General features: G+C 73.8%; 57 protein-coding genes (1 of these 57 running past the window's edge). 27 read left to right on the forward strand and 30 right to left on the reverse strand.

Annotated features, from left to right (window positions below):
• Positions 1-112: 112 nt before the first annotated feature.
• On the reverse strand, positions 113-619 hold the full coding sequence (locus tag ACYVKY_RS11690) for a cupin domain-containing protein (RefSeq protein ID WP_460435161.1): 507 nt from the start codon (positions 617-619) through the stop codon (positions 113-115).
• A gap of 65 nt (positions 620-684) precedes the next feature.
• On the opposite strand from ACYVKY_RS11690, the gene ACYVKY_RS11695 reads away from it, so the two are divergent.
• From ACYVKY_RS11695 to ACYVKY_RS11705, 3 genes are all read left to right on the forward strand, one after another.
• Positions 685-1341, forward strand: coding sequence for a TetR family transcriptional regulator (locus ACYVKY_RS11695; protein WP_460435162.1), 657 nt, complete (start codon positions 685-687; stop codon positions 1339-1341).
• Between the two features lie 9 nt (positions 1342-1350).
• Positions 1351-3048, forward strand: a complete 1698-nt coding sequence (locus ACYVKY_RS11700; protein ID WP_460435163.1) for a DUF885 domain-containing protein — start codon at positions 1351-1353, stop codon at positions 3046-3048.
• 207 nt (positions 3049-3255) lie between these two features.
• Positions 3256-4638, forward strand: a complete 1383-nt coding sequence (locus tag ACYVKY_RS11705; RefSeq protein WP_460435164.1) for a dicarboxylate/amino acid:cation symporter — start codon at positions 3256-3258, stop codon at positions 4636-4638.
• Between the two features lie 34 nt (positions 4639-4672).
• Here ACYVKY_RS11705 and ACYVKY_RS11710 read toward each other — a convergent pair whose 3' ends face one another.
• Positions 4673-5095: a DUF2177 family protein gene (locus ACYVKY_RS11710; protein ID WP_460435165.1), complete on the reverse strand. Its 423-nt coding sequence runs from the start codon at positions 5093-5095 to the stop codon at positions 4673-4675.
• Positions 5096-5116: 21 nt separating this feature from the next.
• Between ACYVKY_RS11710 and ACYVKY_RS11715 the strand changes: the two genes are divergently transcribed.
• Entirely contained in the window at positions 5117-5965 is an 849-nt protein-coding gene (locus tag ACYVKY_RS11715) for a DivIVA domain-containing protein (RefSeq protein WP_460435166.1), read from the forward strand.
• Positions 5966-5981: 16 nt separating this feature from the next.
• Entirely contained in the window at positions 5982-6608 is a 627-nt protein-coding gene (locus tag ACYVKY_RS11720) for a Maf family protein (RefSeq protein WP_460435167.1), read from the forward strand.
• Positions 6609-6624: 16 nt separating this feature from the next.
• Here the strand turns inward: ACYVKY_RS11720 and ACYVKY_RS11725 are convergent, their stop codons facing one another.
• Positions 6625-8175: an acyl-CoA carboxylase subunit beta gene (locus tag ACYVKY_RS11725; RefSeq protein ID WP_460435168.1), complete on the reverse strand. Its 1551-nt coding sequence runs from the start codon at positions 8173-8175 to the stop codon at positions 6625-6627.
• Positions 8175-9365 (reverse strand): acyl-CoA dehydrogenase family protein, encoded by a 1191-nt coding sequence (locus ACYVKY_RS11730; RefSeq protein WP_460435169.1) that lies wholly within the window; start codon positions 9363-9365, stop codon positions 8175-8177. The genes ACYVKY_RS11725 and ACYVKY_RS11730 overlap by 1 nt, the downstream gene beginning before the upstream one ends.
• A gap of 101 nt (positions 9366-9466) precedes the next feature.
• Between ACYVKY_RS11730 and ACYVKY_RS11735 the strand changes: the two genes are divergently transcribed.
• The 3 genes from ACYVKY_RS11735 to ACYVKY_RS11745 all read left to right on the forward strand — a co-directional run bounded on the left by ACYVKY_RS11735 (position 9467) and on the right by ACYVKY_RS11745 (position 11937).
• Positions 9467-9865, forward strand: coding sequence for a MerR family transcriptional regulator (locus tag ACYVKY_RS11735; RefSeq protein ID WP_460435233.1), 399 nt, complete (start codon positions 9467-9469; stop codon positions 9863-9865).
• 100 nt (positions 9866-9965) lie between these two features.
• Complete coding sequence (locus ACYVKY_RS11740) at positions 9966-11756, forward strand: acetyl/propionyl/methylcrotonyl-CoA carboxylase subunit alpha (RefSeq protein WP_460435170.1); 1791 nt, start codon at positions 9966-9968, stop codon at positions 11754-11756.
• Positions 11757-11799: 43 nt separating this feature from the next.
• Positions 11800-11937 carry a hypothetical protein gene (locus tag ACYVKY_RS11745; protein WP_460435171.1) on the forward strand — a complete coding sequence of 46 codons (138 nt, stop codon included), beginning with the start codon at positions 11800-11802 and terminating at the stop codon, positions 11935-11937.
• A gap of 8 nt (positions 11938-11945) precedes the next feature.
• Here the strand turns inward: ACYVKY_RS11745 and ACYVKY_RS11750 are convergent, their stop codons facing one another.
• Positions 11946-13424 (reverse strand): NAD(P)H-quinone dehydrogenase, encoded by a 1479-nt coding sequence (locus tag ACYVKY_RS11750; RefSeq protein ID WP_460435172.1) that lies wholly within the window; start codon positions 13422-13424, stop codon positions 11946-11948.
• 61 nt (positions 13425-13485) lie between these two features.
• On the opposite strand from ACYVKY_RS11750, the gene ACYVKY_RS11755 reads away from it, so the two are divergent.
• Genes ACYVKY_RS11755 through ACYVKY_RS11765 form a run of 3 tightly spaced genes read left to right on the forward strand, consistent with a single transcriptional unit; the run spans position 13486 to position 16485 of the window.
• Positions 13486-13935 (forward strand): gamma-glutamylcyclotransferase, encoded by a 450-nt coding sequence (locus ACYVKY_RS11755; RefSeq protein ID WP_460435173.1) that lies wholly within the window; start codon positions 13486-13488, stop codon positions 13933-13935.
• Positions 13936-13966: 31 nt separating this feature from the next.
• Positions 13967-14791, forward strand: a complete 825-nt coding sequence (locus ACYVKY_RS11760) for a purine-nucleoside phosphorylase (protein WP_460435174.1) — start codon at positions 13967-13969, stop codon at positions 14789-14791.
• The gene (locus ACYVKY_RS11765) at positions 14788-16485 is read left to right on the forward strand and encodes a phospho-sugar mutase (protein ID WP_460435175.1); all 1698 of its coding nucleotides are present in this window, start codon (positions 14788-14790) and stop codon (positions 16483-16485) included. The genes ACYVKY_RS11760 and ACYVKY_RS11765 overlap by 4 nt, the downstream gene beginning before the upstream one ends.
• 34 nt (positions 16486-16519) lie before the next feature.
• On the opposite strand, the gene ACYVKY_RS11770 is transcribed toward ACYVKY_RS11765, so the two are convergent.
• Entirely contained in the window at positions 16520-17137 is a 618-nt protein-coding gene (locus tag ACYVKY_RS11770; RefSeq protein ID WP_460435176.1) for a PH domain-containing protein, read from the reverse strand.
• A 19-nt stretch (positions 17138-17156) separates the two neighbouring features.
• The gene (locus ACYVKY_RS11775; protein WP_460435177.1) at positions 17157-17729 is read right to left on the reverse strand and encodes a hypothetical protein; all 573 of its coding nucleotides are present in this window, start codon (positions 17727-17729) and stop codon (positions 17157-17159) included.
• Between the two features lie 99 nt (positions 17730-17828).
• Between ACYVKY_RS11775 and ACYVKY_RS11780 the strand changes: the two genes are divergently transcribed.
• From ACYVKY_RS11780 to ACYVKY_RS11810, 7 genes are read left to right on the forward strand one after another with little or no spacing between them, the layout of a single operon-like run.
• Positions 17829-18260 carry a hypothetical protein gene (locus ACYVKY_RS11780; RefSeq protein ID WP_460435178.1) on the forward strand — a complete coding sequence of 144 codons (432 nt, stop codon included), beginning with the start codon at positions 17829-17831 and terminating at the stop codon, positions 18258-18260.
• Positions 18257-18652 (forward strand): DCC1-like thiol-disulfide oxidoreductase family protein, encoded by a 396-nt coding sequence (locus ACYVKY_RS11785; protein ID WP_460435179.1) that lies wholly within the window; start codon positions 18257-18259, stop codon positions 18650-18652. The genes ACYVKY_RS11780 and ACYVKY_RS11785 overlap by 4 nt, the downstream gene beginning before the upstream one ends.
• Positions 18649-19347 (forward strand): TetR family transcriptional regulator, encoded by a 699-nt coding sequence (locus ACYVKY_RS11790; protein ID WP_460435180.1) that lies wholly within the window; start codon positions 18649-18651, stop codon positions 19345-19347. Before ACYVKY_RS11785 ends, ACYVKY_RS11790 begins: the two co-directional genes overlap by 4 nt.
• Positions 19348-19379: 32 nt before the next feature.
• Positions 19380-20336, forward strand: a complete 957-nt coding sequence (gene deoC / locus ACYVKY_RS11795) for a deoxyribose-phosphate aldolase (protein ID WP_460435234.1) — start codon at positions 19380-19382, stop codon at positions 20334-20336.
• A gap of 16 nt (positions 20337-20352) precedes the next feature.
• Positions 20353-21810: an aldehyde dehydrogenase family protein gene (locus tag ACYVKY_RS11800; RefSeq protein ID WP_460435181.1), complete on the forward strand. Its 1458-nt coding sequence runs from the start codon at positions 20353-20355 to the stop codon at positions 21808-21810.
• Entirely contained in the window at positions 21807-22700 is an 894-nt protein-coding gene (locus ACYVKY_RS11805; protein WP_460435182.1) for an aldehyde dehydrogenase family protein, read from the forward strand. The genes ACYVKY_RS11800 and ACYVKY_RS11805 overlap by 4 nt, the downstream gene beginning before the upstream one ends.
• A 10-nt stretch (positions 22701-22710) precedes the next feature.
• Positions 22711-23403, forward strand: a complete 693-nt coding sequence (locus ACYVKY_RS11810) for a uridine kinase family protein (RefSeq protein WP_460435183.1) — start codon at positions 22711-22713, stop codon at positions 23401-23403.
• A 3-nt stretch (positions 23404-23406) separates the two neighbouring features.
• Here ACYVKY_RS11810 and ACYVKY_RS11815 read toward each other — a convergent pair whose 3' ends face one another.
• On the reverse strand, positions 23407-23820 hold the full coding sequence (locus ACYVKY_RS11815; protein WP_460435184.1) for a VOC family protein: 414 nt from the start codon (positions 23818-23820) through the stop codon (positions 23407-23409).
• A 93-nt stretch (positions 23821-23913) separates the two neighbouring features.
• On the opposite strand from ACYVKY_RS11815, the gene ACYVKY_RS11820 reads away from it, so the two are divergent.
• Entirely contained in the window at positions 23914-24759 is an 846-nt protein-coding gene (locus ACYVKY_RS11820) for an aminoglycoside phosphotransferase/kinase family protein (protein WP_460435185.1), read from the forward strand.
• Positions 24760-24893: 134 nt separating this feature from the next.
• The gene (locus tag ACYVKY_RS11825; RefSeq protein WP_460435186.1) at positions 24894-26285 is read left to right on the forward strand and encodes a hypothetical protein; all 1392 of its coding nucleotides are present in this window, start codon (positions 24894-24896) and stop codon (positions 26283-26285) included.
• 6 nt (positions 26286-26291) lie between these two features.
• Here the strand turns inward: ACYVKY_RS11825 and ACYVKY_RS11830 are convergent, their stop codons facing one another.
• Complete coding sequence (locus ACYVKY_RS11830; protein ID WP_460435187.1) at positions 26292-26693, reverse strand: hypothetical protein; 402 nt, start codon at positions 26691-26693, stop codon at positions 26292-26294.
• Between the two features lie 38 nt (positions 26694-26731).
• Between ACYVKY_RS11830 and ACYVKY_RS11835 the strand changes: the two genes are divergently transcribed.
• Together ACYVKY_RS11835 and ACYVKY_RS11840 are read left to right on the forward strand one after the other, a co-directional pair.
• On the forward strand, positions 26732-27232 hold the full coding sequence (locus ACYVKY_RS11835; protein ID WP_460435188.1) for a GNAT family N-acetyltransferase: 501 nt from the start codon (positions 26732-26734) through the stop codon (positions 27230-27232).
• 9 nt (positions 27233-27241) lie between these two features.
• The gene (locus tag ACYVKY_RS11840; protein ID WP_460435189.1) at positions 27242-27544 is read left to right on the forward strand and encodes a Dabb family protein; all 303 of its coding nucleotides are present in this window, start codon (positions 27242-27244) and stop codon (positions 27542-27544) included.
• Here ACYVKY_RS11840 and ACYVKY_RS11845 read toward each other — a convergent pair whose 3' ends face one another.
• The 14 genes from ACYVKY_RS11845 to ACYVKY_RS11910 all read right to left on the reverse strand — a co-directional run bounded on the left by ACYVKY_RS11845 (position 27545) and on the right by ACYVKY_RS11910 (position 46166).
• Positions 27545-29068: a gamma-glutamyltransferase family protein gene (locus ACYVKY_RS11845; RefSeq protein WP_460435190.1), complete on the reverse strand. Its 1524-nt coding sequence runs from the start codon at positions 29066-29068 to the stop codon at positions 27545-27547.
• Positions 29065-30111, reverse strand: coding sequence for a zinc-dependent alcohol dehydrogenase family protein (locus tag ACYVKY_RS11850; RefSeq protein ID WP_460435191.1), 1047 nt, complete (start codon positions 30109-30111; stop codon positions 29065-29067). Before ACYVKY_RS11850 ends, ACYVKY_RS11845 begins: the two co-directional genes overlap by 4 nt.
• Before the next feature lie 3 nt (positions 30112-30114).
• Positions 30115-31188 carry an adenosine deaminase family protein gene (locus ACYVKY_RS11855; protein ID WP_460435192.1) on the reverse strand — a complete coding sequence of 358 codons (1074 nt, stop codon included), beginning with the start codon at positions 31186-31188 and terminating at the stop codon, positions 30115-30117.
• Positions 31188-32477, reverse strand: coding sequence for a thymidine phosphorylase (locus ACYVKY_RS11860; protein WP_460435193.1), 1290 nt, complete (start codon positions 32475-32477; stop codon positions 31188-31190). Before ACYVKY_RS11860 ends, ACYVKY_RS11855 begins: the two co-directional genes overlap by 1 nt.
• On the reverse strand, positions 32474-32890 hold the full coding sequence (locus ACYVKY_RS11865) for a cytidine deaminase (protein ID WP_460435194.1): 417 nt from the start codon (positions 32888-32890) through the stop codon (positions 32474-32476). Before ACYVKY_RS11865 ends, ACYVKY_RS11860 begins: the two co-directional genes overlap by 4 nt.
• On the reverse strand, positions 32887-34185 hold the full coding sequence (locus ACYVKY_RS11870) for an ABC transporter permease (protein ID WP_460435235.1): 1299 nt from the start codon (positions 34183-34185) through the stop codon (positions 32887-32889). The genes ACYVKY_RS11865 and ACYVKY_RS11870 overlap by 4 nt, the downstream gene beginning before the upstream one ends.
• A 5-nt stretch (positions 34186-34190) precedes the next feature.
• On the reverse strand, positions 34191-35519 hold the full coding sequence (locus tag ACYVKY_RS11875; protein WP_460435195.1) for an ABC transporter permease: 1329 nt from the start codon (positions 35517-35519) through the stop codon (positions 34191-34193).
• Positions 35516-37120, reverse strand: a complete 1605-nt coding sequence (locus tag ACYVKY_RS11880; RefSeq protein ID WP_460435196.1) for an ABC transporter ATP-binding protein — start codon at positions 37118-37120, stop codon at positions 35516-35518. The genes ACYVKY_RS11875 and ACYVKY_RS11880 overlap by 4 nt, the downstream gene beginning before the upstream one ends.
• 128 nt (positions 37121-37248) lie before the next feature.
• Positions 37249-38346, reverse strand: a complete 1098-nt coding sequence (locus ACYVKY_RS11885; RefSeq protein ID WP_460435197.1) for a BMP family lipoprotein — start codon at positions 38344-38346, stop codon at positions 37249-37251.
• A gap of 306 nt (positions 38347-38652) precedes the next feature.
• Positions 38653-39867 (reverse strand): zinc-binding metallopeptidase family protein, encoded by a 1215-nt coding sequence (locus ACYVKY_RS11890; protein WP_460435198.1) that lies wholly within the window; start codon positions 39865-39867, stop codon positions 38653-38655.
• Between the two features lie 46 nt (positions 39868-39913).
• Positions 39914-40903, reverse strand: a complete 990-nt coding sequence (gene meaB, locus ACYVKY_RS11895) for an ArgK/MeaB family GTPase (RefSeq protein WP_460435199.1) — start codon at positions 40901-40903, stop codon at positions 39914-39916.
• Entirely contained in the window at positions 40903-43110 is a 2208-nt protein-coding gene (gene scpA, locus ACYVKY_RS11900; RefSeq protein WP_460435200.1) for a methylmalonyl-CoA mutase, read from the reverse strand. The genes meaB and scpA overlap by 1 nt, the downstream gene beginning before the upstream one ends.
• Positions 43107-45002 (reverse strand): methylmalonyl-CoA mutase family protein, encoded by a 1896-nt coding sequence (locus ACYVKY_RS11905; RefSeq protein ID WP_460435201.1) that lies wholly within the window; start codon positions 45000-45002, stop codon positions 43107-43109. The genes scpA and ACYVKY_RS11905 overlap by 4 nt, the downstream gene beginning before the upstream one ends.
• Before the next feature lie 60 nt (positions 45003-45062).
• Entirely contained in the window at positions 45063-46166 is a 1104-nt protein-coding gene (locus tag ACYVKY_RS11910; protein ID WP_460435202.1) for a mannose-1-phosphate guanylyltransferase, read from the reverse strand.
• A gap of 103 nt (positions 46167-46269) precedes the next feature.
• Between ACYVKY_RS11910 and ACYVKY_RS11915 the strand changes: the two genes are divergently transcribed.
• From ACYVKY_RS11915 to ACYVKY_RS11935, 5 genes are all read left to right on the forward strand, one after another.
• Positions 46270-47436, forward strand: coding sequence for a glycosyltransferase family protein (locus ACYVKY_RS11915; RefSeq protein ID WP_460435203.1), 1167 nt, complete (start codon positions 46270-46272; stop codon positions 47434-47436).
• A 123-nt stretch (positions 47437-47559) separates the two neighbouring features.
• Entirely contained in the window at positions 47560-47949 is a 390-nt protein-coding gene (sdhC, locus tag ACYVKY_RS11920) for a succinate dehydrogenase, cytochrome b556 subunit (protein ID WP_460435236.1), read from the forward strand.
• Between the two features lie 4 nt (positions 47950-47953).
• The gene (locus ACYVKY_RS11925; protein ID WP_460435204.1) at positions 47954-48412 is read left to right on the forward strand and encodes a succinate dehydrogenase hydrophobic membrane anchor subunit; all 459 of its coding nucleotides are present in this window, start codon (positions 47954-47956) and stop codon (positions 48410-48412) included.
• Positions 48413-48445: 33 nt separating this feature from the next.
• The gene (gene sdhA, locus ACYVKY_RS11930; RefSeq protein ID WP_460435205.1) at positions 48446-50206 is read left to right on the forward strand and encodes a succinate dehydrogenase flavoprotein subunit; all 1761 of its coding nucleotides are present in this window, start codon (positions 48446-48448) and stop codon (positions 50204-50206) included.
• Entirely contained in the window at positions 50206-50976 is a 771-nt protein-coding gene (locus ACYVKY_RS11935) for a succinate dehydrogenase iron-sulfur subunit (RefSeq protein ID WP_460435206.1), read from the forward strand. Before sdhA ends, ACYVKY_RS11935 begins: the two co-directional genes overlap by 1 nt.
• Before the next feature lie 31 nt (positions 50977-51007).
• On the opposite strand, the gene ACYVKY_RS11940 is transcribed toward ACYVKY_RS11935, so the two are convergent.
• The 7 genes from ACYVKY_RS11940 to ACYVKY_RS11970 form a co-directional block, all read right to left on the reverse strand.
• Positions 51008-51514, reverse strand: coding sequence for an endonuclease domain-containing protein (locus ACYVKY_RS11940; protein ID WP_460435207.1), 507 nt, complete (start codon positions 51512-51514; stop codon positions 51008-51010).
• Between the two features lie 190 nt (positions 51515-51704).
• Positions 51705-52814: a YhjD/YihY/BrkB family envelope integrity protein gene (locus ACYVKY_RS11945; RefSeq protein ID WP_460435208.1), complete on the reverse strand. Its 1110-nt coding sequence runs from the start codon at positions 52812-52814 to the stop codon at positions 51705-51707.
• A gap of 1 nt (position 52815) precedes the next feature.
• A complete protein-coding gene (locus ACYVKY_RS11950) occupies positions 52816-53439 on the reverse strand; it encodes a 2'-5' RNA ligase family protein (RefSeq protein ID WP_460435209.1) in 624 nt (207 codons plus the stop codon).
• Positions 53432-54466, reverse strand: coding sequence for a tryptophan--tRNA ligase (trpS, locus tag ACYVKY_RS11955; RefSeq protein WP_460435210.1), 1035 nt, complete (start codon positions 54464-54466; stop codon positions 53432-53434). Before trpS ends, ACYVKY_RS11950 begins: the two co-directional genes overlap by 8 nt.
• 47 nt (positions 54467-54513) lie before the next feature.
• Positions 54514-55425: a carbohydrate ABC transporter permease gene (locus ACYVKY_RS11960; protein WP_460435211.1), complete on the reverse strand. Its 912-nt coding sequence runs from the start codon at positions 55423-55425 to the stop codon at positions 54514-54516.
• On the reverse strand, positions 55422-56375 hold the full coding sequence (locus ACYVKY_RS11965; protein WP_460435212.1) for a carbohydrate ABC transporter permease: 954 nt from the start codon (positions 56373-56375) through the stop codon (positions 55422-55424). Before ACYVKY_RS11965 ends, ACYVKY_RS11960 begins: the two co-directional genes overlap by 4 nt.
• 45 nt (positions 56376-56420) lie before the next feature.
• Positions 56421-57671 carry the 3' portion of an ABC transporter substrate-binding protein gene (locus ACYVKY_RS11970; RefSeq protein ID WP_460435213.1) on the reverse strand. Its footprint extends 96 nt past the window's final position, so the window shows 1251 of its 1347 coding nt (coding positions 97-1347); its start codon lies beyond the right edge, outside the window; the stop codon is at positions 56421-56423.

Genomic DNA, 57671 nt, shown 5'->3' on the forward strand with positions numbered 1-57671 from the left:
GGCGGCGGCGCCGTCGCCGCGGCGGGAGTGGGGCGCACCCCGGCGCGCCGTCCGCGCACCGCTCGCAGCAGGTCGCGACGCCTGGCGCGCGAGCGCCCTCCCCGGCTGAGACCTACTCGGGCACACCGGGGCCGAGCACCTCGAGGCCGTACCGCGGGCCGACGTCGGCCCACTTCGGCAGCTCCACCTCGGGCGGCTGCCCGTCCGCGCCCGGCAGCCGGTGCTCGGGTGCCGGGACGCCGACCTCGTCGTAGAGCCCGAGCAGGCCGTTCGGGGCGGTCAGCGCCAGCAGCCGCGCGGGACGGTCGCCACGCACCCGGAACGCGTGGGGCACACCGGTCGGCAGGAAGATGAACGACCCGTCGGTGATCTCGTGCACGTCGTCGCCCGCCCGGTAGGTCAGGTGCCCCTCCAGCACGAAGAACGCCTCGGCCTCGCGGGTGTGCCGGTGCAGCGGTGTCGCGATGCCCGGCGGCTGGGTCACCAGCGCCGCGCCGATCGAGCCGTCCCCCTCGCCGGGCTCGAGCAGGTGCTCGAAGAGCGACCCCATCGCCCACGTCGCGCGGGCCGCCCCGGCCGCCCGCACCACCGGTCGCACGATCTCCTGCGAACCGTCCACGGCGTCCTCCTCGTCGACCGCCCGCCTTCGTCCGAAGTCGGTTCGGATGAATTACGCTAGCCCCCGTGGTCCCCACGGTCAACGACCCCTCCGGCAGCCGCAGCTACGACTCCGCCGTCCGCCGCGAGCAGGCCCGCGCCACCCGGGCCGCCGTCGTCGCGGCGGCACGGGAGCAGTTCACGCAGCACGGGTGGCGGGCACCGGTCACGGCGGTGGCGCGCGGCGCCGGCGTCTCGGTGGACACCGTCTACGCGTCGGTCGGCCGCAAGCCCGACCTGCTCCTCGCCGCCGTCGACTCCGTCCTCGGCGACGGCGCGCCCGTCCCCGCGGAGCAGCGCGAGTACGTCCGGGCGGTGCGCGCAGCCGTCACGGCCGAGGAGAAGCTCGACCTCTACGCGGTCGCCCTGGCCCGGCTGATGCCCGCGCTCGCGCCGCTGCAGCTCGCGCTCGCCCAGGCCGCGCAGCACGACGCCGCCTGCGCCCGCACGTGGCAGTCGCTCAAGGACCGCCGGGCGGCCAACATGCGACTGCTCGCCGCCGACCTGCGCGCCACCGGGCGGCTCCGCGACGACCTCGACGACGACGAGGTGGCCGACCTCGTCTGGGTGAGCAACTCCGTCGAGCACTACGCGCTGCTCACCGAGCGCGGGTGGGACGCAGATCGCTACGGTCGCCACCTGGCGGACCTGTGGCGACGACTCCTGCTGCGCCCCAACCGATAGCGTTGCCCGGTGACCACGCCCCGCACCCCGACCGCGGTCGACGCCGCCGCCGACCGGTACACCGACGAGCTGTTCGCAGCCGACCCGCTGCTCGCGACCGAGCTGGGGGTGCTCGACCACGACGACCGGGTCACCGACCTGTCGCCGGAGGGTGTCGACGAGCGGGCCGGCCTCACGCGCCGCGCGCTCGCCGGCCTCGACGCGCTCGAGCCGGTCGACGACAACGACCGGGTCACGCTGGCGGCGATGCGCGAGCGCCTCGGGCTGGAGCTCGAGGTGCACGACGCGGGCCTCGCCTACGCCCCGCTCAACGTGATCGCCAGCCCCGTCCAGGGCGTCCGCGAGGTCTTCGACGTGATGGCCACCACCACGGCGGACGACTGGGCCACGGTCGCCCGCCGGATGGCGGCGGTCCCCGACGCGCTCGCCGGGTACGCCGAGGGCCTGCGGCGCACGGTCGCCGCCGGCGAGGCGCCGTCGCGGCGCCAGGTCGAGGCGGTGGCGCGGGAGTGCGACGGGCTCGCCGACACCGACGACGGGTTCTGGGTCCGGCTCGCCTCAGGCGCCCGGCCGGACGGTCACGAGGCCCCGGACGCGCTCGCGGCCGACCTGCGCCGCGGCGCGCTCGCCTCGGCCGAGGCCTACGGGCGGCTCGCGCAGGTGCTGCGCGAGGAGGTGCTGCCGGCGGCGCCGGCCGCCGACGCCTCCGGCCGCGAGCGGTACGGCCTGTGGTCCCGCAGCTTCCTCGGCGCCACCGTCGACCTCGACGAGACCTACGCGTGGGGGCTCGAGGAGCTGCGGCGCATCGAGGACGAGATGGCCGAGGTGGCCGAGCGCATCGTCCCCGGCGGCTCGGTCGACGACGCCGTCGCCGCCCTCGACGCCGACCCGGCGCGCAACGTCGAGGGCGGGCCGGCCTTCCGCGACTGGATGCAGGACCTGTCCGACCGCGCCGTCGCCTCGTTGGCCGACGTGCACTTCGACGTCCCCGAGCCGGTGCGCCGGCTCGAGTGCTGCCTCGCCCCCACCAGCAGCGGCGGCGTCTACTACTCCGGCCCGAGCGAGGACTTCAGCCGTCCCGGCCGGATGTGGTGGTCGGTGCCGGAGGGCGTGACGACGTTCAGCACCTGGCGCGAGACCACGACCGTCTACCACGAGGGCGTCCCCGGTCACCACCTGCAGGTGGGTCAGACGATGGTGCGCGCCGAGAGCCTCAACCGGTTCCGCCGCCTGCTCTGCTGGGTCTCGGGCCACGGCGAGGGCTGGGCGCTGTACGCCGAGCGGCTCATGGCCGACCTGGGGTACCTCGACGACCCGGGCGACCGCCTCGGCATGCTCGACGGCTCCGCGCTGCGCGCGCTGCGGGTGGTCGTCGACATCGGCCTGCACTGCGGCCTCCCCGCTCCGGCCGAGGTCGGCGGCGGCACCTGGGACGCCGACAAGGTCTGGGCCTTCATGCGCGCGCACAGCCGGATGGACGAGTCGTTCCTGCGGTTCGAGCACACCCGCTACCTCGGCTGGCCCGGCCAGGCGCCGTCGTACAAGGTCGGCGAGCGGCTGTGGCTGCAGGCGCGCGAGGAGGTGCGCCGGCAGCAGGGTGAGGCGTTCGACCTCAAGGACTTCCACCGCCGTGCGCTCGACCTCGGCTCGCTGGGCCTCGACGTGCTGCGCGAGGCGCTGGTCGGCGGGGGTCGCGCCGACCGCTGAGACGGCTGCGGGAATACGTCCGGGATGCAGGTACTTTGCTCCCTCGTGAGCACCGGCCTGACCCGACGTCTGCACGTCGACCTGCTCCGGGTCGACAGCGCGGCGTGTCGACGCGTCTGAGCACCTCCGCGTCGTCCGCTCGCCCAGGAACCCACTGACGTCGGGCACCCACCCCAGGCTCGTCCCACAACCCCGGAGAACACCTTCATGCTCGCCGCGCTGCGCCGCGTCCCCTTCGGCGCCCAGATCCTGCTGTCCCTCGTCCTCGGCGTCGTCCTCGGGCTCGTCGCCGTCCAGATCGGGGACGTGGGCACCGCCGACGGCCCCGCGCCGAACTGGCTGGAGTCCACCCTCGGCACCATCGGCTCGTCGTTCGTGGCGCTGCTGCGCACCATCGTCCCGCCGCTGGTCTTCCTCGCGATCGTCGCCTCGATCGCCAACCTGCGCCAGGTGTCGAACGCCGCGCGCCTCGCCGGCCAGACCCTGCTCTGGTTCGCGATCACGGCGCTGGTCGCGGTCGGGATCGGCATCACCCTCGGCCTCGTGCTGCAGCCCGGCCGGCACACCTCGGTCACCGAGGCCGAGGCCGGCTTCGAGGGCAGCGGCGGCACCTGGACCGACTTCCTCACCGGCCTGGTCCCCACCAACGTCCTCGGCCTGGAGGCGTCCGCGGGTGACGACGGCAGCGTCGGGCTGTCGTTCAACGTGCTCCAGATCATCGTCATCGCGATCGCCGTCGGCATCGCCGCGCTGAAGCTGGGCGAGCGCGCCGAGACCTTCCTGGCCTTCAACCGCTCCGCGCTCGACGTGGTGCAGAAGGTGCTCTGGTGGGTCATCCGGCTGGCCCCGATCGGCACCGTCGGCCTGATCGGTCGCGCCGTGTCAGCCTACGGCTGGGACTCGCTGGCCTCGCTCGCCACCTTCTCGGTCGCGATCTACGCCGGCCTCGCCCTGGTGCTGTTCGTGGTCTACCCGGTCGTGCTGCGGCTGAACGGCCTGAACCCGCTGCGGTACTTCGCCGGCGCGTGGCCCGCGATCCAGCTCGCGTTCGTGTCGCGCTCGTCGATCGGCACCCTGCCGCTCACCCAGCAGGTCACCGAGCGCAACCTCGGCGTCCCGCGCGCGTACGCCTCGTTCGCCGTCCCGTTCGGCGCCACCACGAAGATGGACGGCTGCGCCGCGATCTACCCGGCGCTGGCCGCGATCTTCGTCGCCCAGTTCTTCGGCCTGCAGCTCGGCGTCACCGACTACCTGCTGATCGCGTTCGTGTCGGTCATCGGCTCGGCCGCCACCGCGGGCGTCACCGGTGCCACCGTCATGCTCACGCTGACGCTGTCGACGCTGGGCCTGCCGCTCGAGGGCGTCGGCCTGCTGCTGGCCATCGACCCGATCCTCGACATGGGCCGCACCGCGGTGAACGTCGCCGGCCAGGCGCTCGTGCCGACCGTCGTGGCCAAGCGCGAGGGCATCCTCGACCAGGCCGTCTACGACAGCCCGCGGGGCCGCGACGCCCTGCGCGACGACGACACGGACCCCACCGTCCGCGACGAGGCGGTCGACGTCCGCGACAAGGAGCCCGTCACGGCCTGACTCCGTCGCGCTGCCGTGCTGCCCTGGACCTGCCTCAGGTCCAGGGCAGCACGCGCCACAGGGCCAGCGTCGCGCCGCTCACCCCGGCGGAGAGCACCGTGCCCCAGGCCATGTCGATCGGCACGAGCCGGGCCGGGAAGTCGCGGATGGTCGCCAGGTTCGTGAGGTCCCAGGTCGCGTAGGTCACGAACCCGAAGAAGGCGCCGAGCAGCAGCGCCCTCGTCATCGAGTCGGCCTGCACGGCGGGGTGGATCACGAAGACCACCAGGCCGAGCAGGAAGATCGCGTAGAACACCACGGCGGCCCCGACCCGCGGCCGGTCGGCGAGCAGGTCGCCGAGCAGGTCGCGGTACAGCGACGCCGCCACGAACTTCAACCAGACGTAGTCGAGGACGCAGAAGACGACGAGCGCGAGCCCGTACTGGATGACACCGGCGCGCACGTCCACGGCGGTCACCGTAGCCGTACGGTAGGCGCCGTGCCCGCTCCGCCGACCTTCCGCACCACCCGCGCGCGCCAGGGCTACGACCGCGCCGAGGTCGACGCCTTCCTCGCCGAGGTGGTGCCGCTCGTCCACTCGGCTCGCGCCGGCGACGACGTCGTCGGCCGCATCCGGTCGGTGTCCTTCAGCCCCACCCGGCTGCGCTCCGGCTACGACCAGGAGCAGGTCGACACCTACCTCGACGAGCTCGTCGAGCAGGCGGTGCGCTCCGCGCAGGTCGTCGACGTCGACGGTCGTGGCCCGCAGGGGCTCGTCCCCGCGACGGGGGCGCCCGTCCCGCCGCCGCCGGCGTTCTCGTCGACCGTGTGGCGCGAGGGCTACGACCGCGAGGAGGTCGACGTCCTGGTCGACGACGTGCGGCGGGTGCTCGAGCACGGCCCGGTGCCGGTCGGCCTGCCCGACCGCATCGCGTCCACCACGTTCCAGGCGACGCGCCTGCAGCCCGGGTACGACCAGGACGAGGTCGACGACTACCTCGACGTCCTGCTCGAGGCGGCCAGAGCCGCTGTCTCGCAGGCCAAGTCGTCTCCCTTGACGATGCGCGAGGCCCGGCGGCAGGCACGCGCGCTCGCCGGGCCGGGCAGGGCTCCCGCCGGGTCGCGGTTCGAGCGCGCCGACCGCCGCGAGTCCGGGTACGCCGTGCGCGAGGTCGACGCCTTCGCCGAGCGGCTGGCGCGCGAGCTGATGGCGCTGGTGCCCTCGACGGCCGCCGACGACGTGCGCGGCACCCGGTTCGGACGCGAGCGCGCCGGCTACCGGCTCGAGGAGGTCGACGCCTGGCTCGCCGACGTCGCGAGCCACCTCACGCGGCGCGAGCTCGGCTGACGCCTATCCTCGGCGCGTGGTCCGACTCGTGCTCGCCTCCGCCTCCCCCGCCCGCCTGACGACGCTGCGCAACGCCGGCCTCGCCCCCGACGTCGTGGTGTCCGACGTCGACGAGCCGGCGGTGGTGGAGCGCTACGGCGTCACCGACGCGCACGACGTGGCGCTGGTGCTCGCCCGCGCCAAGGCCGAGGACGTCGCGGCGCGCGAGGACGCCGACGACGCCCTCGTGCTCGGCTGCGACTCGGTGCTCGAGCTCGACGGCGAGGTGCACGGCAAGCCCGCCGACGCCGCCGAGGCCACCGCCCGCTGGCGGCGGATGCGCGGCCGCTCCGGCGTGCTGCACACCGGTCACTGGCTGGTCGACGGCCGCGACGACGACGGCACGGGCGCCACCATCGGCGCCGTCGCCTCGACCACCGTGCACTTCGCCGACGTCGACGACGCGGAGATCGACGCGTACGTGGCGACCGGTGAGCCGCTCGCCGTGGCAGGCGCGTTCACCACCGACGGGCTCGGTGGCGCGTACGTGCGCGGCATCGAGGGCGACCACCACACCGTCGTCGGGGTGAGCCTTCCGCTGCTGCGCGAGCTGGTCGGCGAGGTCGGGGTGCGCTGGCCCGACCTGTGGGCCCCCCGGGGCTGACCGGCCCCCGAGCCGCTCAGACCGGTGGCACCCCGTGCCGGCGGTGGCTGAAGGTGCGGTCCTTGCCGGCGGCGTACCGCAGCCGCCGCGCCACCTCGGCGCGCAGCTCGCCCGGCTCGACCACGCCGTCGAGGACGAGCTCGCTCGCGAGCCGCTCGAGGTCGATGTCGGCCTCGTACTCCTCGCGGCGGGCGGCGACGTACGCAGCGCGCTCGTCGGCGTCCTCGATCGCGTTGATCTTGTTGGCGTACACCGCGTTCACGGCGGCCTCCGGCCCCATCACCGCGATGCGCGCGGTGGGGAGGGCCAGCGTCGCGTCGGGCCCGAAGCCCGGGCCGGCCATGGCGTAGAGGCCGGCGCCGTACGATTTGCGCAGCACGACGCACACCTGCGGCACGGTGGCCTCGGACACGGCGGTGATCATCTTCGCGCCGTGCCGGATGATGCCCGCGCGCTCGACCTCGGAGCCGATCATGAAGCCCGGGACGTCGGACAGGTAGACCAGCGGGATGTTGAAGGCGTCGCACCACCAGATGAAACGGGCTGCCTTGTCGGCCGAGTCGCCGAACAGTACCCCGCCGCGCACCGCCGAGTTGTTCGCGACGATCCCGACGCTCGCTCCGTCGAGGCGTCCGAACCCGACCACGAGCTCGGCGGCGAACAGCGGCTTGATCTCGAAGAACGAGTCGTCGTCGACGAGGCCCTCGATGACGTCGTGCACGTCGAACGGCTGGCTCTCGACCTCGGGCACGGTGGTGTCGTCGAGCACGACCGCGGGCGGCTCCGGCGCGTAGGTCGGCGCCTCGGCGCGCCAGCTCGACGGCAGGTACGAGAACAGCAGGCGCGCCTGCTCGATGGCGTCGGCGTCGTCGGTGGCGAGCAGGTCGCCGCAGCCCGAGACGGTGCAGTGCATGCGGGCGCCACCCATCTCCTCGAGCGAGATCCGCTCTCCCACCACCATCTCGGCCATCCGGGGGCTGCCGAGGTACATCGACGCGTTGCCCTCGACCATGATCACGCAGTCGGTGAAGGCGGGGATGTACGCACCGCCCGCGGCCGACGGGCCGAACAGGCAGCAGATCTGCGGCACCTTGCCCGACAGCATCACCTGGTTGTGGAAGATGCGGCCGGCGCCGCGGCGCCCCGGGAACAGGTCGACCTGGTCGGTGATGCGGGCACCGGCCGAGTCGATGAGCCAGAAGACCGGCAGCTCCTCGCGCAGGGCCGCCTCGGTGGCGCGGATGATCTTCTCCACCGTCCGCGCGCCCCACGACCCCGCCTTGACCGTGGGGTCGTTGGCGACCACGACGACCGCGCGGCCGTCGACGGTGCCGCGGCCCGTGACGACGCCGTCGGCGGGCAGCCCGGTCGCCATCGCGTTGGCGTACCGGCCGTCCTCGACGAACGAGCCGTCGTCGACAAGCAGCGCGATGCGCTCGCGCACGTAGAGCTTGTGCTGGCCCTCGAGCTTGGCGGCGGCCGCCTCGGTGGGCGCCGCGGAGGCCCGGTGGGCGTCCTGCAGCCGGGCGCGCAGCGCCTGCACCTTCGGGTCGGTGGGGTGGCCCATCAGGCGACCGGGAGGCCGAGGCCGCGGGCGATGACCATGCGCTGCACCTCGGAGGTGCCCTCGCCGATCTCGAGGATCTTCGCGTCGCGGTAGAACCGTGCCACCGGGTACTCCTCCATGAAGCCGTTGCCGCCGAACACCTGCGTCGCGACGCGGGTGGCGGTGACGGCGGCCTCGGTCGAGTAGAGCTTGGCGACCGCGGCGGCCTGCTTCACCTCGGCGAGCGAGCGGCGGCCGGCGTGCAGCTCGTCCTTGAGCCAGGCGGCCTTGTAGGTGAGCGCGCGGGCGGCCTCGACCGCGACGGCGAGGTCGGCCACGGCGAACGACACGCCCTGGTTGGCGCCGATCGGGCGCCCGAACGCGACCCGGCTCTTCGCGTAGTCGGTGGAGAGCTCGAGGCACGCCTGCGCCAGACCGACCGCGAGCGCCGAGATGGCGATGCGGCCGTCGTCGAGGGTGGCCAGGAACTGCCCGAACCCCTTGCCGCGGTCTCCGAGCAGGTGGTCCTGCGGCACCCGGCAGCCCTCGAAGGTCAGCCCGTGCGTGTCGGACGCGTGCCAGCCGAGCTTGCGGTACGCGGGCTCGACGACGAAACCGGGTGTGCCCGAGGGGATCATGATCGAGCTGATCTCGGGTCGGCCGTCCTCCTTCGTCCCGGTGCGCGCGGTGACCGTGACGACCGAGGTGATCTCGGTGCCGGAGTTCGTGATGAACGCCTTGGCGCCGTCGACGACCCACTCGCCGGTCGCGTCGTCGAGGCGGGCGCGGGTGCGGGTGGCGCCGGCGTCCGACCCCGCCTCGGGCTCGGTGAGCCCGAAGCCGGCGAGCGCGCGGCCGGCGATCAGGTCGGGCAGCCAGCGCTGCTGCTGCTCGGGGGTGCCGAACGACAGGATCGGGTTGATGCCGAGGCCGACGCCCGCGCTCAGCGTGATGCCGACGCTCTGGTCGACCCGGCCGAGCTCCTCGATCGCCACGCAGAGGCTGGTGAAGGCGCTCTCGTCGAGTCCCGCGCCGCCGAGCTCCTCCGGCGCCACCAGGCCGAACAGGCCGAGGTCGCCCATCTTCGGCACCAGGTGCACCGGGAAGTGGCCCTCGCGGTCCCACTGCTCGATGTGCGGGGCCACCTCGGCCTCGGCGAAGTCGCGGACCGAGGCGCGGAAGTCCTCGAGCTCCTTGGACAGCTCGAACATGGTGGGGGTCCTCTCGCTGGCGGTCGCCGTCCGGGGGTCGCCCGGCGGTGGACCTGTCCATCGTGCTTGACGTTGACGTCAACGTCAAGCACGATGGCGCCATGGTCGAGGAGCGCACCTGGACGATCGCGGAGGTGGCCGAGGAGTTCGGCATCACGCACCGCACCGTGCGCTACTACGAGCAGCAGGGCCTGGTCTCCCCCGAGCGCCGCGGCACGGCCCGCGTCTTCCACCCGCGCGACCGCGTCCGGCTCGGGCTGGTGCTGCGCGGCAAGCGGATCGGGTTCGACCTGGAGAAGATCCGCACGATCGTCGACATGTACGACGACGTGCCCGGCGAGGCCGGCCAGCTCGAGTACCTGCTCGACCAGGTCGAGGGCCGCCGCGCCGAGCTCCAGGCGCGCCGGGCCGACATCGACACCGTGCTCGGCGAGCTCGACGAGCTCGAGCGGCGCTGCCGCGAGGACCTGCGGCACCTGCGCGACGGGAGGACCCCGTGAGCAGCGCCACGTCACCGCGCCCGGGTGCCGCCCGGGGCGCGCAGATAGGCTCCGCACGGCCGACGACGCAGCGACCATCGACGACACGAGCGAGGACGACGTGAGCGACAGCGCGACCCCCACCCGCACGATCACCAAGGTGCTGATCGCGAACCGTGGCGAGATCGCGGTGCGCATCGCGCGGGCGTGCGCCGACTCCGGGCTCTCCTCCGTCGCCGTCTACGCCGAGCCGGACGCCGACGCGCTGCACGTGAAGGTCGCCGACGAGGCCTACGCCCTCGGCGGCTCCACCCCGGGCGACTCCTACCTCGTGGTCGACAAGCTGCTCGAAGTGGCGAAGGCGTCCGGCGCCGACGCGGTCCACCCCGGCTACGGGTTCCTGTCCGAGAACGCGTCGTTCGCCCAGGCGGTGCTCGACGCCGGCCTGGTGTGGGTGGGTCCGCCGCCCGCCGCGATCGACTCGCTCGGCGACAAGGTCAAGGCCCGCCACATCGCCGAGCGCGCCGGCGCCCCGCTGGTCGCCGGCACCAAGGAGCCCGTGCAGGGCGCCGACGAGGTCATCGCCTTCGCCGAGGAGCACGGGCTGCCGATCGCGATCAAGGCGGCGTACGGCGGCGGCGGCCGCGGCCTCAAGGTCGCGCGCGAGGGCGACGACGTCGCCGAGCTGTTCGACTCCGCGGTGCGCGAGGCGGTCTCGGCGTTCGGCCGCGGCGAGTGCTTCGTCGAGAAGTACCTCGACAAGCCCCGCCACGTCGAGACGCAGTGCCTGGCCGACGAGCACGGGAACGTGGTCGTGGTGTCGACCCGCGACTGCTCGCTGCAGCGCCGCCACCAGAAGCTCGTCGAGGAGGCGCCCGCGCCGTTCCTGTCCGAGGACCAGGTGGCCGAGCTCTACCGCGCCTCCAAGGCGATCCTGCGCGAGGCCGGCTACGTCGGCGCCGGCACCTGCGAGTTCCTCGTCGGCCAGGACGGCACCATCTCCTTCCTCGAGGTGAACACCCGCCTGCAGGTCGAGCACCCGGTCTCCGAGGAGGTCGCGGGCATCGACCTGGTGCGCGAGCAGTTCCGCATCGCCACCGGCGAGGCGCTGGGCTACGACGACCCCGAGATCCGCGGCCACTCCTTCGAGTTCCGCATCAACGGCGAGGACGCCGGCCGGGGCTTCCTGCCCGCGCCGGGCACCGTCTCCTCGTTCGTCGCGCCGTCCGGCCCGGGCGTGCGGCTCGACTCGGGCGTGGTGAGCGGCGACGTCGTGGCCGGCGCCTTCGACTCGATGCTGGCCAAGCTCGTCGTCACCGGGGCCACCCGGCAGCAGGCGCTCGAGCGCTCGCGCCGCGCCCTCGACGAGATGGTCGTCGACGGCATGCCGACGGTGCTGCCGTTCCACCGCGTCGTCGTCCGCGACCCCGCCTTCGCCCCGTCCGGCGACGAGCCGTTCACGGTGCACACCCGCTGGATCGAGACCGAGTTCGACAACACCATCGAGCAGTGGTCGGGCACCCCGGGCGAGGCCCCCGAGGCCGAGGAGAAGCAGCGCGTCGTCGTCGAGGTCGGCGGCAAGCGGCTCGAGGTCGTCCTGCCCGCCGGGCTGGCGCTCGGCGGCGGCGCCCCCGCCGGCCGTCCCAAGGCCCCGCGCCGCTCGGCCGCGAAGAGCTCGGGCGCCGCGGCGTCCGGCGACTCCCTCACCTCGCCGATGCAGGGCACGATCGTCAAGGTCGCCGTGGCCGAGGGCGACACCGTCGCCGAGGGCGACCTGGTCGTCGTGCTCGAGGCGATGAAGATGGAACAGCCGCTCGTGGCCCACCGGGCCGGCACCGTCACCGACCTGGCCGCCGAGGTCGGCGCCACGGTCACCAGCGGCGCCGTGGTCTGCCGCATCGCCGACGCCTGATCCTCGGGATGCACGACCCGGCACGGCGGGTCAGGGTGGACGGGTGAGGACGAGACAGCTCGTGGCCCTGGCCGTCGCCCTGGCCGTGGTCGGCCTCCTCGTCGGCAGCTTCACCGCCGTCGCCGGGTCCGGCCCCGGCCCGACGTCCACCCCCGCCGACCCCTGCATCCGCGTCTGCTGAGGCGCCCGTCAGCGGGCGTGCAGGCGGCGGGCGGCCTCGGCCACCGAGCCGGACAGCGACGGGTAGACGGTGAAGGCCTGGGCCACGTCGTCGACGGTCAGCCGGTGCTCGACCGCGAGGGCGACGGGGAAGATCAGCTCGGACGCCCTCGGCGCCACGACGACGCCACCGATCACCGTGCCGGAACCGGTGCGGCAGAACAGCTTCACGAAGCCGTCGTGGATGCCCTGCATCTTGGCGCGGGGGTTGCCGGCCAGCGGCAGCTTCACCACCTGGCCCTGCGCCTCGCCGGCCTCGATCTGCGCCTGCGTCCACCCGACGGTCGCGATCTCGGGCGCGGTGAAGATGTTGGCCGACACGGTGCGCAGGTCGAGCGGGCGCACGGCGTCGCCGAGCGCGTGCCACATCGCGATCCGGCCCTGCATGGCCGCCACCGACGCGAGCGGGAGCACGCCGGTGCAGTCGCCCGCCGCGTACACGCCCCGCGCCGACGTGCGCGACACCCGGTCGACCTCGACGTGGCCCGACGGCGTGAGGCGCACGCCCGACCTCTCGAGACCGATCCCGGAGGTGTTGGGGATCGAGCCGACCGCCATCAGGCAGTGCGAGCCCTCGACCGTCCGGCCGTCCGTGAGCGTGACCAGCACGCCGTGGCCGGTGCGCTTCACCGACTCGGCGCGCGAGCGCGACATCACCGTCATGCCGCGGCGGCGGAACACCTCCTCGATCACCTCGGCGGCGTCGCCGTCCTCGCCGGGCAGCACCCGGTCGCGCGAGGAGACCAGGACGACGTCGACCCCGAGGGCGTCGTAGGCGGAGGCGAACTCGGCGCCGGTGACGCCGGAGCCGACGACGACGAGCCGCTCGGGCATCTCGTCGAGGTCGTACAGCTGGGTCCAGGTGAGGATGCGCTCGCCGTCCGGGCGGGCGTCGGGCAGCGTGCGCGGGTGCGCGCCGGTGGCGACGAGCACGACGTCGGCGTCGAGGGTGAGCGAGGTGCCGTCGTGCGGCTCGACGTGCACGCGCTGCGGCGACAGCAGCCGGGCGGTGCCGCCGACGACGCGCACGCCCTCCTTCTCGAGCCGCCGGTGCACGTCGTCGGACTGGGCCTGCGCCAGCGCGCGGACGCGCTCGTTCACCCGCCCGAGGTCGACCGCGAGGCCCTTGCCCGGGTCGGGGTCGCCCCCGCCGGGGAACCGGACGCCGAGCTCGTGCGCGCCGTCGACGAGCGTCATCACCTCGGCGGTGGCGATCAGGGTCTTGGACGGGACGACGTCGGTGAGCACCGCGGCGCCGCCGACGCCGACGCGCTCGACCACGGTGACGTCGGCGCCCAGCTGGGCGGCGACCAGCGCCGCCTCGTAGCCACCGGGGCCGCCGCCGACCACGACGACGCGGGTGCCGGGGCGCACCTCGCCCGGCTCGTCGGGGGTCGGCGCCCCGGACGGGGTCTGCGGGGGGCTCGTGTCGCGCGTCTGCTCGCTCATCGCCCCCCATTGTGGCGTGCGCCTGCGCCGGAGGCCCACCAGCCGTCGCTACCCTCTCGACGTGGCTCTGTACGCGGCCTACGGCTCGAACCTCGACCCGGCCCAGATGCTCCGGCGGGCTCCGCACTCCCCCCTGCGCGGCACGGGGTGGCTGCGGGGCTGGCGCCTGACCTTCGGCGGCGAGGAGCGCGGCTGGGAGGGGGCGCTCGCGACGGTGGTCGAGGACCCCGACGCGTCGGTGTACGTCGCGGTCTACGACCTCACGCCGGCCGACGAGAAGGCGCTGGACGACTGGGAGGGTGCCGAGATCGGGCTCTACCGCAAGGTCCGGGTGCGGGTCGACCTGCTGACCGGCGAGGCGCTGAGCTGGCTCTACGTCCTCGACGCCTACGAGGGCGGGCTGCCGAGCGCGCGCTACCTGGGCGTGCTCGCCGAGGCGGCCCAGGCGGCCGGCGCGCCCGACGACTACCTGTCGCGGGTGCGGGCGATGCCCTGCCGCTCGGTGGGCTGAGCACGTCCCGGCGCGTCGGTAGTCTTCGCCGGTGACCCACGACGCCACCGCCACGACCGACCCCTTCGAGGCCGCGCGCGAGGCCGCCGCCGTGCTCGCCGAGCGCACCGGCAGCGACCGCCACGACGTCGCGCTCGTGCTCGGCTCGGGCTGGGCGGGCGCCGCCGACCTGCTCGGCGAGGCGCTCGCCGAGGTGCCGGCCGACGAGGTGCCGGGCTTCCACGAGCCGGCGGTCACGGGCCACGTCGGCACGCTGCGGTCGATCGCGATCGGCGACACCGGGTCGCGCGCGCTCGTGCTCGGCGCCCGCACCCACCTCTACGAGGGACGCGGGGTGCGCCAGGTCGTGCACGGCGTCCGCACCGCCGCGGCAGCCGGCTGCCGCACGGTCGTCATCACCAACGGCTGCGGCGGGCTGCGGCCGGAGTGGGGGCCCGGCACGCCGGTGCTCATCAGCGACCACGTCAACCTCACCGCCACCTCGCCGCTCGAGGGCGCGACGTTCGTCGACCTCACCGACCTGTACTCCTCGCGGCTGCGGGCCGTCGCCCGCGAGGTCGACGCCTCGCTCGACGAGGGCGTCTACGCGCAGTTCCCCGGCCCGCACTACGAGACCCCCGCCGAGGTGCGGATGGCGCGCACCATCGGCGCCGACCTGGTCGGCATGTCGACCACCCTCGAGGCCATCGCCGCGCGGCACGCGGGCCTGGAGGTGCTCGGCATCTCGCTCGTGACGAACCTCGCCGCCGGCATCAGCCCGGAGCCGCTCGACCACGCCGAGGTGCTCGAGGCCGGCCGGCAGGCGGGCCCGCGCATCGGGGCCCTGCTCGCCGAGATCACCCGGCGGATCGCGTGAGCACCCCGGCGCCCGAGCTGGTCGCGGCGGCGCGCACCTGGGCGGCGTCCGACCCGGACGACGAGACCGCGGCCGAGCTGCTCGCGGTCGTCGAGCGGGCGCAGGACGGCGACGCCGCGGCGACCGCCGACCTCGCCGACCGCTTCGACGGGACGCTGCAGTTCGGCACCGCCGGCCTGCGCGGCGCGCTCGGCGCCGGCCCGAACCGGATGAACCGGGTGGTCGTGGTCCGGGCGGCGGCCGGGCTCGCCTCGTACCTGCTGCACCGCGGTCCGAGCACCGGGCTCACCCGCCCCCGCGTGGTGATCGGCTACGACGCACGCCGCAACTCCGACGTGTTCGCCCGCGACACCGCGTCGGTCATGACCGGGGCCGGGGTCGAGGCCCTGCTGCTGCCGTCGGCGCTGCCCACCCCGGTGCTCGCGTTCGCCGTGCGCGAGCTCGGCGCCGACGCAGGCGTCATGGTCACCGCGAGCCACAACCCGCCGCAGGACAACGGCTACAAGGTCTACCTCGGCGGCCCGGGCGAGGACGGCGCGCAGATCGTGCCCCCGGCCGACGCCGCCATCGCCACCCGCATCGCCGCGGTCGGCGAGCTCGCCGACGTGCCGCGTCCCGACGACGGCTGGACGCTGCTCGGCGACGACGTGCACGAGGCCTATCTCGACGCCGCCGCTGCCGCCGCCACCCCGGGCACGCCGCGCGACCTGTCCGTCGTTCTGACCCCGCTGCACGGCGTCGGCGGCGAGACCGCGCGAGAGGCGTTGCGGCGAGCCGGTTTCGACGACGTGCACCTCGTCGCCGAGCAGGCCGAGCCGGACCCCGCGTTCCCCACCGTCGACTTCCCGAACCCCGAGGAGCCCGGCGCGATCGACCTCGCGCTCGCGGCCGCCCACGAGCGCGGCGCCGACCTGGTGATCGCGAACGACCCGGACGCCGACCGCTGCGCCGTCGCGGTCGACGACCCGGCGTCGGGGTGGCGGATGCTGCGCGGCGACGAGGTCGGTGCGCTGCTCGGCGAGTACCTCGCGACCCGGCCGGGCGCGCCGACGTCCGGGACGCTCGCCTGCTCGATCGTGTCGTCGCAGCTGCTCGGACGCATCGCCGCGGCGCACGGCCTCGAGCACGCCCAGACCCTCACCGGCTTCAAGTGGATCTCGCGCGCGCCCGGGCTGGTCTACGGGTACGAGGAGGCGCTCGGCTACTGCGTCGCGCCGGGCACCGTGAAGGACAAGGACGGCGTGAGCGCGGCCGTCGTCGTGGCGTGCCTGGCGGCCGAGCTCAAGGCGCAGGACCGCACGCTGCTCGACGTCCTCGACGACCTCGCCCGCGCGCACGGCCTGCACGCCACCGACCAGCTGTCGGTGCGCGTCGACGACCTGACGCTCATCGTGCAGGCGATGCTGACGCTGCGCCGGCAGCCGCCGACCGAGCTCGCCGGCTCGCCGGTGGTGCAGGTCGACGACCTCGCCCTCGGCAGCGACGACCTGCCGCCCACCGACGGCCTGCGGTACGTCACCGACGGCGGCGACCGGGTGGTCGTCCGGCCGTCCGGCACCGAGCCCAAGCTCAAGGCCTATCTGGAGTCCGTGGTCCCGGTCGGTGCCGACGGCGACGTCGCGGCAGCTCGTGGGGTGGCGGCAGAGCGGCTCGCCCGCCTGCGCTCCGACCTGTCGGCGGCGCTGGGTCTCTGAACGGCGGGGGCTCTGACGACCGCCCGGGGGCCGGTCAGACGACGGCCGCCAGCAGGCAGCACGCCGCCAGCACCACCGCACCGAGCGCGATCGGGAGGTTCCACTCGCGCGTGACCTGGCCCGCGCCGGACGCGCCCCCGTGCTCGCGCCAGACGTCCCAGCGGTGCCGGACGAGCAGCGCGGCGGCGCCCGAGTCGGTGTTCGGCGCGGCGCTCGCGCTCAGCCCCTGGTCGAGCGGCGTCCCCATGGCCTGCACGCCACCGGCGTCCTTGCGGGTGAGGCCCCACGACGAGGTGCGACCCGGCGCCGGCGAGGACCAGCTGGTGTAGGTGCCCTCGGACGTCTCCAGGGTCAGCGCGAAGCGGGTGCGCACGTCCTCGAGCCGGGCGAACGGGATGCGCACGTCGCGGACGACGTTCACCAGGGTCACGCCGTCGCCGTCGACAGCCACGCGGGGACGCCAGAACAGCGCGTGGACGACCAGGGCCGCCAGCGCCGTGAAGGGCAGCAGCCGCAGGGCGGACGGCAGGTCGGCCAGCGCGGTCACGACCACCGCGAAGAGCAGGAGCACCCAGGTGGCGACCGCCAGCACCCGCACCCCCACGGGCCGCAGGACGACGGGGTCGGTCGCTGCTCCGGTCGACGCGCTCACGTCCGTCATCGTCGCACGCTCATCCGAGCACGACGCCGGCGGCGAGCAGCACCGTGCCCGCCGCGGTCAGCACGAGGCCGCCGACCGACCACCCGGCCCGCGCCACCGCGTCACCACCCGCCCGCGGGCGCCAGCGCTCGCGGGCCTGCAGCACGGCGACGACAGCGGGAGCAGTCCCCGGCCCGGCCGCCAGCGCGGCGTCGCGCTCGAGCACCCCGGCCGCCGTCCGGTGCACGTCGTAGAGCGACCGCATCCGGGCCGGTCCCGGCGCGGCGAGCGCCCGGACCACCCGGGTGCCGCCCGCGTCCGCCGTGCGCGTGCGCACCTCGAGCGACCACCCGAACGCGACGTCGTCGAGCGCGGGCCACGCGATCCACCAGGTGCGCCACGGGTTGCGCACCACCACCCCCCGCTCGCCGAGCAGGACGGCCGGGTACGCCCCGAGCAGCGCGACCAGCGCCACCACGCCCAGCCCCCGCAGCAGCGCGCCCGGGCGGTCGGCCGGCGCGGAGGCCGGCACCAGCAGCAGCGCCACGGCGGCGCAGGCAAGCGTCGCCGTCCACCCCAGCCCGTGCCGCACGCGCGTGACCACGGTCACCAGGATGCGGACTTGAACGCGTTCAAGTCAGTGCTCTACCGTGTTGAACGCGTTCAAGAAGCATCCGCGATGGATCGAGCGAGAGGGGGACCCATGAGTCCCGTCGTCGTCACCTACCTGGTCTACGTCCCGCTGAGCGTCGGCCTGACGTTCTGGGTCGCCCGCACGCTGAGCCGCAACGGGGCCCTGTTCCTGCGCGACGTGTTCGCCGGCGACGAGCGCATGGCCGGCGCCGTGAACCACCTGCTCGTGGTGGGGTTCTGGCTGATCAACCTGGGCTACGTGGCGCTCGCGCTGCGCACCGGCGGGGAGGTCCCCGACGCCCGGAGCGCGATCGAGACCCTGGCCACCAAGATCGGCGGCGTCCTGCTCGTCCTGGGCGTCATGCACTTCCTCAACCTGTTCGTGCTGTCGCGGATGCGCCGCCGGTGGCACCGCGCGGCCCTGCCCGTCCCGCCCGTGCCGCCGGCGGGCCGCACCCAGTGGGCGCCCGCCCCCGCCCCCGGCCCGTTCCCGCCGCGGTGAGCGCGGTGGGGCGGCTGACCGTCCTCTACGACGCCGAGTGCGGCCTGTGCCGGTGGGTGCGGGGGTGGCTCGAGGGCTCGGCGCTGCTCGTCCCCCTCGACTGGGTGCCGTGCGGGTCGGACGAGGCCCGGCGGCGGCTGCCCCACCTCGACCACGACCGCACCCGGGAGGAGGTGACCGTGGTGGCCGACACCGGCGAGGTCTGGTCGGCCGAGGGCGCGTGGATCGTGTGCCTGTGGGCCACCGCGGCGCACCGCGACCTGGCGGTGCGGCTCGGCGGCAGCACCACCGGCAGGCGGGCGGCACGCGCGGTGGCGCTGTCGGTGGCGGCCGCCGCGCAGGGACGGCCCGCTCCCCCGGCCTGCTCCACCGCAGTAGCGTCGGGGCCGTGAGCGAGGCGACCCCGACCCCGAGGGGCGAGCAGACCCGGGCCCGCATCGTCGACGCCGCCATGGCCCTGCTCGAGGAGCGCGGCTACGACGGCATGACGATGCGGGCGGTCGCCGAGGCCGCGGGCGTCAGCCAGGGCAACGCGTACTACTACTTCTCCTCCAAGGAGCACCTGGTCCAGGGCTTCTACGACCGGCTCCAGCAGCTGCACGCCGACGCGGCCGCGGGCGCGCTCGAGGGCCTCACCGGGCTCGGCGAGCGCCTCGCCGCGTCCGAGCTCGCCTTCCTCGACGTCGCCTCGCCCTACCACGGCATCGCCGGGCGGATGTTCGCCGTCGCCGCCGACCCCGCCAGCCCGCTGAACCCGCTGAGCGCCGACAGCACCCCGGCGCGCGAGGCGTCCACGCGGATCATGCGCGACGTCGTGGGCGGCTCGACCACCAGGGCGGACGAGCGGCTGCTGCGCGAGCTGCCCGGGCTGCTCTGGCTCGCGCACCTCGGCGTCGTGCTGTTCTGGGTGTACGACACCAGCCCCGACCAGCGCCGCAGCCGGGCGCTGGTGACCCGCGCCTCACCGGTGCTGGAACGGCTCGTCGGGCTCAGCCGCTGGCGCGCGCTGCGGCCCACCGTGACCGAGCTGCTCGACCTCGTCGCCGATCTCGGCCGCCCCGGGGGGAGCGGTAGAGTTCCGCGGTGACGACTTCCAGCACGTCGGCCACGGCGGCCGGTCTGCCGTCCGCGTCCACCGTCCTCGGTGGTGAGGTGACCGACGCGTCGCTGCGGCGGTACCTGCACGGCCTGCCCGGCGTCGACGCCGTGGGCGCCGACCAGCGCGCGGCCGGCCTCGGCACCCGCTCGATCAAGACCACCTCCAAGGCGTGGGCGCTCGACGCGGTGATCCGGATGATCGACCTCACCACGCTCGAGGGCTCCGACACACCGGGCAAGGTCGAGACGCTGTGCGCCAAGGCCGTGCACCCCGACCCGGGCTCACCCGACACCCCGCGCGTCGCCGCGGTCTGCGTCTACAACGACCTCGTGCCGGTGGCGGTGCAGGCGCTGCAGGGCACCGGCGTGCACGTCGCCGCGGTGGCGACGGCGTTCCCGTCCGGGCGCGCGGCGCTCGACGTCAAGCTCGCCGACACGGCCGACGCCGTCGAGGCGGGCGCCGACGAGATCGACATGGTGATCGACCGCGGCGCGTTCCTGTCCGGCCGCTACCTGCAGGTGTTCGAGGAGATCGTGGCCACCCGCGAGGCGTGCCACGCCGGCGGCCGCGAGGCGCACCTCAAGGTCATCCTCGAGACCGGCGAGCTCGTCACGTACGACAGCGTCCGCCGCGCGTCGTGGCTGGCGATGCTGGCCGGTGCCGACTTCATCAAGACCAGCACCGGCAAGGTGCAGCCCGCCGCCACGATGCCCGTGACGCTGATCATGCTCGAGGCCGTGCGCGACTGGCGCGAGCAGACCGGGCGGATGATCGGCGTGAAGCCGGCCGGCGGCATCCGGCACGCCAAGGACGCCCTGAAGTACCTCGTGATGGTGAGCGAGGTCGCGGGCGCCGACTGGCTCGACCCCGACTGGTTCCGGTTCGGCGCCTCCACGCTGCTCAACGACGTCCTGCTCCAGAAGCAGAAGCTCGCGACGGGGGCCTACAGCGGTCCCGACTACGTCACCCTCGACTGAAGGCTGGTCAGCTCCCATGGCTTCGCTCGGCACCTTCGAGTACGCGCCGGCGCCCGAGTCGCGCTCGGTCGTCGACCTGCAGCCCTCGTACGGGCTGTTCGTCGACGGCGAGTTCGTCGACGGCGGCGGCTCGTCGTTCAAGACCGTCAACCCCGCCACCGAGGAGGTGCTGGCCGAGGTCGCCGAGGCCGACGCGTCCGACGTCGACCGCGCGGTCGCGGTGGCACGCCGTGCGTACCAGCGGGTCTGGTCGCGGATGCCCGGTTCGGAGCGCGGCAAGTACCTGTTCCGCATCGCGCGGATCATGCAGGAGCGCTCGCGCGAGCTCGCCGTGCTCGAGACCCTCGACAACGGCAAGCCGATCAAGGAGTCGCGGGACGTCGACGTCCCCACCGCCGCGGCGCACTTCTTCTACTACGCCGGCTGGGCCGACAAGCTCGAGCACGCCGGCTTCGGCCCGGCGCCCCGGGCGCTGGGCGTGGCCGCCCAGGTCATCCCCTGGAACTTCCCGCTGCTCATGCTGGCGTGGAAGATCGCGCCGGCCCTGGCGGCGGGCAACACCGTCGTGCTGAAGCCGGCCGAGACCACGCCGCTGACCGCGCTGCTGTTCGCCGACATCTGCCGCCAGGCCGACCTGCCGCCGGGTGTCGTCAACATCGTCACCGGCGCGGGCGCCACCGGTCGCGCGCTGGTCGAGCACCCCGGCGTCGACAAGGTCGCGTTCACCGGATCGACCGCCGTCGGACGCGGGATCGCCCGCCAGGTCGCGGGTTCGCGCAAGAAGGTGACGCTGGAGCTCGGCGGCAAGGCCGCGAACATCGTCTTCGACGACGCCCCGCTCGACCAGGCGGTCGAGGGCATCGTCAACGGCATCTTCTTCAACCAGGGCCAGGTCTGCTGCGCCGGGTCGCGTCTGCTCGTGCAGGAGGACGTGCACGACGAGCTCGTCGCGCGGCTCGAGCGCCGCCTGACCACGTTGCGGCTCGGCGACCCCATGGACAAGAACACCGACGTCGGGGCGATCAACTCGCGCGCCCAGCTCGACCGCATCACCGAGCTGTCCGACGCGGGCGAGGCCGAGGGCGCGGTGCGCTGGTCGGCGCCGTGCGAGATCCCGGCCAAGGGCTTCTGGTTCCCGCCCACCGTGTTCACCGGCGTCTCGAACACCCACCGCATCGCGCGCGAGGAGATCTTCGGCCCGGTGCTGTCGGTGCTCACGTTCCGCACGCCGGACGAGGCGATCGCCAAGGCGAACAACACCCCGTACGGGCTGTCGGCCGGCGTGTGGACGGAGAAGGGCTCGCGGATCCTGTGGGCGGCCGACCGGCTGCGCGCGGGCGTGGTGTGGGCCAACACGTTCAACCGGTTCGACCCCACCAGCCCCTTCGGTGGCTACAAGGAGTCGGGCTACGGCCGCGAGGGCGGTCGCCACGGCCTCGAGGCCTACCTGCGCACCGAGGGAGACGACCTGTGACGCCGCGTAGCGCGACCCGCGCACCCGAGCGGGCCGAGATCCGCAAGACCTACAAGCTGTACATCGGCGGCAAGTTCCCCCGTACCGAGTCGGGCCGCAGCTACGAGGTCACCGACGCGCGAGGTCGCTTCTGGGCCAACGCGTCCCACGGCTCGCGCAAGGACGTCCGTGACGCCGTCGTCGCCGCCCGCAGCGCGTTCGCCGGCTGGGCCGGCGCCACCGCGTACAACCGCGGCCAGGTGCTGTACCGGGTGGCCGAGCTGATGGAGGGACGCCGGGCGCAGTTCGTCGACGAGGTCTCCCGCGGCGAGGGCCTCACCCGCCCGCAGGCCGAGCGCGTCGTGTCCGCCGCGATCGACCGGTGGGTCTGGTACGCCGGGTGGACCGACAAGGTCGCCCAGGTCGCCGGCAACGCGAACCCGGTGGCAGGTCCGTACTTCAACCTGTCGGTCCCCGAGCCCACCGGCGTCGTGGGCGTGCTGGCGCCGCAGGACTCCTCGCTGCTCGGCCTGGTCGAGGTGCTGGCGGCACCGCTCGTCACCGGCAACACGGTGGTGCTGGTGTCGAGCCACGCCCGGCCGCTGCCGGCGGTCACGCTCACCGAGGTGCTCGCGACGTCCGACGTCCCCGGTGGCGTCGTGAACGTGGTGACCGGGTCGGTCGACGAGCTGGGCTCGTGGCTCGCGTCGCACCACGACGTGAACGCGATCGACCTCGCGGGCGCGGCCGACGCCGACTGGACGGCGCTCGAGGGCGAGGCGGCGGGCACGCTGAAGCGTGTCCTGCGTCCGTTCGACGGCGAGAAGGACTGGGCGGCAACCCCTCCCGGCCCGGCGCGCGCACTCTTCTTCACCGAGACGAAGACCGTCTGGCACCCGAAGGGGCGCTGACCGCACGCCGATGAGCCAGCAGGACCAGCCGGGGCTCTTCGACGCCCCGGCGCCGCGGGCGCTGCGGCCCGTCGCCAGGGTCGTGCTGCTGTGCGGCCCGTCCGGGTCGGGCAAGACGTCGCTGACCCGACGGCTCGGGCTGCCCGTCCTGCAGCTCGACGACTTCTACCGCGACGCCGACGACACCCGCACCGACCCGCCGATGCCGCACCGCTTCGGGATCGTCGACTGGGACGACCCGGACTCCTGGGACGCGCGCGCCGCCCTCGAGACGCTGGTGCGCCTGTGCGTCGAGGGCGCCGCCGACGTCCCGGTCTACGACATCCCGACCTCGAGCCGCACCGGCACCGCGCGGCTCGACCTGGCCGGCGCGCCGGTCGTGGTCGCCGAGGGCATCTTCGCCGCCCAACTGGTCGCCAGGTGCCGCGAGGCGGGCGTGCTGGCCGACGCGCTGTGCCTGCGGCTGCGTCCGGTCGTGACGTTCTGGCGGCGGCTCGCACGCGACCTGTCCGAGTCCCGCAAACCGCCGCTGACCCTGGTGCGCCGCGGGCTCGGGCTGATGCGTGACGAGCCGCGCCTGGTGCAGCAGTGGGTCGACCTCGGCTGCCGCCCGGTCGACGTCGGGGAGGCGGAGGCGGCGATCCGCGCCCTCAGCGCTCCCCCAGCAGGTCGAGCACCCGCTGCGCCGCCTGCCGCGGGCTGAGGGTCAGGACGACCGCTGCTCCTGGTCGAGGCAGAGGATGTTGCCCTCGCTGTCCTTGAACCACGCGGCACGCCCCATGCCCGCCATGGTGGCGATGCCGTCGTCCCACTCGACGCCGGGCAGGTCGTAGGTCTCGAACACGAGCCCCTTGGCCTGCAGGGCACGCACCTCGGCCTCGATGTCGTCGACGTGCCACTGCGCGATGGTGTGGCCGGCCGTGCCGGCGAAGTCGGTGCGGTACACCTGGAAGGTCGTGCCGCCCGCGGTCTCGTAGCGCAGCACCTCGCCCGTCACCTCGTCGGTGGGCTGCAGGCCGAGCATGTCGGTGTAGAACGTCCGGGCGCGGTCGAGGTCGGCCGCCGGGATGTTGGCCGTCACGGTGCCGTCGGTGAGCATGGGTTCCTCCCGGTTCGTCACGTCACGCACGGGAGTCGCGCTCGTCGACACTAGCCCTGCCCGGGCGGCCTCCACCATGGGGTGTTCGGGCAGACCTGCTGGTTGGATGGCGAGGTGCCGTCGTCGCGCCTGACACCGGAGCAGGCCTCGCTCGTCGGGGCCTGGTTCCCCGGTGCCGAGTCGGTCGCCGACCTGTCGTGGGACCTCGTCGACACGACGGTGCTGCTCCTGCGCGTGCCGGGCATCGGTGACGTCGTGGTCAAGGCCGCGGGACACGAGAACGCCCACCTGCCACGGGAGATCGACGCCTACCGGTCGGGGGTACTGGCGCCGCTGCGCGGCCGCGTGCCGAGGCTGCTGCATGCCGACCGCGCCCGGCGGGCGCTCGCGGTGGGGTTCCTGCCCGGCGTGCTCGTGGCCTCGGACCCGGTGCTCGCGGACGACGTCGAGGTGCACCGGCAGGCCGGTGAGCTCCTCGGCCACCTGCACCGCCAGCCACCCGTCGCCGACGACGGCTGGGAGCGGCGGCAGGACGCCAAGGCGCTCGCCTGGCTCGACCGACCGCACCGGCTCGATGCCTCGCTCGTCGCCCGGCTACGAGAGCTCCTGCGCGACAACCGCTACCGGCCGTCCGTCCTGGTTCCGACGCACGGCGACTGGCAGCCGCGCAACTGGCTCTGGGACGAGGGGCGGCTGCTGGTCATCGACCTCGGCAGGTTCGAGCCGCGGCCGGCGCAGACCGACCTGGCCCGCCTCGCGCACCAGCACTGGCGCGAGCACCCCGAGCTCGAGACCGCCTTCGTCGACGGCTACGGCGGCGACCCGCGCGACCCGGTGACGTGGCGGATGGTGCGCCTGCGCGAGGCGGTGGGAACGGCCTGTTACGCGTTCGCCGTCGGAGACGAGGACTTCGAGGCGCAGGGCCACGCGATGCTCGACGAGGCGCTGGCTGCCTTCTGAGCACGGGACGGTCGGCAAGGTCCGTGGTCGGGACGTGCGCGTTCGTCGTCCACAGGCGGCCGTGTCCGGGGTCGTCGTCCACAACCGGTTCGGACGCGAAACCTGTTGTCAGTGCTCGGGTCTAGTGTCGGTGCATGAGGTCGGACGACGACGCGGGCACCCTGGTCGGCGACCTGCGCGCGCACTGCCTGACCGACTTCGCCCGCGACGCGGCCAGGTTGCGGCTGGTCGACGCGATCACCCGCGACGTGCACGCGACCGAGTCGTGGCAGATCGGGTTGCCGGTGCTGGTCGGTGCGGCCCGTGACGGCGTGGTCGGGGCGCACGACCTGCACGCCCTCTCGACCGACGAGGTCGCCGCCGCGACCGGGCTGGCGCGCTGGCACGCGTCCCGCGAGGTCGACGCCGCGGCCCAGCTGTGCCGGGTGCTGCCCCGGACGCTGGACGCGCTGGAGGCGGGCCGGATCGACGGCGTGCGGGCGCGGGTGCTGGCGTGGGAGACCGAGGGTCTGCCCGACGACCTCGCCCGACAGGTCGAGACCGAGGTGCTCGACGCGTTGCCGACCGTGCCGCTGCAGGGGAACGGGCCGGTCGGGCCGTGGGACGGCCCGCAGCCGAAGGCGTTCACCAACCGGGTCCGCAAGGCGGTGGCTCGAGTCCGCACCGACCACGACGAGCAGGTGCGCCGCGACGTCCGCGAACGCACCGGCACCTGGGTCGAGGTCGACCCCGGCAACCCGGCGCTGGCGACGCTGACGGTGACGGGTCCGATCGAGCAGGTCGTCGCCATCGCCGACGCGGTCCAGGGCGCTGCCCGAGCCCTGAGCACCGAGGAGCTCGGTGACCGCACGGTCGGCATGGCGGAGGTCGACGCGCTCGAGGCAGCGGTCCTGGGCGACCAGCCGACACGGGCAGGTGTGCGTCGTGAGCTCGGCGTGGTGCTGCACGTCGACACCCTGATCGGCGACGGCGACGCAGCCGACGCACCTGGTGAGGTCCGCGGCGTCGGCGCGCCGGTGCACGCCTCCGCCGCCACCGCCCGGGTCACCGCGCAGGACCTGCTGGACCGTGGCGCATCCACGTGCGTGCTGCTCACCGACGACACCGGCCACCTCACCCGCCTCGTCCACGTCGGTCCAGCACCGCAGACCGGTTGGACACGAGCCGCGCTCGTCGCCGCGACACGCAAGGCGCTACGGGTCGACCCACGGCACACCACGAGCGGCTACACCCCGACCGTCGAGATCGACCAGACCGTCCGCGCCCGCGACCCGGTCTGCACCTTCCCCGGCTGCGGCGTCCCCGCCGGCCGGTGCGACGTCGACCACCAGGTGCCCCACCCCAGAGTCCCCACCAGCGTGACCAACCTCAGCCCCAGGTCGCGCCGCTGCCACCGCTGGAAGACCGCCGGCCTCTGGCGCGTATCCGCACGCCTCGACCCGGCCGGCCACGTCGTCGCCCACCGCTGGACCAGCCCCCTCGGCACCCACCAGGTCGTCGAGGTCGAACCCCTGCCCGGGTGCTGAGCGGCCTCACGGGCGGGCGTGCGCCGCAGCCGCGACAGCGGCCTCGTACTGGGCGAGGTCGAACCGGTGCGGGCCGAAGCCGGTGTAGTCCCGATCGGGGCGGTGCGGCTGCTCGTAGTCCGACCAGGTCACCACGTCCCCGTCCACCGCGATCGTCGCCTGCAGCGGCCAGCACCCGACCTCGCCGCACTCGCACGCGAGCACCGAGGTCCGGCCGGGCCCGAGGTGCTCCCCGAGCCCCTCGCGGCTCCACGCCGGCACCAGCCCCCCGTAGCCGCCGACCACGTCGACCCGCTGATCGGCCTCGTACGCCTCGACCAGGTCGGTGAGCGACACACCGTCGACCGTCGGCGTCACCTCGACGTGGCCGTCGACCTCGTCGACCGCGAACCCGAGCACGTGCAGCACCCTGTGATCCTGGCACCCCGCAGGAGCAGACTGGAGCCGTGGACGAGCAGCTGGCGCTCCGACCCCTGGCGGTGGCCGACGCCGCGGCGATGGCGGGCGTGCTCGCCGACCCGGCGCTGTACGCGTTCACCGGGGGCGAGCCGCCCACCGTGGCCGACCTCCAGCGGCGCTACACCGTGCAGACCCGGGGGCACTCCGCCGACGGCTCCGAGCAGTGGCTCAACCTGCTGGTCCTGCTCGGCCCCGACCGCGTGCCCGTCGGGTACGTGCAGGCGACGATCCCTGTCGACGGCGGGCCGGCCGAGGTCGCCTGGGTGATCGGCACCGCCTGGCAGGGACGTGGGCTGGCCACGCGCGCCGCCCGGCTGCTGCTCGAGCACCTCGCCGCCCGCGGCGTGCGGTCGGTCGTGGCGCACGTCCACCCCGGGCACCGCGCGTCGAGCCGGGTGGCCGAGGCCATCGGGCTCGCGCCCACCGACGTCGTCGTCGACGGCGAGACCCGCTGGGCGGGTCCCTGCGGCCCGGCCGACCCCTCCTAGGATCGACGGATGGAACCCGGTCGCATCCGCCACACCGTCGCGTTCACCCTCCGCCACGACGCGGGCTCGCCGGAGGCCGAGCGGTTCCTCGCCGACGGCACCCGCATCCTGACCGGCGTCCCCGGCGTCGAGGCGTTCGAGTGCCTGCGCCAGGTGAGCGCGAAGAACCCGTACCGGTACGGCTTCTCGATGGAGTTCGCCGACCAGGCCGCGTACGACGCCTACGACGCGCACCCCGACCACCAGGGCTTCGTGCAGGGCCGCTGGGTCCCCGAGGTCACCGACTTCCTCGAGGCCGACTACGCGGTCTGATCAGGTGACGCCCGTCGCCGCGGCGCGTCTGGGGTCGCCGGCGGCCTGCAGCGAGCCGTCGCGACCGAGCAGGGCGGCGCCGACGCCGCCGAAGTACATGTGGTTCACCGGGTGCGACCGCGTCACCATCCCGAGGGCGGACGCGACGTCGGCGACCCCGGCGACGTCCTCCTCGTGCTCGAGCACGACCTCGGGATCGAGGCGGACGTGCACCCGCGGGGTGTCGATCGCCTCCTGCAGGGGACGGCCCCCGACGCAGAACGCCAGCAGCACCTGCAGCAGCGCCGTCGTGATGCGGTCCGCGCCGGGCGATCCCACCGCGAGCACGGCGCCGTCGTCCGACCGGCCGGTGGTCGGCGCCATGTTCGACGCGAGCCGGGTGCCGGGCGCGAGCGCGTGCACGCCGAGCCGGTTCAGCTCGGGCTCGCCGAGGCAGTTGTTCAGCAGCAGCCCGGTACCGGGGACGGTGGCGCCCGAGCCGTAGCCGCTCGAGGCCGTGATCGCGCAGGCCGTCCCGTCGCCGCCCACCACCGACACGTGCGCCGTCGACGCCGAGGTGGGTAGGCCGTCGACACCCCTGTCGCGCACCAGGTCCCACAGCTCGCGCCCGGCCACCTCGAGGTCGCGCGCGCGGTCGAGGTGCGCGGACCGGTAGGCCAGCACCCGGCGCTGCACGTCGACGACGTCGCCGAGCCCACCCGGCGAGTCGGCGCACAGCCGCAGCATCGCCGCGAGCACGGGGCCCCCGATCGCGGGCGGTGGGTTGGTCGACAGCGCCCAGCTGCCCACCCGCGCGGCGAGCCCCGGGCGCACCACGGGCCGGTACGCGGCCAGGTCGGCGGCGGTCACGAGCCCGCCGCGGGCCTCCATGTCGTCGGCCACGGCACGCGCCAGCGCGCCGGTGTACAGGGACGCCGGTCCCTCGTCGGCCAGCACCTCGAGCGCGGACGCGAGGTCGGGTGAGCGCACCAGGTCGCCTGGCCGGACGAACCCGCCGTCCGCGCGGGTCAGCGCCGCACGCGTCTCGGCGTCCCACCCGAACACCTCCTCGCCGGTGATGGCGAGGTAGCTGCCGGCCGCCGTGCCGAGCCGGTACCCGCTGCGGCACACCGCGATCGCCGGCGCGAGCACCTCGCGCCACGGCGCCGTCCCGTACCGGGCGTGCGCCTCGCCCAGCGCCGCCACCGCGCCGGGCGTCGCCACGGAGCCGTGCCCCACCGAGAGGGTGAGCCCGCCGCCGTAGGTGGTGGTCACCTCGCGGAGCCCCGTGCCGAACCGCTCCGGCGACGCCCCGCGACCCGGCATCTCGACGTTGCCGTCGACGACCACCTGCTCCCCCGACGGCGTCGCGACGGCGACGAAGCCGCCGCCGAGCGGTGACACCACCCCGGGCTCGGTGACCATCGCCACGAGCATCGCGGCGACCGCGGCGTCGACGGCGCCGCCGCCCGCCAGCGCCACCTCGGTGGCCGCCAGGACGGCGTCGGCGTTCGGTGCGGCCACCGCCACCCGCGAGGACGTCACGGCGCCACCCGCACGACCGTCATGCCCGCGCCCGGACGCTCGGCCGCGGCCAGCGCGGCCCCGGCCTCGTCGAGCCCGACCACCCGTCCGACCAGCGCAGCCGGGTCGACCCGTCCGGAGACCACCAGGTCGAGCATCGCCGGGTAGTCGGCCGCCGCCATGCCGTGCGAGCCGAACAGCTCCAGCTCCCAGGCGATCACGCGGTCGAAGGGCACCGGTGGGGCCGCCTCGTCGCCGTGCAGCAGCCCGACCTGCACGTGGCGTCCGCGACGGCGCAGCGACAGCACCGACGCCCGGGCGAGCGTGGCGGACCCGAGCGCCTCGACCGAGGCGTGCGCGCCCTCGCCCGTCACCTCGACGACCGCGTCGGCGACCTGCTCCGCCGACCACGACCGGCCGACCTCGACCCCGACCTGCGCCCCGAGGTCGCGCGCCCGTGCCAGCGCGTCGGCGGACACGTCGACCGCGACCACCCGGGCTCCCAGGGCGGCGCCGATCGACACCGCCGACAGCCCCACGCCGCCGCAGCCCAGCACGGCGAGCCACTCGCCCTCACCGACCCGCGCGTGGTGCGCCACCGCGCGGTACGCCGTCGCGAACCGGCAGCCGAGCGAGGCGGCGGCCACGTCGTCGAGCCCGTCGGGGAGGGCCACCAGGTTGAGGTCGGCCGCGTGCAGCGCGACCAGCTCGGCGAAGGAGCCCCACGCGGTGAAGCCGGGCTGGGTCTGGTCGGGGCACACCTGGGGCTCCCCCGCCGCGCACCACGCGCAGCGCCCGCAGCCGCACACGAAGGGTGCCGTGACCCGCTGCCCGACAACCCATCCCGCCACGCGTGGGCCCACCTCGACGACCACGCCGGCGAGCTCGTGGCCCGGGACGTGCGGCAGCGGCACCTCCTCGTGACCCCGCCACGCGTGCCAGTCCGACCGGCAGACTCCGGTCGCCCCGACCCGCACGACCACGCCGTCGGGTGGGCACACGGGGTCGGGAACCTCGCGCACCTGCAGCGGGCCGCCGACCTCGTCGAAGACCACCGCCCGCACGGGTCAGCCGCCCAGCTGCGCGTACCGGGGCTTGATGACGTCCTCGATGAGCGCGAGCCGCTCGTCGAACGGGATGAACGCGCTCTTCATGGCGTTGACCGTGACCCAGCGCAGGTCGGCGAGCGTCCAGCCGGCCTGCTCGACGAGCAGCGTCATCTCGCGCGTCATCGTCGTGCCGGACATCAGCCGGTTGTCGGTGTTCAGCGTGATGCGGAACCGCATGTCCTTGAGCATCGTGATCGGGTGCTCGGCGATCGTGCCCGCGATGCCGGTCTGCAGGTTCGACGACGGGCACATCTCCAGCGGGATGCGCTTGTCGCGCACCCACCCCGCGAGCCGTCCCAGCCGCCCCGTGCCCGCGTCGATGTCGTCGACGATGCGCACGCCGTGCCCCAGCCGGTCGGCCCCGCAGACCTGCACGGCCTCCCAGATCGACGGCAGGCCGAAGGCCTCACCGGCGTGGATCGTGACGGGGAAGTTCTCCCGGTGCAGGTAGTCGAAGGCGTCGAGGTGCCGGGACGGCGGGAAGCCGGCCTCGGCGCCCGCGATGTCGAACCCGACCACGCCGGACTCGCGGTGCCGCACCGACAGCTCGGCGATCTCGCGCCCGCGCGCCTGGTGGCGCATCGCGGTCAGCAGCGTCCCCCAGCGCACCGGCGTGCCCGCCGCGGCCGCCTCGTCGGCACCCTCGGCCATCCCCGCGTGCACCGCCTCGACCACCTCGTCGAGCGACAGGCCGCCCTCGAGGTGCTGCTCCGGCGCGTAACGGGCCTCGGCGTAGACGACGCCGTCGGCGGCCTGGTCGAGCACCCACTCCTTCCCGACCCGGCGCAGGCCCTCGACCGTCTGCATCACCGCGATGGTGTGGTCGAAGGTCTCGAGGTAGCGCACCAGCGACCCGGAGTCGGCGGACTCGACGAACCAGCGACCGAGCGCGTCCGCGTCGGTCGCGGGCAGTGGGTGCCCCACCGCCTCCGCCAGCTCGAGGACCGTCGCCGGGCGCAGTCCGCCGTCGAGGTGGTCGTGCAGCGACACCTTCGGCACCGAGGCGATCTCGGCCGGGGTGGGGGTGGTCATCAGGCGATCCTCTCCGCCACCAGCGGCATCAGGTCCGGGCGGGCGCCGTCGGGACCGATCTCGTACCCGCCCTCCAGCGCCTCGACCGCGCGCTCGAAGCGCTCGGGGGTGTCGGTGTGCAGGGTCAGCAGCGGCTCGCCGGCACGCACGGTGTCGCCGGGCTTGGCGTGCAGCTGGACGCCCGCGCCGGCCTGCACGACGTCCTCCTTGCGGGCGCGCCCGGCGCCCAGCCGCCACGCAGCGACGCCGACCGACAGCGCGTCGAGGCGCACGAGCACGCCGTCGGCCGGGGCGAGCACCTGGTGCTGCTCGCGCGCGACCGGCAGCTCGGCGTCCGGGTCGCCGCCCTGGGCGCGGATCATCGCCTTCCAGACGTCCATCGCCGAGCCGTCGCGCAGCCGCTCCGCGGGGTCGACGTCGTCGACGCCTGCGGCGGCGAGCATCTCCCGCGCCAGCGCCACGGTGAGCTCGACGACGTCGTCGGGGCCGCCACCGGCGAGCACCTCCACCGACTCCCGCACCTCGAGCGCGTTGCCGGCCGTCAGGCCGAGCGGGGTCGCCATGTTCGTCAGCAGCGCCACCGTGCGCACGCCGGCGTCGGTGCCGAGGTCGACCATCGTGCGGGCGAGCTCGCGGGCGTCGTCGAGCGTCTTCATGAACGCGCCCGACCCGACCTTGACGTCGAGCACCAGCGCGCCGGTGCCCTCGGCGATCTTCTTGCTCATGATCGACGACGCGATCAGCGGGATCGCCTCGACCGTGCCGGTGACGTCGCGCAGCGCGTAGAGCTTCTTGTCGGCGGGGGCCAGCCCGTCGCCGGCCGCGCACACCACGGCGCCGACCTGCTCGAGCTGCGCCAGCATCTCCTCGTTCGTCAGCGCGGCGCGCCAGCCCGGGATCGCCTCGAGCTTGTCGAGGGTGCCGCCGGTGTGGCCGAGCCCGCGCCCGGACAGCTGCGGCACCGCGACGCCGCAGGCGGCGACCAGCGGCGCGAGCGGCAGCGTGATCTTGTCACCGACGCCGCCGGTGCTGTGCTTGTCCGCCGTGGGGCGCGACAGCGAGGAGAAGTCCATCCGCTCCCCGGACGCGATCATCGCCGCCGTCCACCGCGAGATCTCGCGCCGCTGCATCCCGTTCAGCAGGATCGCCATCGCCAGCGACGACATCTGCTCGTCGGCCACGACGCCGCGGGTGTACGCGTCGACCACCCAGTCGATCTGCGCGTCGCTCAGCTCGCCGCGGTCGCGCTTGGTGCGGATGACGTCGACGACGTCGTGGGACTCGCTCATGCTCGCTCCTCCAGGTCGGCGGGGCCGAAGGCGTCGGGCAGCACCTCGGCCATGGTGCGCAGCCCGCTGACCGTCTCGAGGACGAGGTCGGGGCCGCCGTGCTCGAACAGCAGCTGGCGGCAGCGGCCGCAGGGCATCAGGACGTCGCCGTGGCCGTCGACGCAGGTGAACGCCACCAGGCGCCCGCCGCCGCCGGCCACCAGGTCGCTCACCAGGCCGCACTCGGCGCAGAGCACGACGCCGTAGGCGGCGTTCTCGACGTTGCAGCCGGCGACGACGCGGCCGTCGTCGACGAGCGCGGCCGCGCCGACCTTGAACTTCGAGTACGGCGCGTACGCGCGGTGCATCACCTCGGTCGCCCTGGCGCGCAACGCGTCCCAGTCGACCTGCTCGGGGTCCACGGGTCCGCTCACTTCACGTACGGCGTGCCCTCGGCCGCCGGCGGCCGCACCCGGCCGACGACGCCGGCCACGGCGATGATGGTCGCGATGTAGGGGGTCATGAGCAGCAGCTGGCTCGGGATCGGCGAGTTGATGCTGCCGAAGAACACCTGCAGGTTGGTGGCGAACCCGAACAGCAGGGCCGCCATCAGCGCGCCGCGGGGCGACCACCGTCCGAGGATCATCGCCGCGAGGGCGATGAAGCCCTGCCCGGCCGTCATCTCCTTGCCGAAGGCCAGGCCCTGGGCGATGGTGAAGAACGCGCCGCCCAGACCGGCCACCGCGCCGCCGAGGATCGTGTTGCGCACGCGCGTGCGGTTGACCTTGATGCCGACGGTGTCGGCGGCCTTGGGGTGCTCGCCGACCGCTCGCACGCGCAGGCCCCACCGGCTGCGGAACAGCATGACCTGCAGCACGATCACGACCGCGTACATGATGTAGACCAGCACGTTCTGCCGGAACAGCACGGGGCCGAGCACCGGGATCTCCGACAGCAGCGGCACCGCGATCGTCGGCAGCCGCGGGACCCCGCCGAACACCTCGCGGTTCTGCGAGAAGACGGTCGAGAACACGAAGCCGGTCAGGCCGATCACCAGCACGTTCAGCACGACGCCGACGATGATCTGGTCGACCAGGTACCGCACCGCGAAGAACGCGAGGAGCGCACCGACGAGCGCACCCGCGACGGGCGCCGCGACCAGGCCGGCGTACGCCGTGCCGGTGATCGCCCCGACGGCCGCGGCGAGGAACGCGCCGCTGAGCAGCTGGCCCTCGATGGCGACGTTGATGATGCCCGAGCGCTCGCAGAGGAGGCCGGCGAGCGCGCCGAACACCAGCGGGATCGACAGGAACAGGGCGCCGGCCAGCAGGCCCGTCAGGGTGACCGTGCCGCGTCCGGCCGCGCCCCAGGTGATCAGCGCGAGCACGACGAGCAGGCCGAACACCGACGGCAGCCAGGCGCCGGCGGGACGCCGCCGCTGGACGAGGGCGAACGACACCCCGGCCAGCACGAGCGCGAGCACCGACAGCACGATCGAGGTCGGCCGCCCCGGCAGGGTGAGGTCGGGGATCTGCAGCAGGTCGCTGCCGGTGGAGAACCGGTAGGTGATGTCGCGTCCGCCCTCCTGCAGGAGGCCGAAGACCACCAGCGAGAACAGGCCGACGGCCGTCAGGGCGATCGGGGCCTTGCGGCTCACCGGCTTCAGGCCCTTCGGCGCCTCGTCGCGGACGACGACGTCGTCGGGGACGACCAGGTCGTCGGGCAGCAGGTCGCTCACGCCGCCGCTCCCTTCGTCGCGGCGCGCAGCCGCTGCTTGTCGAGCTTGCGCTTCGTGCGCTCCTCGCTCGGCAGGAGGAACAGCCCGCGCACCAGCGGCGGGGCCGCGATGAACAGCACGATGAGCGACTGGATCACCAGGATCAGGTCGATCGGCACCCCGGTGCCCTGCATCGCGAAGCCACCCGCGCGCAGGCCGCCGAACAGCAGGGCGGCCAGCACGGTGCCGAGCGGCCGCGAGCGGCCGAGCAGGGCCACGGTGATGGCGTCGAACCCGAAGGACGCGGCGATGCCGCCGGTGAGCGCCCGCTCGGTGCCGAGGATCTGGGCCGACCCGCCGAGGCCGGCCAGGCCGCCGGCGATGACCATGACCCAGAGGTACCCGTTCTCGACGTTCATGCCGGCCGTGCGCGCGGCGTGCGGGTTCTCGCCGATCGCGCGGAACTGGAAGCCCAGGGTCGAGCGCTCCATCAGCCACCAGACCGCGACCGCTGCGACCAGCGCGAGCAGGAAGCCGGCGTGGATGCGGTACCCGAGGAAGCCCAGCAGCAACGGGTAGCGGGCGGTGTCGGCCACCGGTGCGCTGATCGGCTGGTTCGTGGCGCCGCCCTGGAACAGGTCGGTGGTGAGCAGGTACGCCAGCAGGTAGAGCGCCACCGAGTTCAGCATGATCGTGACGATGACCTCGTTGGCCCCGGTACGGGCCTTGAGGAAGCCGGCGATGCCGCCCCACAGGGCACCGCCGAGGAACGCCCCGACCACGGCGATCAGCAGGTGCACGACGACCGGCAGGTCCATCGCGAAGCCGATGAAGCCGCCGACGGTGGCGCCGAGGACGATCTGGCCCTGCGCACCGATGTTGAACAGCCCGGCGCGGAAGCCGATGCCCAGCCCGAGCGCCGCGAAGATCAGCGGCACCGACACCGTCATCGTCTCGGTCAGCGACCGGATGCCCTGCCGGAAGGTGTCGGCCTCCCAGTTGTAGACCGAGCCGCGCAGCAGCGCGCCGAACGCGTCACCCACCGCGTTGGTCGAGTAGTAGACGAAGTCGTTGGGACGCGCGAACAGGTAGCCGGCCGAGCCCCGCACGTCCTCGTTCGTCACGACGATGAGGACCGCCGCCACGACGAGCGCGATCACGACCGCGAGGACGACGACGAGCGTCGACGACCCGAGCACCTGCTGCAGGTACGACGCCTGGCGGGGCGGCGGCGCGGGCGCCGACGACGGCTTCTGCGGCTCGACCGGCTTCTGCAGGTCCGCCGGCCGCTGCGCGTCCGACGACGGCGTCGGGGCCTTCCGCAGCGGGTCGGGCTGGTCGGTCACGACAGCTCCTTGCGGGTCGGGGCGGTCTGCTCGACGGCCTCCTGGTCGGCCTGGCTCAGGACGGTCTGGTGGGTCGCGGCCTGCTGGCGCGCCTCGTCCTCCGGGACGCCGGCCATCATCAGCCCGAGCACGTCGCGGTCGGTGCCGCCGGGCACGATGCCGACGACGCGTCCGCGGTACATGACGGCGATGCGGTCGCCGAGCTCGAGCGCCTCGTCGAGCTCGGTCGACACGATGATCACGGGGGTGCCGTGGTCGCGCTCGGCCACGATCCGCTTGTGCAGGAACTCGATCGAGCCGACGTCGACACCGCGGGTGGGCTGGCTGGCGACGAACAGCTTGAGCGGGCGCGACAGCTCGCGCGCCATCACGACCTTCTGCTGGTTGCCGCCGGACAGCTTGCCCGCGGGGTGGTCGGGCCCCTGCGTGCGGATGTCGAACTCCTCGATGCGGTGCTCGGCGTTGCGACGCAGCGCGTCCGGGCGCATCGAGCCGCGCTTGGCGAAGTCGCGGTCGTCGTAGCGGTCGAGCACCAGGTTCTCCGCGACCGAGAACGCGCCGACGATGCCGTCGAGGCTGCGGTCCTCGGGCACGAAGCCGACGCCCGAGCGCAGCACCTTGCCGACGCTGCGGCCGACGAGCTCGGTGCCCTCGAGGCGGATCGAACCGCGCGCGGGTCGGGTCAGACCGAGGATGCACTCGGTGATCTCGGTCTGGCCGTTGCCCTGCACGCCCGCGATGCAGAGGATCTCGCCGCGGGCGACGTCGAAGCTGACGTCATCGACCTGCGTCACCCCGGCGGCGTCGACGACGGTGAGGTTCTTCACCGAGAACGTCGTCTCGCCCGGCTCGGCCGGCGCCTTGTCGACGCCGAGGTCGACGCTGCGGCCCACCATCAGCGAGGCGAGCTCGGTCTCGGTGGACGTCGGCGAGGCCTCGCCCACGACCTGGCCGCGCCGGATGACGGTGATGCGGTCGGCGACCGCGCGCACCTCGCGCAGCTTGTGGGTGATGAAGACGATCGAGGTACCGGACTCCTTGAGCTGGCGCATGATCGCGATCAGCTCGTCGGTCTCCTGCGGCGTCAGCACCGCGGTCGGCTCGTCGAGGATGAGCACCTCGGCCCGGCGCGAGAGCGCCTTGATGATCTCGACCCGCTGCTGGGCGCCCACCGAGAGCTCCTCGACGACGGCGTCGGGGTCGATGTGGAACCCGAACCGGTCGGAGATCTCGCGGACGAGGCGGCGCGCCTTCTCGAGGTCGAGCAGCCCGCCGAACCCGCCGCGGGTCGGCTCGTGCCCCAGGGCGACGTTCTCGGCGACGGTGAAGACCGGGACGAGCATGAAGTGCTGGTGCACCATGCCGATGCCCGCGGCCATCGCCTGGCCCGGGCCGGCGAAGGTGACGGGACGGTCGTCGACGAGGATCTGGCCGCCGTCCGGGTCGTAGAACCCGTACAGCACGTTCATCAGCGTGCTCTTGCCCGCCCCGTTCTCGCCGAGGAGGGCGTGGATCTCCCCCGGCTCGACCACCAGGTCGATGTGGTCGTTCGCGACCAGGGACCCGAAGACCTTCGTGATCCCGCGCAGCTCGAGCCTCACGCTCGCTCCCTTCACCGGGTGGGGTGCACAGGCACCCTAGTGCTTCGTCGGACGGGCTCACCGGGGGACGGACGACGGCCCGGGCACAGGCCCGGGCCGTCGTCAGCGGTGCGGTCGTCCCGCGGAGGTCACGGGGAGTTCGGGGACTCCACCACGAGCTCGCCGGAGATGATCTGCTCCTTGAGCGCCTCGACCTCGGCGGCCAGCTCGGCGGGCACCTGCGACTCGAAGTCGTGGTACGGCGCCAGGCCGATGCCCTCGTTCTCGAGGGTGCCGACGTACGGCTCGGACGAGAAGCCGCCGTCAGCGGCCTCGGACACGGTGTCGAAGACGGCCGGGCCCATGTTCTTCATGACCGAGGTCATGATGATGTCGCCGTACTCGGTGGTGTTGTAGCCGTCCGAGTCGACCCAGATGATGCTGGCCGTGCCCCGCTCCTTGGCGGCGGCGGCGGCGCCGAGGCCGACCGGGCCGGCCACGGGCAGGATGATGTCGGCACCCTGGTCCATGAACGTGTTGGCCTGGTTCGTCCCGTTGCTCTGGTTCTCGAAGTCACCGGTGAACGCGCCGGTCTGCGACTCCTTGTCCCAGCCGAGGACCTCGACGTTGGTGCCCTTGTCCTCGTTGTGCTTGGCGACGCCGTCGGCGAAGCCGTCCATGAAGATGGCGACCGAGGGCAGCTGGATGCCGCCGAAGGTGGCGACCTTGCCGGTCTTGGACATGCCCGCGGCCAGGTAGCCCGCCAGGTAGGACGCCTCGGCGGTGTTGAACAGCAGCGGCTTGCCGTTCTCGAGCTCGACCGGGTTGAAGTCGGCGTCGGAGAACGAGGAGTCGATCAGCGCGAAGTCGGTCTCGGCGTTCGCCTCGGCCGCGGTCTGGATCGGGTCCTCGAGCAGGAAGCCGACGCCGATGATCAGGTTGCAGTTGTCGTTGACGAGCTGGTCGACGTTCGGGGTGAAGTCGGTCTCGGCGGCCGACTCGAGCTCGACGACCTCGATGCCCAGCTCGGACTCGGCCTGGTCGAGGCCCTCCTTGGCGGCCTGGTTGAACGACTGGTCGTCGAAGCCGCCCGAGTCGGAGACCATGCAGGCCTTGTAGTCGCTGCCGCCGGCGTCGCCGCCGCCCGAGCCGCTGGTGGTCGTGGTCTCGTCGGGCGCCTCACCGCACGCCGCGAGGACCAGGGCGGCGATGCTCAGCACCGCGGCACCGTGAACGAGTCGCTTCACTTGGGGTTCCTCCACATCCGACGCGGCCCGCTGCGCACGTCGCTGGTGGAGTGTAGGAGCCCGAAAGCCGTGCGGACGGCCCTTCCCCGGCCGCCGCCGGGGACCGTTACCCATCCGCAACTCGCGGGTAGCCGACCGGGTGACCCCCGAGCGAGGGAGCGCGGGCGACCACGGAGATCAGCCCCGGCGACCGGTCGGCTCCGGCGCGCCGAGCGAGGGAGCGAAGCGACCGAGCCGAGGTGGGAGGAGCCGACCAGGTCGTGGGAGCCGGGGCTGCGCGAGCGCCAGCGAGCAGACAGCAGAGCGTCAGCGAGCAGAAAGTAGAGCGGCGGCCACCAGCAGCCGGACGCCGACGCCGATGGCGGCCTCGTCGGGCTCGAAGTCGCCGCGGTGCAGGTCGTAGGTGTGGCCGCCGGGGGCCCGCGTGCCGAGCCGCGCGAGCGCGCCGGGCACGCCCTCGAGGTACCAGGCGAAGTCCTCGCCCCCGAGGCTCTGCTCGGTCGGCGCGACGGCCTCCGGGCCGATCCCGGTGCGCGCGGCCTGCTCGAGCAGGGCGACCGAGGTCGCCTCGTTCACGGTCGGCGGGACGCCCCGCGAGTGCAGCAGCTTGGCCTCGACGCCGAGCGGCGCGACCAGGTGCTCGAGCACCTCGGCGAGCACGTCGCCGGCCCGGGCCCAGGCGGTCGCGTCGAGCACGCGCAGCGTCCCCTCGATTTCGCCCGAGCGCGGGATCGCGTTGGCCGCTCCCCCGGCCTGCACGCGTCCCCACACCAGCGAGGCGCCGGCGCGCGGGTCGAGGCGGCGCGACAGCGCCGCCGGCAGCCCGGTGACCACCTGGCCGAGGGCGAACACGAGGTCGCCGGTGAGGTGCGGGCGCGAGGTGTGCCCGCCGTCGCCCGACAGCACGACCTTGACGTGGTCGGCGGCGCTGGTGATGGGTCCGACCCGCAGGCCGACCCGGCCGGTGTCGAGGTGGGGGTCGCAGTGCACGGCGAGGATGCGGTCGACGCCGTCGAGGCCACCGGCAGCGAGCACGTCGAGCGCGCCGCCGGGGTTGGTCTCCTCGGCGGGCTGGAACACCAGCCGGACCCGGCAGCGCAGCCGGTCGCGCAGCGCGGCGAGCACCAGGCCGGCCCCGAGCACGGTGGTGGTGTGGACGTCGTGGCCGCAGGCGTGCGCGATGCCCGGGACGGTGGACGCCCACGGGGTGCCGGTCTCGTCCGGCAGCGGCAGGGCGTCGAGGTCGGCCCGCAGCGCGAGGGTGAGCACCGGGCCGGGCGTGCCGGCGGGCGGGTCGATGTCGCAGGTGAGCCCCGTGCCGGGCAGCAGCCGCGGCTCGAGGCCGGCGGCCCGCAGCCGGGCCGCGACGACGCCGGTCGTGCGCACCTCGGTGCGTCCGGTCTCGGGGTGGGCGTGCACGTCGCGCCGCACGGCGACCAGCTCCGGCAGGAGGGCGGCGAGGGCGGCGTCGACCTGCGGGTCGCGCGAGGCGTGCGGCTGGGGGCTCTGCTGGGTGTCCACGGTGCCGTCCAGGGTATCGCCGCGGCCCGCGCGGGGCCGCCGCGGCTCAGCGGAGCGCGTCGAGCAGCGCCTGGGCGGCCAGCGTCGGGGTGAGCGCGCCCTCGCGGACCTCGGCGGTGAGGCCGGGCAGCCGCTCGCGCACCGACGGGTCGGTCAGCAGCCGGTCGAGCAGGCGGTCGCGCACCATCTGCCACATCCAGTCGACCTGCTGGTCGGCCCGGCGCGTCACCAGCTCGCCCGCCTCGGCGAGCGCGTCGCGGTGCGCCCGCACCGCCCCCCAGACCTCGTCGAGGCCGGCGCCGGTGAGTGCCGAGCAGGGCAGCACCCGCGGGCGCCAGGCCGCGCTCGTCGGCGTCATCAGCCGGAGCGCGCCGGACAGCTCGCGCGCGGCGGCCCGGGCGTCGCCCTCGTGGGCGCCGTCGGCCTTGTTCACCGCCACCACGTCGGCGAGCTCGAGGATCCCCTTCTTGATGCCCTGCAGGGAGTCGCCGGTGCGCGCGATCGTCAGCAGCAGGAAGGTGTCGACCATCTGCGCGACGGTCGTCTCGGACTGGCCGACCCCCACCGTCTCGACCAGCACGACGTCGTAGCCCGCGGCCTCGACCACGACCATCGTCTCGCGGGTGCGGCGGGCGACGCCGCCGAGCGTCCCGGCGGTCGGCGAGGGCCGCACGAACGCGGCCGGGTCGTTCGACAGCGCCGACATCCGGGTCTTGTCGCCGAGGATCGAGCCGCCCGTGCGCGTCGACGACGGGTCGACCGCGAGCACCGCCACCCGGTGCCCCGCCGCGGTCAGCCGGGTGCCCACCGCCTCGATGAAGGACGACTTGCCCACGCCGGGGACGCCGGACACGCCCACCCGCGTCGTCGGGGCCGCGTCCGCACCGGGGGCCAGCTCGAGCAGCAGCTGCTGCGCCCGCTCCTGGTGGTCGGCACGGGTCGACTCGACCAGCGTGATCGCCCGGGCGAGCAGCGCCCGGTCGCCGGCCCGGACCCCACCGGCGAGCTCGGCGACGTCGGGCAGCGCCCGGGCCATCAGGCGTCGTGGCCGGTGTCGTCGTGCCCGAGGGCCGCGGCGAGCTTGCCGAGCAGGTCGGTCGCGGCCTGCGCGATCACCGTGCCGGGCGGGAAGACCGCGGCCGCGCCCATCTCGAGCAGCGTCGGCACGTCGGCGGGCGGGATCACACCCCCGACCACGACCATGATGTCGTCGCGGCCGAGCTCGGCCAGGGCCGACCGCAGCTCGGGCACCAGGGTGAGGTGACCGGCCGCGAGCGAGCTCGCACCGACGACGTGCACGTCGGACTCCACCGCCTGCCGCGCGACCTCCTGCGGCGTCTGGAAGAGCGGGCCGACGTCGACGTCGAAGCCGAGGTCGGCGAACGCCGTCGCGATCACCTTCTGGCCGCGGTCGTGGCCGTCCTGGCCCATCTTCGCGACGAGGATGCGCGGCTGGCGCCCCTCGCGCTCGGCGAACTCCTGCACGAGCTCGCGGGCGGTCTGGATCGCCGGGTTGCTGCCGGCCTCCTCGGAGTACACACCGGAGATGATGCGCACCTGGCCGGCGTGGCGCCCGAAGACCTTCTCCATCGCGTCCGAGATCTCGCCGACCGTCGCCTTCGCGCGCGCGGCCGCGACGGAGAGCGCGAGCAGGTTCTCGTCGTCGCCGCGGGTGCTGCCGTCGACCGAGCGGGCGGCCGCCTCGGTGAGCCGGCGCAGCGCGTCGTCGACCTCGCTGGCGTCGCGCTCCTCGCGCAGCCGGCGCAGCTTGTCGAGCTGCTCGCGCCGCACCTGCGCGTTGTCGACCCGCAGCACGTCGATCTCCTCGTCGACGTCGACGACGTACTTGTTCACGCCGAGGACGGGCTGGCGGCCGGAGTCGATGCGCGCCTGCGTGCGCGCCGCCGCCTCCTCGACCCGCATCTTGGGGATGCCGGCGTCGATCGCGGCGGCCATGCCGCCGGCGCGCTCGACCTCCTCGATGTGCGCCCAGGCGCGGCGGGCGAGGTCGTAGGTGAGCCGCTCGACGTAGTGGCTGCCGCCCCACGGGTCGACGACGTCGGTGGTCCCCGACTCCTGCTGCAGGAGCAGCTGGGTGTTGCGCGCGATGCGGGCCGAGAAGTCGGTGGGCAGCGCGAGCGCCTCGTCGAGGGCGTTGGTGTGCAGCGACTGGGTGTGGCCCTGCGTCGCGGCCATCGCCTCGGCGCAGGTGCGCACGACGTTGTTGAAGACGTCCTGCGCCGTCAGCGACCAGCCCGACGTCTGGGAGTGGGTGCGCAGCGACAGCGAGCGCGGGTTCTGCGGCTCGAACCGGTTCACCAGCTTCGACCACAGCAGCCGGGCCGCCCGCATCTTGGCGATCTCCATGAACACGTTCATGCCGATCGCCCAGAAGAAGCTGAGCCGCGGCGCGAACACGTCGACGTCGAGCCCCGCCTCGACGCCCGCGCGCAGGTACTCGACGCCGTCGGCGAGGGTGTAGGCGAGCTCGAGGTCGTTCGTCGCCCCGGCCTCCTGGATGTGGTACCCGGAGATCGAGATCGAGTTGAAGCGAGGCATGTTCGCGCTCGTGAACGCGAAGATGTCGGAGATGATGCGCATCGACGGCTGCGGCGGGTAGATGTAGGTGTTGCGGACCATGAACTCCTTGAGGATGTCGTTCTGGATCGTCCCCGTGAGCTGCTCCGGCTTCACCCCCTGCTCCTCGGCCGCCACCACGTAGAGGGCGAGCACCGGCAGCACGGCGCCGTTCATGGTCATCGACACCGACATCCGGTCGAGCGGGATGCCGTCGAACAGCTGGCGCATGTCGAGGATCGAGTCGATCGCGACGCCCGCCATCCCGACGTCGCCCGCCACCCGCGGGTGGTCGGAGTCGTAGCCGCGGTGGGTCGCGAGGTCGAACGCGATCGACAGGCCCTTCTGCCCGGCCGCGAGGTTGCGGCGGTAGAAGGCGTTCGACTCCGCGGCGGTCGAGAACCCGGCGTACTGGCGGACGGTCCACGGCTGCGTCGTGTACATCGTCGGGTACGGCCCGCGCAGGTACGGGGTGACGCCCGGGTACGTGGCGAGGAAGTCGACGTCGCGCAGGTCGTCCGCGGTGTAGAGCGGCTGCACCGGGATGCCCTCGGGCGAGTCCCAGGCGGTCGGCCGCTCGCGGCCCGCGAGCGCGTCGTCCCAGCCCGCGCGGGCGGACGTGGGCGACTCGAGCGGGACGCCGGTGAAGTCGGGGACGGTGCTCACGCCTTCGCCTCCTCGGTCGCGCGGTGCACGAGGTCGATGGCGGCCAGCGCGTCGCAGCCGGCGTGCACCAGCCCGTCGACGCCCGGCACCGGCTCGGCGGGGCGTCCCGCGAGCAGGACGACCCGCGCACCCGCCTCGTGCAGGGCGGCCGCGGTCGCCTCGGCGCGCTCGTCGTACAGCGCGTCGCCGGAGCAGAGCACGGCGACGGGGGTGGACGCCTCGCGGAACGCGGCCACGACCGCCTCGACGTCGTCGGTGGGTCCCGCCTCGGGGGTGGCGACGCCTCCGCCGGCGAACAGGTTGCGGCAGAACGAGGCCCGGGCGGAGTAGGTGGCGAGCGGCCCGAGCGTGGCCAGGAACGCGGTGGGACGCCGGCCGTCGCGGGCGAGCGCCTCGTCGGACCGGTCGCGGAACGCCTCGAACGCCCCGGCCGGGCGGTAGCGGGGCAGGCCCGCGGGCTCGGCGCGCCCGGGCAGCGGGTCGCGCACCAGCGGCTTCTCGTCGAGGTCGGCGAACTCGCTGACGCCCGTGACGGGGGCGGTGCGCCTCGCCGCACGACGCTCGCGGCCGGCGCGGACCTCCTCGACCTCGCGGGCGAGCGAGCCGTCGTCGAGCACCGCCAGCACGCCGCCGCCGGCCTCGATGCGCTGGAACGCCTCCCACCCGGCGCGCGCCAGGTCGTCGGTGAGGCGCTCGACGTACCAGGAGCCGCCGCCGGGGTCCATCACCCGGGCGACGTGCGACTCCTCGACGAGCAGCAGCTGCGTGTTGCGGGCGAGTCGACGCGAGAACGCCTGCGGCGCACCGACCTCCACGTCGAACGGCGGGACCGTGACCGCGTCGGCACCACCCACGCCGGCCGCGAACGCGGCGACGGTGCCGCGCAGCACGTTCACGTACGGGTCGCGGCGGGTGAAGGTGGTGTCGCTGACGACGGCGTGCTGGCGCTGCGCGACCTCGGTCGTGCCGCACGCCTCCAGCACCCGCGCCCACAGCCGCCGCGCGGCGCGCAGCAGGGCGATGGTCGGGAACTGCTCGGCCGTCACGGCGTACCGGAACTCCAGCACCCGCGCGGCCGCGGCGACGTCGAGCCCGTCGTCGACGAGCGCGCGCAGGTACGCCACACCGGACGCCAGCGAGAACCCGAGCTGCTGGGCGTCCGACCCGCCGGCCTCGCGCACCGCCGAGGCGTCGACGGTGACGGCGGCGACGTGCGGGTACGACTCCGCCACGCGGCGGGCCAGCGGGACGACGGACGCGACGTCCGGACCGGTGCCGGTGCGGGCGCGCAGCCCGACCGGGTCGAGGCCGAGCGAGGCGAGCAGGTCGCCGGGCGCGGTGCCGCGCGCGTCGGCCAGGTCGAGCAGCGCGTCGACCGCCTGCTGCGCCTCGGCTCCCGCGTCGAGCGCGACCGCCGCCAGGTCGAGCAGGACGCCGTCGAGCGCCGCGGGCAGGTCGGCGACGGGGACCCCGCCCTCGCCGGCCGCGAGCCACACCGAGGTGACCCCGCCGTCCAGGTCGGCGAGCACCGCCTCGCGGACGGCGGCGGCGTCGGTGCCGGTGTGGCGCTGCCGCACGTCCCAGCCGTCGGGCCGGCCCTCGGCGCGGGAGCCGCGGGTGAACGGCCAGGCACCCGGGGCACCCGCGTCGTCGACGCCCTCGACGTCGGCCGCGGTGTAGAGCGGGAGCACCCGCACGCCGTCCGGGCGGGTGCGGGTCAGGACGTCGAGGCCGGCGCCGGTGGGGGCGTCGTCGGCGAGCCGGCCGGCCTTGCGGAGCACGCCGTCGACCGCGCGGAGCCACTGCTCGCGCTCGACGGCGTCGAACTCGGACGCCAGCCGCAGCACCTCGGGCTCGGGGGGTGGGGCTGCCGCGGGCTCGGTACCGGTCACCCGCGCGAGTCTAGGGAGCGCGGGCGCGGGCGGCCTCCCGCTGTGACGCACCCGACCCCGTCAGAGCAGGTCGTCGCGGCCCTCGCTCCGCAGCCGCTCGACGACCTCCTTCACCCGCTGCGCGTGGCCGGTGGTGGTGACGAGCAGCGCGTCCGGGGTGTCGACGACGACGACGTCGTCGAGCCCGACGACGGTGACCACGCGACCGGACGCGGGCACGACCAGCCCGCCGCTGCCGACCTCGACCACCTCGCCGTCGCCGAGCACCCGGGGGCCCGAGACCGCTTCCGGCAGCAGGGCCGTCAGCGACGCCCAGTCGCCCACGTCGTCCCAGCCGAACCCGCCGGGCACGGTCGCGACCCCGCCGGTCGCGGCGACCGGCTCGGCGATCGCGTGGTCGATCGCGATCTTCGTCAGCCCGGGCCACACCCGGTCGAGGACCGCGTCGTCACCGGCGTCCAGCGCGGCGGCGATCTCGACCAGGCCGTCGTGCAGTGCCGGCAGCTGCCGGTGCAGGTGCTCGAGCAGCGTCGCGGCCCGGACGACGAACATGCCCGCGTTCCAGCGGTAGCCGCCCTCGTCCAGGTAGCGAGTCGCCGTCCCGTGGTCGGGCTTCTCGACGAACTCGACGACCGCCTGCGCGTCCGGTGCGCCGTCGACCTCGATCGCCGCGCCCGAGCGGACGTAGCCGAACCCGGTGGCCGGGGACGTCGGCTCGATGCCGACCGTGCACACCCAGCCGTCGCGCGCGACCGCGACGGCCTGGCGGACGGTGGCGTGGAAGGCGTCGACGTCGCCGATGACGTGGTCGGCCGCGAACGAGCCGATCACGACCTCGGGGTCGCGCCGCACGAGGACGGCCGCGGCGAGGCCGATGGCGGCCATCGAGTCGCGGGGGGACGGCTCGGCGAGCAGGTCGGCGGGCGCGAGGTGGGGCAGCTGCTCGCGCACCGCGTCGGCGTGCGCGCGCCCGGTGACGACGACGACCCCGCCCTCGCCGGTGAGCGGGACGAGCCGGTCCCAGGTGCCCTGCAGCAGCGTGCGGCCGGTGCCGGTCAGGTCGTGCAGGAACTTGGGCGAGGCGGCGCGCGAGAGCGGCCACAGCCGGGTGCCCGCACCACCGGCGGGGATGACGGCCACGAAGCCGGGCAGCGGGTCGGTCATGGGACCAGCCTCCCAGCGAACGGCGCGACGCCGTCACCCGACCGTCACCCGACACCCGATCGGACGTCGCCGTCCGGACACCCGCGGGCGGGACGGTCGGCGCGTGCGGGTCGCCGTGGTCACCGAGTCCTTCCTGCCCAGCGCCAACGGGGTCACGACGAGCGTGCTGCGGGTGCTCGACCACCTGCGCACCCGCGGCCACGACGCGGTCGTCGTCTGCCCCGGTCCGGCGCCGTCGTCGTACGCCGGGTTCCCGGTGCGGACGCTGCCGTCGGTGCCGGTCCGCGGGTTCAGCCTGGGGCTGCCGTCGACCGCCGTCGCCGCCACCCTCGCCGGGTTCGCGCCCGACGTCGTCCACGTCGCGTCGCCGTTCGCGCTCGGGGCGCAGGCCCTGGCCGCGGCGCGCCGGCTCGATGTCCCGTCGGTCGCGGTGTTCCAGACCGACGTGGCCGGGTACGCGCGCCGGCACCGGCTCGGCGCGGCCGAGCGCCCGGTCTGGCGGTGGCTGCGCCGGGTGCACGACCTCGCCGACCTGACCCTCGCACCGTCCGGGCCCACGCTGGCCGAGCTGCGCCGGCGCGGGTTCCGGCGGCTGGGGCGGTGGGGGCGCGGCGTCGACACCGTCGGCTTCCACCCGCGGCACCGCGCGACGGCGGCCGGGGCCGGGCTGCGGGCCGAGCTCCTGGGCGGCCGCGAGGTGCTCGTCGGGTACGTCGGGCGGCTCGCGCCCGAGAAGGACGTCGAGCTGCTGCGCGCGGTGGCCGACCTGCCCGGCGCCCGGGTCGTGGTGGTGGGCGACGGCCCCTCGCGCGCGTCGGTGGCCGCCGCGCTCGACGGCACCGGTGCGCGGCTGCTCGGGCGGCTCGACGGCGAGGGGCTGGCGACGGCGTACGCCGTCCTCGACGTCTTCGTGCACACCGGCGCGCACGAGACGTTCGGGCAGACGCTCCAGGAGGCGATGGCGAGCCGGGTGCCGGTCGTGGCGCCCGCGCGCGGCGGTCCGCTCGACGTGGTCGACCACGGCCGCACCGGCCTGCTCGTCCCGCCCGGCGACCCGCGCGCGCTGCGCGCGGCCGTGTCCGACCTGGTGGTGCACGGCGCGGCGAGCCGGCAGCTGCGGGCCGTGATGGGCGAGACGGGGCGCCGGGTGAGCCTCGGACGCACCTGGGACGCCGTCGGCGACGCCCTCCTCGGGCACTACGCGGGGGTGCTCGCGGACCGCCGCGCGGATGCACCCCGGGCAGTGGGCGATCTCACGACGGCCCGGTGAGGCGGGTGCCCGGTACGTCCGTAGACTGACGCAGTCCTGGACGGCCCGACCCAGCGGGCCGCGTGATGAGGAGGCGGTCCGGTGGCTGACACCACGACAACCACCACGTCGGCCGGCGCCGGTCTGCCGTCGGGCAAGCCCGGCAGGGTGGCGGGCAGCCTCTACCGCGGCCGCGAGGGCATGTGGTCCTGGGTCGCCCACCGGGTCACCGGGTTCGCGATCTTCATGTTCCTGCTCGTGCACGTCCTCGACACCGCGCTCGTGCGGGTGTCGCCGGCGGCGTACAACGACGTGATCGCCACCTACAAGAACCCGGTCATGGGGCTGGGTGAGGCCGGCCTGGTCGCCGCCATCCTGTTCCACGCCTTCAACGGCATCCGGATCGTCCTGGTCGACTTCTGGGCGAAGGGGCCGCGGTACCAGCGCCAGATGCTCTGGGGCGTCGGTGTCGTCTGGGTCGTGCTGTTCGTGCCGTTCATCGTCCGGCACCTGTCTCACGTGTTCGGAGGCTGACCCCGTGACCGCTCCCGCCTCCCCCGCGCTCGACGCGCCGCGCTCGCCCTACCGCCGCAGCCCCGCCAACCGGCCCGGCTTCGAGATGCTCACCTGGGTGTTCATGCGGCTGTCCGGCGTCCTGCTGGTCGTGCTCGTGCTGGGCCACCTCTTCGTCAACCTGATGGTCGGCGAGGGCGTCAACGCGATCGACTTCGCCTTCGTCGGCGGCAAGTGGTCGAACCCGTTCTGGCAGGTGTGGGACCTCGCGATGCTGTGGCTCGCGATGCTGCACGGCGCCAACGGCGTCCGCACCATCATCAACGACTACGCCGAGCGCGACGGCACCCGGCTCGCCCTCAAGACCCTGCTGCTCGTGGCCACCGTCGTGGTGGTCGTGCTCGGCACGCTGGTCATCTTCACGTTCGACCCGTGCCCGCCCGGCGCGGACCCCGAGCTGCTCGCGTCGTTCTGCACGGCCTGAGCCCGGGTACCTGAGCAGGCAGAGGAGATCTCGATGCAGGTGCACAGCTACGACGTCGTGATCGTGGGTGCCGGCGGCGCCGGCATGCGCGCGGCCCTCGAGTCCAGCACGCGGGCCCGCACCGCGGTGCTGACCAAGCTCTACCCCACCCGCTCCCACACCGGCGCGGCACAGGGCGGCATGTGCGCCGCCCTCGCCAACGTCGAGGAGGACAACTGGGAGTGGCACACCTTCGACACCGTCAAGGGCGGCGACTACCTCGTCGACCAGGACGCCGCCGAGGTGATGTGCAAGGAGGCCATCGACGCCGTCCTCGACCTCGAGAAGATGGGCCTGCCGTTCAACCGCACGCCCGAGGGCCGCATCGACCAGCGCCGGTTCGGCGGGCACACCCGCAACCACGGCGAGGCCGCCGTGCGTCGCTCCTGCTACGCCGCCGACCGCACCGGTCACATGATCCTGCAGACGCTGTACCAGAACTGCGTCAAGCAGAACGTCGAGTTCTACAACGAGTTCTACGTCCTCGACCTGCTGATGAGCGAGATCGACGGCGAGGAGCGCGCGGCCGGCGTCGTGGCGTACGAGCTCGCCACCGGCGAGATCCACGTGTTCGGCGCCAAGTCGGTGGTGCTGGCCACCGGCGGCACCGGCAAGGTCTTCAAGACCACGTCGAACGCGCACACCCTCACCGGCGACGGCATGGGCATCGTGTACCGCCGCGGCCTGCCGCTCGAGGACATGGAGTTCTTCCAGTTCCACCCGACCGGCCTGGCGGGCCTCGGCATCCTGCTGTCCGAGGCCGCGCGCGGCGAGGGCGGCATCCTGCGCAACGGCGACGGCGAGCGGTTCATGGAGCGCTACGCCCCCACCATCAAGGACCTCGCGCCGCGCGACATCGTCGCCCGGTCGATGGCCAACGAGGTGCGCGAGGGGCGCGGCGCCGGCCCCAACAAGGACTACGTGCTGCTCGACCTCACCCACCTCGAGCCGGCGCACATCGACGCCAAGCTCCCCGACATCACCGAGTTCGCGCGCACCTACCTCGGCATCGAGCCCTACACCGAGCCGGTGCCCGTCTACCCCACCGCGCACTACGCGATGGGCGGCGTCCCGACGAACATCGAGACCGAGGTGCTGCGCGACAACACCACCGTCGTCCCGGGGCTGTACGCCGCCGGCGAGGTCGCGTGCGTGTCCGTCCACGGCTCGAACCGGCTCGGCACCAACTCGCTGCTCGACATCAACGTGTTCGGCAAGCGGGCCGGCATCGCCGCCGCCGAGTACGCCCTCAAGGTCGAGCACGCGCCGCTGCCCGAGGCGGCGGAGGTGCCCACCGTCGAGCTGCTCGAGGGCATCCGCGGGCGCGGCGAGGGCGAGAAGGTGGCGGTGCTCCGCAAGGAGCTGCAGGACACCATGGACCTCAACGCCCAGGTGTTCCGCACCGAGGCCTCGCTGAAGCAGGCGCTCGCCGACATCGACGTGCTGCAGGAGCGCTACCGCTCGATCACGGTGCAGGACAAGGGTCGCCGCTACAACACCGACCTGCTCGAGGCCGTCGAGCTCGGCTTCCTGCTCGACCTCGCCGAGGTCATCGTCGTCGGCGCGCTCGAGCGCAAGGAGTCGCGCGGTGGCCACTTCCGCGAGGACTACCCCGACCGCGACGACGTGAACTTCATGCGCCACACCATGGCCTACCGGGTGCCGTCGACCGACAGCCCCGGCACCGCCGACGTCCGGCTCGACTACAAGCCCGTCGTCACCACCCGCTACCAGCCGATGGAGCGCAAGTACTGATGAGCAGCGCCACCGCCGAGGCCGGCACCGAGTCCGGCTCGACCGCCGTCAAGGAGATCCCCTCGTTCGAGGTGACCCTGCGGATCCGCCGGTTCGACCCCGACCAGGACTCCGAGGCGCACTGGGAGGACTACCGGGTGCAGGTGCACGGCACCGACCGCGTCCTCGACGCGCTGCACACGATCAAGTGGGAGCAGGACGGCACCCTCACGTTCCGCCGCTCGTGCGCGCACGGCGTCTGCGGCTCCGACGCGATGCGCATCAACGGCCGCAACCGGCTGGCGTGCAAGACGCTGCTCAAGGACCTGAACCCCTCGAAGCCGATCACGGTCGAGGCGATCAAGGGCCTGCCACTGGAGAAGGACCTCGTCGTCGACATGGAGCCGTTCTTCCAGTCGTACCGCGAGGTGATGCCGTTCCTCATCACCTCGGGCCACGTGCCCACCAAGGAGCGGGTGCAGTCCGCCGCCGACCGCGAGCGGTTCGACGACACCACCAAGTGCATCCTGTGCGCCGCGTGCACCTCGTCCTGCCCGGTGTTCTGGACCGACGGCCAGTACTTCGGCCCGGCCGCGATCGTGAACGCGCACCGCTTCATCTTCGACAGCCGCGACGAGGGCGCCGACCGCCGCCTCGAGGTGCTCAACGACCGCGAGGGCGTCTGGCGCTGCCGCACCACCTTCAACTGCACCGAGGCCTGCCCCCGCGGCATCGAGGTCACCAAGGCCATCCGCGAGGTCAAGCAGGCCCTGCTGACCCGCCGCTTCTGACCCCCTCGCTGGGTCCCCTGAGGGCGAATCGTCAGGTAGTTGCCGTTCGGGAGGCCCTCCCGGGGGCGGATCGTCCGCTGTTCGCCGCGGCCCCGCCGACCGCCCGGCGCACCGCGGCCACGACGTCGGCCGGACGCCGCAGCAGGTCGGCCGTGACGTGCACGACGACCCAGCCCGCCTCGCGGAGGTGGTTCAGCCTGGCGCGGTCGCGCTCGAGCTGCTCGCGCAGCGCGTGCCACGCCCCGTCGTACTCGACTGCGACGCGGTGCTCGACCAGCGCCAGGTCGACGCGGGCGACGACCCGTCCCCGCACGCGGATCACGTACTGGGGCGTGGGGTCGAAGCCCGCCAGGACCAGGTGCACCCGTACGGCCGACTCCGGTAGCGACTCGGCGCGGGGGTCCACCAACCCGAACGCCCGTCTGACCGCGACGACGTCGTGGTCGCGCCGCAGCTGCTTCGGCGTCAGCACACCTTCGGCCACCGCCTCGCGTCCGAGGAACACAGCGGGCAGCAACAGGTCCGACGTCTTCGACACGAGGTCGACCGTGCCTCGCCTCTGCGGGGTAGGCGCCTCGGGGCCGACCTGTTGTGGACGGCGGCCCAGGTGGGCGGGGTTGTGGACGACGCGGGCCATCATGGCGATCACGCTGGCGAATACCGGACCAGTCGCCCCTTCGACGGGCCGTCGCGGGGCGACTACCTGACGATTCGCCCCGGACGGGGGGTCAGTCGCCGCGGCGGAGGAGGCTGACGGCGGAGGAGGCGGCGCCGCGCAGGACGCGGGCGACGACGACGGCCCCGACGCCGAGGACGACGCCGGCGGCGACGCTGGTGCGGTCGGCGGCGCGCTGGGAGACCACGGGCTGCGGCCCGGGGCCGAAGGTGCGTTCGCGGGGGTCGGCGGTGCGCAGGTACTCGTCGGACTTCACCAGGTCGACCGGCTCGGGGACGCTGTGCTCGCGCACGGCCTCGGGGTCGTCGTAGACCACCATCCAGCAGGCCGACACGAGCATGACGCGCGAGACCAGGTTCAGGACGACCAGCAGGCCGACGAGCACGGCGCCGGTGGCGAACAGGGCGTTGCGCGAGCCCGCGCTGCCGATGAGCAGGCCCGACAGCTGGGTGATCGCGGCGAGCGCCACGCCGCCGCCGATCGCCGCGCCGCGCATGCGCACCCAGGGCAGGTGCAGGCCGGCGAGCAGCCGGAACACCACGACCAGGACGAGGGTGTCGACGGCGGCCACCACGACCACCGCGAGGACGCGCAGCGCGACCGAGCCGACCGGGCCGCCCTCGAGCCCCACCTGCTGCAGCAGCCAGGACGCGGCCGAGCCGGTGCCGATGCTGAGCACCGCCGAGGCCAGCAGGGTCAGGCCGAGCGTGGCCAGGACGAGCAGGTCGGCGAGCTTGGCGCGCACGACGTTCTGCTGGATCGGCGGCATCGCGAACATGGCCCGCACGCCCTCGCGCAGGGCGTCGAGCCACCCGAGGCCGGCGAACACCGCTGTGACGAAGGCGATGGCGCCCGCCCAGCTCACCAGGTTCGGGTCGACCAGCGAGGCGGGCTCGATGACGCCGTCGCCGGGCGGGACGTCGAGCAGCCCCGGGAGGGTGTCGTCGACGGCCGACACGACGGCGTCGAACAGCGGGCCGTTGGAGCCGAGCACCAGGCCGAAGACGGCGAACCCGGCGACCACCGCGCCGAACACCGAGAACAGCCCGGCGTAGGCGATGCCGCCGGCGAGCACGGGACCGCGCCGCTGCCCGTACAGCTGCCAGGTGCGCCAGGCGTGCGAGCGCTGGAACCGGGACCAGAGCGCGCCGATGCCGCCCACCTCAGGCCGTCCCGAGCCCGAACTCGTGGTCGACGCGCCAGACGCCGTCGCCGTCGTGCAGGTACGCCGTGAACGAGCTGACGGTGAAGCGGGCCTCGTAGTCGGCGAGCGTGGTGGAGGCGCGGTCGAGGTTCGCGTGCGGCAGGTCGTGGGCGACCGTGACGTGCGGGTGGTAGTAGAAGGCGAGGTCGCGGTGCAGCGGGCCGCCGCGCACCTCGCGCTCGAGCTGCTCGCACTCGGCGATGCCCTCGGCCACCTGGACGAACACGACGTCCGAGACCGGCCGGAACGAGCCGGTGCCGCGCAGCACCATCGGGAACGGCTCGTGCGTCGCCGCCGCGCGGTGCAGGTGCTCGCGGATCCGCGGCAGCGCCTCCCGCTCGACCGGGGTCGGCGGCAGCAGGGTCACGTGCGCGGGGATGACGGCGGCCTGCGGGTCGCCGAAGTCGGCGCGCCAGCGCTCCAGCTCGCTGCCGTACGGCTCGGGGACGGCGACGGCGACGCCGATGGTGACGTGCCGGTCCTCCTCACCGGGGGGACGCGTGTCGGGACGGATGACCGGGATGGCCATGGTGTCGCCGTACGCGTCCGCCGGGAGCGACCCGCGGACGCCCTGGTCAGCCACGACGCCTCGGCAGGAAGCCGACGCGGTCGTAGACCCGCGCGAGCGTGGCGGCGGCCCGCTCCCCCGCCCGGTCGGCGCCGTCGGCGAGCAGGCGGTCGAGCTCGGCGGGGTCGTCGAGCAGCTCCAGCGCCCGCTCGCGGACCGGACCGAGCGCACCGACCACGACCTCGGCGAGGTCCTTCTTCAGGTCGCCGTAGCCCTTGCCCGCGTAGTCCTGCTCGAGGTCGGCCACCGTCCGGCCGGACAGCGCCGCGTGGATGGTCAGCAGGTTCGAGATGCCGGGCTTGGCCTCGGGGTCGAAGCGGATCTCCCGCTCGGTGTCGGTGACGGCCGAGCGGATCCGCTTGGCGGTGACCTTCGGGTCGTCGAGCAGGTCGATGATGCCGCTCGCCGACGACGCCGACTTGCTCATCTTCGCCGTGGGGTCCTGCAGGTCGGTGATCTTGGCCGTCTCCTTGACGATGTGCGGGCTCGGCACCACCAGCGTGCGCCCGAACCGGGAGTTGAACCGCTGGGCGAGGTCGCGGCTCAGCTCGAGGTGCTGGCGCTGGTCCTCGCCGACCGGGACGGCGTCGGCGTCGTGGACCAGGATGTCGGCGGCCTGCAGCACCGGGTAGGTGAACAGCCCGACGGTCGACGTCTCTCGTCCGCCCTTCTGGCTCTTGTCCTTGAACTGCGTCATCCGGGACGCCTCGCCGAAGCCGGTGAGGCACCCGAGCACCCACGCGAGCTCGGCGTGCTCGGGCACGTGGCTCTGCACGAACAGCACCGAGCGCTCCGGGTCGACGCCGGCCGCCAGGAACTGCGCCGCGGTGCGGCGGGTGCGCTCGCGCAGCACGGCGGGGTCGTGCTCGACCGTGATGGCGTGCAGGTCGACCACGCAGTAGGTGGCGTCGTGGGTCTCCTGCAGGGCGACCCAGCTGACCAGGGCACCCAGGTAGTTGCCGAGGTGCAGCGAGTCGCTCGTGGGCTGCATCCCCGAGAACAGCCGGGGACGGGACGCCGGCTCGGCGACGTGGTCGGGCATGACGGGCATTCTGCCGGACCGGCCGCCCGGCGCACGACCAGGGCCCGTCAGCCCTTGGTGGAGCCGAGGGTCAGGCCCGCCACGAACTGGCGCTGGAGGACGAAGAACACGATCAGCACCGGCAGCGCCACGAGGACCGACCCGGCGGACAGCAGGTTGTAGTCGGTGAAGAACTGGCCGCGCAGGTTGTTCAGCGAGCTCGTGACGGGCAGCTTGTCGAAGCTCTGGATGAGCACCGTCGCCCAGAAGAACTCGTTGTAGATCCAGGTCGTCTGCAGCACCGCCAGCGCGGCCAGGGCGGGGCGGATGAGCGGCAGGGTGAGCTGCCAGAACTGCCGCCACACCGAGGCGCCGTCGATCTGCGCGGACTCGTAGATCTCGAACGGCAGCGTCTTCATGTAGTTGCTCAGCACGAACGTGCAGAACCCCATCTGGAACCCGACGTTGATCAGGACGAGGCCGAGGTGGCTGTCGAGCAGCAGCTCGCTGCCGAACAGGGCCTCGGGGATCGGGATGCGCCGGTACATCTGGAAGACCGGCACGAGCAGGGCCTGCGGCGGCAGCAGGTTCGCCGCGAGGAACACGCCGAGCAGCGTCAGGTTGAACCGGTAGCTGAACCGGGCGAGCACGAACGCCGTGCACGACGACAGGAACAGCGTGAGCAGCACGGCCGGCACGGTGATGACGATCGAGTTGACGAAGCTCGGGCCGAAGTTGCCCTGCTGCCAGGCGTTGACGTAGTTGTCGAAGGTCCAGCCGCCGAGGCTGACGTACCCGTTCGCCGACGTGTACGCGTAGTCCCGGAACGAGTTGAGCACCGCCCAGCCGATCGGGAAGAGCCAGCCGACCGCCACGAGCACCAGGAAGACCTGCAGCACGACGCGGGCGGGGCTCACCCGCTTGCGGGGGGTGCGCACCTGGTCGGCCGGGCGCGGCTCGCGGACGGCGGCGGCGGTCATCGGTCCTCCTTCATCACGACGCGCAGGTAGACGGCGATGAACACCGAGGACAGCAGCAGCATGATCGTCGACATGGCCGAGCCGAAGCCGATGCGGCTGGCCTCGCCGATCACGTTGCTGGTGACGAGCGCGGCGATGAGCTCGAGCCCGTTGCGGCCCTTGTTGATGATCCAGACCAGGTCGAACGCCCGCAGCGACTCGATGAACACCACCACCACGACGATCAGGTTGATCGGTCGCATCACCGGCAGGATGATCCGGAAGAACGTCGACACCTCGCCCGAGCCGTCGACCGCGGCCGCCTCGCGCAGCGCCGGGTCGACCCCCTTCAGGCCCGCCAGGTAGAGCAGCATGATGTAACCGGTGTGCTTCCACCCGAAGGCGAACAGCACCGCCCACAGGTTGACCGAGGGGTCGCCGTACCAGTCCGTCTCGGTGCCGAGCACGGCGTTCAGCAGACCCTGGTCGCGGGAGTAGATCAGCTGCCAGATGAAGCCGATCAGCGCCAGCGAGAGCACGACCGGGATGTAGAAGGCGGTCTGGTAGAACCGGCTCCCCCGCACCTCCTTGTCGAGCAGGACGGCGAGGAAGATGCCGAACACGGTCGGCACCAGGAACGTGAAGCCGAGCCAGACGAAGTTGTGCTGCACCGCCGGCCAGAACGGCGGGTAGATCGTGGTGACGTCCTCGTAGTTCTTCGTCCCGATGAACTCGATGTCGGCGACGTCGCCGATCCCGTTCCAGTTCGTGAACGACAGCACGATCGACATCACCGCCGGGAACCAGACCAGCAGGATCACGAACAGCGACGGCACCACCACGAAGAGCGTGACGACCACGCGGTCGGCGCCGGTGAGGCGACCCATCCGGGTGCGCCGCGCGCCCTTGCGGGCGCGCGGCGGCACCTTCCCGTCCGCGGGCGGGGCGACGGCCGGGGTCTCGAGCGACATCGCTCCTCCTCGTGCGGGGTGGACGGGTCTCGGCTGCCGAGGCCCTCAGCTGCCGAAGATCGAGACCTTCTGCTCCTGGATGCTCTTGCACAGCGAGTCGACGTCGCCGGGGTTGCCGATGAACTCCTGCAGCGCCGGGATGATCACCGTGGACGCGAAGTCCGGACGGGTGTCGCGGTCGAGGAACTGCGCGATGTTCTCGGCCTCGCCCACGAGCTGCGCGGACTTCTTCTGCAGCTCGGAGTAGACCGAGGTGTCGGCGTCGGTGTTGGCGGCGATGAAGGGCAGCCCGGTGGTGGCCGCGGCGGCGGCGGCCTCGGGGCTCGCCAGGTACGTCAGCCACGCCTTGGCGCCGGCCTCGTTGTCGGGGTTCGCCGACATGCAGAACCCGTCGATCGGGGCGTCGATCGCACCGGCGCCGATGGCCGAGTCGATCTCCGGGAAGGTGAAGAAGTCGAGGTCGTCCTCGTCGTCCGGGAACTGCTCGTTGACAAACGTGCCGAGGATGTAGAGGCCGGCCTCCTTGCGCTGCAGCGTCTGCGCGGCCTCCTGCCAGGTGCGCCCGAGGGAGTCGGCCTGGTGGTAGGGCAGCAGCTCGGCCCAGGTCGAGAAGACCTCCTTGACCTCCGAGGAGTCCCACGACTCCTCGCCCGCCATCAGCGAGATGTGGTAGTCGAAGCCGTTGACCCGCATGTTCAGCATGTCGAACGTGCCCATCGCGGGCCAGCCGTCCTTGTCGCCGAACGCGATCGGGGTGAGGTTCGCGGTCTTCATCGCGTCCATCAGCGTGACCATCTCGTCGAGCGTCGTCGGCTGGGTCCAGCCGTTCTCCTCGAACGTCGACTTCCGGTGGAACACGGCCCACGGGTAGTAGCTCTGCGGCACGAAGTACTGCTTGCCGTCGTTGCCGGTCGAGGCCTCCTTGAAGGAGTCCGCGATGCCCTCGAGCGGCCAGATGTCGCTCACGTCGCCGATCAGGCCGGAGTCGGCGAAGAACCGCATCCGGAAGCCGGCGAACCAGGAGAAGACGTCGTCGGCGTTGCCCTGCAGGTAGGTGTTGATGTTCTCCTGGAACGTGTTGTGGTCGACCGCGTTGATCTCGACCGACACACCCGAGGACTTCTTGAAGTCGGCGGCCATCGCCTCGCGCTGCTCGGCGAAGGTGGTGCCGCTCTCGTTCGAGCCGAACGACACGGTGCCGGACGGGCTCTCGGACGAGCCGGACCCGCCGTCGTCGTCGCTGCCGCACGCGGCGAGCGAGCCGCCGACGCCGAGGGCGGCGCCGCCCAGCAGGAA

Source organism: Angustibacter speluncae (assembly GCF_054777815.1).

Coding starts and splice junctions, on each gene's coding strand:
- trpS (WP_460435210.1), bottom strand. CDS start 54,466: ATGCCCGACCACGTCGCCGAGCCGGCGTCCCGTCCCCGGCTGTTCTCG.
- sdhA (WP_460435205.1), top strand. CDS start 48,446: ATGCAGGTGCACAGCTACGACGTCGTGATCGTGGGTGCCGGCGGCGCC.
- ACYVKY_RS11910 (WP_460435202.1), bottom strand. CDS start 46,166: ATGACCGACCCGCTGCCCGGCTTCGTGGCCGTCATCCCCGCCGGTGGT.
- meaB (WP_460435199.1), bottom strand. CDS start 40,903: ATGGCCCGGGCGCTGCCCGACGTCGCCGAGCTCGCCGGTGGGGTCCGG.
- ACYVKY_RS11810 (WP_460435183.1), top strand. CDS start 22,711: ATGAGCCAGCAGGACCAGCCGGGGCTCTTCGACGCCCCGGCGCCGCGG.
- ACYVKY_RS11800 (WP_460435181.1), top strand. CDS start 20,353: ATGGCTTCGCTCGGCACCTTCGAGTACGCGCCGGCGCCCGAGTCGCGC.
- ACYVKY_RS11705 (WP_460435164.1), top strand. CDS start 3,256: ATGCTCGCCGCGCTGCGCCGCGTCCCCTTCGGCGCCCAGATCCTGCTG.
- ACYVKY_RS11860 (WP_460435193.1), bottom strand. CDS start 32,477: ATGAGCGAGTCCCACGACGTCGTCGACGTCATCCGCACCAAGCGCGAC.
- ACYVKY_RS11935 (WP_460435206.1), top strand. CDS start 50,206: ATGAGCAGCGCCACCGCCGAGGCCGGCACCGAGTCCGGCTCGACCGCC.
- ACYVKY_RS11840 (WP_460435189.1), top strand. CDS start 27,242: ATGGAACCCGGTCGCATCCGCCACACCGTCGCGTTCACCCTCCGCCAC.
- ACYVKY_RS11750 (WP_460435172.1), bottom strand. CDS start 13,424: ATGAGCGAGCAGACGCGCGACACGAGCCCCCCGCAGACCCCGTCCGGG.
- ACYVKY_RS11735 (WP_460435233.1), top strand. CDS start 9,467: ATGGTCGAGGAGCGCACCTGGACGATCGCGGAGGTGGCCGAGGAGTTC.
- ACYVKY_RS11730 (WP_460435169.1), bottom strand. CDS start 9,365: ATGTTCGAGCTGTCCAAGGAGCTCGAGGACTTCCGCGCCTCGGTCCGC.
- ACYVKY_RS11960 (WP_460435211.1), bottom strand. CDS start 55,425: ATGACCGCCGCCGCCGTCCGCGAGCCGCGCCCGGCCGACCAGGTGCGC.
- ACYVKY_RS11780 (WP_460435178.1), top strand. CDS start 17,829: ATGAGTCCCGTCGTCGTCACCTACCTGGTCTACGTCCCGCTGAGCGTC.
- ACYVKY_RS11825 (WP_460435186.1), top strand. CDS start 24,894: ATGAGGTCGGACGACGACGCGGGCACCCTGGTCGGCGACCTGCGCGCG.
- ACYVKY_RS11725 (WP_460435168.1), bottom strand. CDS start 8,175: ATGGGCCACCCCACCGACCCGAAGGTGCAGGCGCTGCGCGCCCGGCTG.
- ACYVKY_RS11855 (WP_460435192.1), bottom strand. CDS start 31,188: ATGACCACCCCCACCCCGGCCGAGATCGCCTCGGTGCCGAAGGTGTCG.
- ACYVKY_RS11965 (WP_460435212.1), bottom strand. CDS start 56,375: ATGTCGCTCGAGACCCCGGCCGTCGCCCCGCCCGCGGACGGGAAGGTG.